Origin of the sequence: Streptomyces sp. NPDC051822 (genome assembly GCF_044452745.1) — a bacterium.
Classification (GTDB): Bacteria; Actinomycetota; Actinomycetes; order Streptomycetales; family Streptomycetaceae; genus Streptomyces.
The window spans coordinates 283856-341526 of the sequence record NZ_JBITBZ010000004.1; the positions used below are offsets into that span (position 1 = coordinate 283856).

At 70.8% G+C, this 57671-nt stretch carries 40 protein-coding genes and 1 pseudogene (2 of these 41 running past the window's edge); 24 read left to right on the plus strand and 17 right to left on the minus strand.

Annotation, left to right across the window (positions count from 1 at the left end):
* The 10 genes from ACIA8N_RS16190 to ACIA8N_RS16235 all read left to right on the plus strand — a co-directional run.
* Positions 1-67: the 3' portion of a 2,3-dihydro-2,3-dihydroxybenzoate dehydrogenase gene (locus ACIA8N_RS16190; protein WP_365779653.1), read on the plus strand. It extends 746 nt beyond the left edge of the window; the window shows 67 of its 813 coding nt (coding positions 747-813); its start codon lies off the left edge, out of view; the stop codon is at positions 65-67.
* 150 nt (positions 68-217) lie between these two features.
* Positions 218-886, plus strand: a complete 669-nt coding sequence (locus tag ACIA8N_RS16195; RefSeq protein ID WP_365779651.1) for an isochorismatase family protein — start codon at positions 218-220, stop codon at positions 884-886.
* A gap of 4 nt (positions 887-890) precedes the next feature.
* Positions 891-2885, plus strand: a complete 1995-nt coding sequence (locus ACIA8N_RS16200; protein ID WP_365779649.1) for an anthranilate synthase family protein — start codon at positions 891-893, stop codon at positions 2883-2885.
* Positions 2879-4093, plus strand: a complete 1215-nt coding sequence (locus ACIA8N_RS16205; RefSeq protein WP_365779647.1) for an FAD-dependent monooxygenase — start codon at positions 2879-2881, stop codon at positions 4091-4093. The genes ACIA8N_RS16200 and ACIA8N_RS16205 overlap by 7 nt, the downstream gene beginning before the upstream one ends.
* A 96-nt stretch (positions 4094-4189) precedes the next feature.
* The gene (locus ACIA8N_RS16210) at positions 4190-5272 is read left to right on the plus strand and encodes a cytochrome P450 (protein WP_365779645.1); all 1083 of its coding nucleotides are present in this window, start codon (positions 4190-4192) and stop codon (positions 5270-5272) included.
* A gap of 50 nt (positions 5273-5322) precedes the next feature.
* Complete coding sequence (locus tag ACIA8N_RS16215) at positions 5323-6606, plus strand: activator-dependent family glycosyltransferase (RefSeq protein ID WP_365779643.1); 1284 nt, start codon at positions 5323-5325, stop codon at positions 6604-6606.
* On the plus strand, positions 6603-8054 hold the full coding sequence (locus tag ACIA8N_RS16220) for an NDP-hexose 2,3-dehydratase family protein (RefSeq protein ID WP_365779641.1): 1452 nt from the start codon (positions 6603-6605) through the stop codon (positions 8052-8054). Before ACIA8N_RS16215 ends, ACIA8N_RS16220 begins: the two co-directional genes overlap by 4 nt.
* 35 nt (positions 8055-8089) lie before the next feature.
* Positions 8090-9067, plus strand: a complete 978-nt coding sequence (locus ACIA8N_RS16225; protein ID WP_365779639.1) for a thiamine pyrophosphate-dependent dehydrogenase E1 component subunit alpha — start codon at positions 8090-8092, stop codon at positions 9065-9067.
* A gap of 33 nt (positions 9068-9100) precedes the next feature.
* The gene (locus tag ACIA8N_RS16230; protein ID WP_365779637.1) at positions 9101-10138 is read left to right on the plus strand and encodes a transketolase C-terminal domain-containing protein; all 1038 of its coding nucleotides are present in this window, start codon (positions 9101-9103) and stop codon (positions 10136-10138) included.
* Positions 10139-10193: 55 nt separating this feature from the next.
* Entirely contained in the window at positions 10194-10805 is a 612-nt protein-coding gene (locus ACIA8N_RS16235) for a dTDP-4-dehydrorhamnose 3,5-epimerase family protein (RefSeq protein WP_365779635.1), read from the plus strand.
* A gap of 106 nt (positions 10806-10911) precedes the next feature.
* Here ACIA8N_RS16235 and fusA read toward each other — a convergent pair whose 3' ends face one another.
* Positions 10912-13032, minus strand: a complete 2121-nt coding sequence (fusA, locus tag ACIA8N_RS16240) for an elongation factor G (RefSeq protein WP_365779633.1) — start codon at positions 13030-13032, stop codon at positions 10912-10914.
* A gap of 115 nt (positions 13033-13147) precedes the next feature.
* Complete coding sequence (locus tag ACIA8N_RS16245; RefSeq protein WP_365779631.1) at positions 13148-14584, minus strand: DHA2 family efflux MFS transporter permease subunit; 1437 nt, start codon at positions 14582-14584, stop codon at positions 13148-13150.
* Between the two features lie 114 nt (positions 14585-14698).
* Here ACIA8N_RS16245 and ACIA8N_RS16250 point away from each other — a divergent pair, with 114 nt between their 5' ends.
* Positions 14699-15190, plus strand: coding sequence for an FBP domain-containing protein (locus ACIA8N_RS16250; protein WP_365779629.1), 492 nt, complete (start codon positions 14699-14701; stop codon positions 15188-15190).
* Between the two features lie 50 nt (positions 15191-15240).
* On the opposite strand, the gene ACIA8N_RS16255 is transcribed toward ACIA8N_RS16250, so the two are convergent.
* Together ACIA8N_RS16255 and ACIA8N_RS16260 are read right to left on the minus strand one after the other, a co-directional pair.
* Entirely contained in the window at positions 15241-15747 is a 507-nt protein-coding gene (locus tag ACIA8N_RS16255; RefSeq protein WP_365779627.1) for a MarR family transcriptional regulator, read from the minus strand.
* Positions 15748-16030: 283 nt separating this feature from the next.
* Positions 16031-17296 (minus strand): acyl-CoA dehydrogenase family protein, encoded by a 1266-nt coding sequence (locus tag ACIA8N_RS16260; protein ID WP_365779625.1) that lies wholly within the window; start codon positions 17294-17296, stop codon positions 16031-16033.
* 148 nt (positions 17297-17444) lie between these two features.
* Here ACIA8N_RS16260 and ACIA8N_RS16265 point away from each other — a divergent pair, with 148 nt between their 5' ends.
* A complete protein-coding gene (locus tag ACIA8N_RS16265; protein WP_365779623.1) occupies positions 17445-18050 on the plus strand; it encodes a TetR/AcrR family transcriptional regulator in 606 nt (201 codons plus the stop codon).
* Here the strand turns inward: ACIA8N_RS16265 and ACIA8N_RS16270 are convergent.
* The 3 genes from ACIA8N_RS16270 to ACIA8N_RS16280 form a co-directional block, all read right to left on the minus strand.
* Positions 17944-18699, minus strand: coding sequence for an HAD family hydrolase (locus tag ACIA8N_RS16270; protein WP_365779621.1), 756 nt, complete (start codon positions 18697-18699; stop codon positions 17944-17946). The genes ACIA8N_RS16265 and ACIA8N_RS16270 overlap by 107 nt on opposite strands.
* Positions 18700-18855: 156 nt before the next feature.
* Positions 18856-19173, minus strand: a complete 318-nt coding sequence (locus ACIA8N_RS16275; protein WP_365779618.1) for a LysR family transcriptional regulator — start codon at positions 19171-19173, stop codon at positions 18856-18858.
* Between the two features lie 33 nt (positions 19174-19206).
* Complete coding sequence (locus ACIA8N_RS16280) at positions 19207-20205, minus strand: ScbA/BarX family gamma-butyrolactone biosynthesis protein (protein WP_365779616.1); 999 nt, start codon at positions 20203-20205, stop codon at positions 19207-19209.
* Positions 20206-20348: 143 nt separating this feature from the next.
* Between ACIA8N_RS16280 and ACIA8N_RS16285 the strand changes: the two genes are divergently transcribed.
* Positions 20349-20984 (plus strand): ScbR family autoregulator-binding transcription factor, encoded by a 636-nt coding sequence (locus tag ACIA8N_RS16285; RefSeq protein WP_365779614.1) that lies wholly within the window; start codon positions 20349-20351, stop codon positions 20982-20984.
* Positions 20985-21094: 110 nt separating this feature from the next.
* Here the strand turns inward: ACIA8N_RS16285 and ACIA8N_RS16290 are convergent, their stop codons facing one another.
* A complete protein-coding gene (locus tag ACIA8N_RS16290) occupies positions 21095-21673 on the minus strand; it encodes a WHG domain-containing protein (protein WP_365779612.1) in 579 nt (192 codons plus the stop codon).
* A 146-nt stretch (positions 21674-21819) separates the two neighbouring features.
* Positions 21820-22017, minus strand: a pseudogene (locus ACIA8N_RS16295) (transposase); the annotation flags it as partial.
* Between the two features lie 125 nt (positions 22018-22142).
* Between ACIA8N_RS16295 and ACIA8N_RS16300 the strand changes: the two are divergent.
* Positions 22143-22547 carry a type II toxin-antitoxin system PemK/MazF family toxin gene (locus tag ACIA8N_RS16300; RefSeq protein ID WP_365779610.1) on the plus strand — a complete coding sequence of 135 codons (405 nt, stop codon included), beginning with the start codon at positions 22143-22145 and terminating at the stop codon, positions 22545-22547.
* Between the two features lie 1000 nt (positions 22548-23547).
* Positions 23548-24741: a cytochrome P450 gene (locus tag ACIA8N_RS16305; RefSeq protein WP_399416592.1), complete on the plus strand. Its 1194-nt coding sequence runs from the start codon at positions 23548-23550 to the stop codon at positions 24739-24741.
* Positions 24742-25112: 371 nt separating this feature from the next.
* On the opposite strand, the gene ACIA8N_RS16310 is transcribed toward ACIA8N_RS16305, so the two are convergent.
* The 4 genes from ACIA8N_RS16310 to ACIA8N_RS16325 are packed head-to-tail and all read right to left on the minus strand — an operon-like array spanning position 25113 to position 33290.
* The gene (locus ACIA8N_RS16310; protein ID WP_365779606.1) at positions 25113-26345 is read right to left on the minus strand and encodes a TIGR02679 family protein; all 1233 of its coding nucleotides are present in this window, start codon (positions 26343-26345) and stop codon (positions 25113-25115) included.
* Complete coding sequence (locus tag ACIA8N_RS16315; RefSeq protein WP_365779604.1) at positions 26342-30487, minus strand: TIGR02680 family protein; 4146 nt, start codon at positions 30485-30487, stop codon at positions 26342-26344. The genes ACIA8N_RS16310 and ACIA8N_RS16315 overlap by 4 nt, the downstream gene beginning before the upstream one ends.
* The gene (locus ACIA8N_RS16320; protein ID WP_365779602.1) at positions 30484-31731 is read right to left on the minus strand and encodes a TIGR02678 family protein; all 1248 of its coding nucleotides are present in this window, start codon (positions 31729-31731) and stop codon (positions 30484-30486) included. The genes ACIA8N_RS16315 and ACIA8N_RS16320 overlap by 4 nt, the downstream gene beginning before the upstream one ends.
* Positions 31728-33290, minus strand: coding sequence for a TIGR02677 family protein (locus ACIA8N_RS16325; protein ID WP_365779600.1), 1563 nt, complete (start codon positions 33288-33290; stop codon positions 31728-31730). Before ACIA8N_RS16325 ends, ACIA8N_RS16320 begins: the two co-directional genes overlap by 4 nt.
* Before the next feature lie 249 nt (positions 33291-33539).
* On the opposite strand from ACIA8N_RS16325, the gene pglW reads away from it, so the two are divergent.
* Positions 33540-38180, plus strand: coding sequence for a BREX system serine/threonine kinase PglW (gene pglW / locus ACIA8N_RS16330; protein WP_365779598.1), 4641 nt, complete (start codon positions 33540-33542; stop codon positions 38178-38180).
* Positions 38177-41779, plus strand: a complete 3603-nt coding sequence (pglX, locus tag ACIA8N_RS16335) for a BREX-2 system adenine-specific DNA-methyltransferase PglX (protein ID WP_365779596.1) — start codon at positions 38177-38179, stop codon at positions 41777-41779. The genes pglW and pglX overlap by 4 nt, the downstream gene beginning before the upstream one ends.
* 68 nt (positions 41780-41847) lie before the next feature.
* Here pglX and ACIA8N_RS16340 read toward each other — a convergent pair whose 3' ends face one another.
* Positions 41848-42057, minus strand: coding sequence for a DUF397 domain-containing protein (locus ACIA8N_RS16340; RefSeq protein ID WP_365779594.1), 210 nt, complete (start codon positions 42055-42057; stop codon positions 41848-41850).
* A complete protein-coding gene (locus ACIA8N_RS16345) occupies positions 42039-42881 on the minus strand; it encodes a helix-turn-helix transcriptional regulator (RefSeq protein WP_365779592.1) in 843 nt (280 codons plus the stop codon). Before ACIA8N_RS16345 ends, ACIA8N_RS16340 begins: the two co-directional genes overlap by 19 nt.
* 188 nt (positions 42882-43069) lie before the next feature.
* Here ACIA8N_RS16345 and ACIA8N_RS16350 point away from each other — a divergent pair, with 188 nt between their 5' ends.
* From ACIA8N_RS16350 to pglZ, 4 genes are all read left to right on the plus strand, one after another.
* On the plus strand, positions 43070-43300 hold the full coding sequence (locus ACIA8N_RS16350; RefSeq protein WP_365779590.1) for a hypothetical protein: 231 nt from the start codon (positions 43070-43072) through the stop codon (positions 43298-43300).
* Positions 43297-43539 (plus strand): hypothetical protein, encoded by a 243-nt coding sequence (locus tag ACIA8N_RS16355; RefSeq protein WP_399416516.1) that lies wholly within the window; start codon positions 43297-43299, stop codon positions 43537-43539. Before ACIA8N_RS16350 ends, ACIA8N_RS16355 begins: the two co-directional genes overlap by 4 nt.
* A gap of 181 nt (positions 43540-43720) precedes the next feature.
* Positions 43721-47620: a phage resistance protein gene (locus ACIA8N_RS16360; RefSeq protein WP_365779588.1), complete on the plus strand. Its 3900-nt coding sequence runs from the start codon at positions 43721-43723 to the stop codon at positions 47618-47620.
* Positions 47617-50511: a BREX-2 system phosphatase PglZ gene (gene pglZ, locus ACIA8N_RS16365; RefSeq protein WP_365779586.1), complete on the plus strand. Its 2895-nt coding sequence runs from the start codon at positions 47617-47619 to the stop codon at positions 50509-50511. Before ACIA8N_RS16360 ends, pglZ begins: the two co-directional genes overlap by 4 nt.
* A gap of 9 nt (positions 50512-50520) precedes the next feature.
* Here pglZ and ACIA8N_RS16370 read toward each other — a convergent pair whose 3' ends face one another.
* Together ACIA8N_RS16370 and ACIA8N_RS16375 are read right to left on the minus strand one after the other, a co-directional pair.
* Entirely contained in the window at positions 50521-51567 is a 1047-nt protein-coding gene (locus tag ACIA8N_RS16370; RefSeq protein ID WP_365779584.1) for a CBS domain-containing protein, read from the minus strand.
* Positions 51564-53387 (minus strand): DUF262 domain-containing protein, encoded by a 1824-nt coding sequence (locus ACIA8N_RS16375; protein WP_365779582.1) that lies wholly within the window; start codon positions 53385-53387, stop codon positions 51564-51566. Before ACIA8N_RS16375 ends, ACIA8N_RS16370 begins: the two co-directional genes overlap by 4 nt.
* Positions 53388-53536: 149 nt before the next feature.
* Between ACIA8N_RS16375 and brxD the strand changes: the two genes are divergently transcribed.
* The 3 genes from brxD to ACIA8N_RS16390 all read left to right on the plus strand — a co-directional run.
* Entirely contained in the window at positions 53537-54871 is a 1335-nt protein-coding gene (gene brxD / locus ACIA8N_RS16380) for a BREX system ATP-binding protein BrxD (RefSeq protein WP_189832561.1), read from the plus strand.
* Positions 54871-57081, plus strand: coding sequence for a DEAD/DEAH box helicase (locus ACIA8N_RS16385; RefSeq protein ID WP_365779580.1), 2211 nt, complete (start codon positions 54871-54873; stop codon positions 57079-57081). The genes brxD and ACIA8N_RS16385 overlap by 1 nt, the downstream gene beginning before the upstream one ends.
* Positions 57082-57227: 146 nt before the next feature.
* Positions 57228-57671: the beginning of a DUF2075 domain-containing protein gene (locus ACIA8N_RS16390; RefSeq protein WP_365779578.1), read on the plus strand. It continues 1428 nt past the right edge of the window; the window shows 444 of its 1872 coding nt (coding positions 1-444); the start codon lies at positions 57228-57230; its stop codon lies beyond the right edge, outside the window.

The window sequence follows — 57671 nt, forward strand, 5'->3', positions numbered from 1 at the left end:
CGATCGGGCCACGCACATCACCATGCACGACCTCCAGGTCGACGGAGGCGCGGCCCTGGGCCGCTAGGCCGTGTCCGGAAAGTCCCGCCCGGTCATGCCTCCGAACTCCCGCCCGGCGCCCTTCGGGCGGGCGACGCGACGTCGAGGGCAGGTCCCCGGGTCGCGCCTCCGCAGGCCGTACGACACACCAGTTCGACTCCCGCAGGAGAAACTCCCCATGGCCATACCAGGCATCGCCCCCTACCCCATGCCGCAGCAGGACGAGCTCCCCGCGAACACGGCCTCCTGGCGCCCTGATCCACGACGCGTCGCCGTCCTGGTCCACGACATGCAGCGCTACTTCGTGGCACCCTTCCCCGCCGGCCACGAGCCCGCGCTCAGTCTGGTCGGCAACACCCGCAAGCTCGTGGAGCGGAGCCGGAGCCTGGGCGTCCCGGTCGTCTACACCGCGCAGCCCGGGGACATGACGGACGGCCAGCGCGGTCTGCTCAAGGACTTCTGGGGCCCGGGCATGCAGACCGCGCCCGAGCACCGGGCGATCATCGAGGAGGTCGCGCCCGCCCCGCAGGACCCGCCGGATCCGGTCTTCACCAAGTGGCGCTACAGCGCGTTCCACGGGAACGGCCTGCGGGACCACCTCAGGCGCCTGGGCCGCGACCAGCTGGTCATCTGCGGCGTGTACGCCCACGTCGGCTGTCTGATGACGGCGGTGGACGCCTTCACCCACGACATCGAGACGTTCCTCGTGGCGGACGCCGTCGCCGACTTCTCCGAGTCCCACCACCGCTCCGCCCTGGAGTACGCCGCCGCGCGCTGCTCGGTGGTCCTCCCCACGGACACCGTCCTCGCCGACCTCTGCGCGGGCGCCCTCGTCGGGCAGGACTGAGGCGATGGCATCCGAGGACCGTCGCTTCAGCGACCTCCTGGACCGCGTGCTCGCCGGGGACGCCCCCGACTTCGCCATGCTGCACCGCCCCGAGGCGGTGGGCGACACGGTGGAGCTCCTGCTCGGTGACGTGAGCGAGGTGACCCGGCTGGCCGACATCCCGCTGAACGCCCGGCCGCGGGAGGACGGGCCGGGCCACGAGACCCTCGTCCTGGTGCCCTACCGCCAGCTCGTCGAGCGGGGCTTCGCCTGCCACGACGACGGCTCCCCCCTGCTCGCCCTGAGCATCTCCGACCAGGCCACCCACCCCCTCGACGGAGCCCTGGCCCTCCTGCCCGACGTACCGGTCGACCTGTCGAACGCGCGCTTCGACATGGACGACGACGCGTACGCCTCACTGGTGCGCCGGGTCCTGGAGGAGGAGATCGGCAACGGCTCGGGGGCCAACTTCGTCATCAGCCGCGCCTTCACCGCCGACGTCACCGACTGGTCGCCCACCGTGGCACTGAGCCTGTTCCGCAGGCTGCTCGGCGGCGAGCGGGGCGCGTACTGGACGTTCGTGGTGCACACCGGCGACCGGACCTTCGTCGGCGCCACCCCCGAGCGGCACATCAGCCTGTTCGACGGCACCGCCGTCATGAACCCGATCAGCGGCACACTGCGCTACCCGCCCGGGGGCGCCGGCCTCGACGACGTGCTGCGCTTCCTCGCCGACTCCAAGGAGGCGGGCGAGCTGTGCATGGTGGTCGACGAGGAACTGAAGATGATGGCCCGCATCTGCGACGGGGGCGGTCGCGTCGTCGGCCCGTACCTCAAGGAGATGGCCACCCTCGCCCACACCGAGTACCTCATCCAGGGCCGTACCACCCGGGACGTCCGCGAGATCCTCCGCGAGTCGATGTTCGCCCCGACGGTCATCGGCAGTCCGCTGGAGAGCGCCTGCCGGGTCGTGCGGGAGTACGAACCGCGCGGACGGGGCTACTACAGCGGCGTCGTCGCCCTGATCAGCAGGGACGTCAACAGCAACCCCTCGCTCGACTCGGCGATCATGCTGCGGACGACGGCCGTCACGGGCCGGAGGCTGCGCCTCGCGGTCGGTGCGACGCTGGTGCGCGACTCGGACCCGCTCTCCGAGGTGGCCGAGACGCACGCCAAGGCACGCGGCGTGCTCAGCGCCCTCAGCGTGGCGGATGCCGCGCCGGCCCGCCGGTCGGCCGGCTCCGGGCTCTCCGGTCACCCGCTGGTGCGCCGGGCCCTGGAGGACCGCAACGCGGACCTCGCACCGTTCTGGCGGGACCTCTCGTCGACCACCGCCGTCCCGGCCCCGCTGGGACCGTACGAGGGCCGGCGCGTCCTGGTCGTGGACGCGGAGGACGACTTCACCGCGATGATCGCCGTGGTGCTCCGCTCCCTGGGACTCCGCGTGGACGTACGTCGGTTCGACGACCCGGGCGGCACCGCCGGGTACGACCTGGTGGTCATGGGGCCGGGCCCCGGCGACCCCCGCGACACCGACAGCGCCCGGATCACCGCGCTGCGCGACGCGATCCGGCGGCTGATGAACACCTCGACGCCCTTCCTCGCGGTCTGTCTGAGCCACCAGGTGCTCGGACTGCTCCTCGGACTGGAACTGGTGCGCCGCGAGCGGCCCAACCAGGGCGTGCAGAGGAAGATCAGCCACTTCGGTGAGCCCGTCGTCGCGGGCTTCTACAACACCTTCGCCCTGACCAGCGCCGACAGCGTGTTCGAGGTCCCCGGGCTCGACGCCCCCGTCGAGGTCAGCCGCGACCCGGACACCGGGCAGGTGCACGGTCTGCGCGGCCCCGGCTTCGCCTCGCTGCAGTTCCACCCGGAGTCACTGCTGAGCCGGGACGGCGTGGCCGTCCTGACCCGGACGGTGGCCGCCCTGCTCGCCGCGCCGGACGACGCCCCGGTGGGCGGTCCCGTCCTCACGTCCTCCCATCCCTCCCCGTCGACCACGAGGTGGACACCGTGCTGAACATCGCCGTCGCGGGCGGCGGGATCGGCGGCCTCGCGTCCGCCCTCGCCGTCGCCCGAGCGGGGCACACCGCCCACGTGCTGGAACGCAACACCGAGTTCGCCGAGCTCGGGGCGGGCATCCAGCTGGCCCCCAACGCCTTCCGGGCCCTGCGGCGCCTCGGCGTCGCCGAACCGGTGGGCGCGCGCGCCGTGCGCGTGGAGGCCCTGCGCCTGCTGGACGCCCGCTCCGGGGCACTGCTGACCGAGATGGCCCTGGACGACGCCTACCAGCAGCGGTTCGGCGATCCGTACGCCGTCGTGCAGCGCGGGGACCTGCACAGCGCGCTGCTGAGTGCCTGTCAGGAGCACGAGCGGGTCGTACTGCGTCCCGGCACGGCGGTGACCGGCTACCGCGACACCCCCGACGCGGTCCACGTGATCACCGCGGACGGACGGACCGTGGAGGCCGACGCGCTGGTGGGGGCGGACGGCATCCGCTCCCGGGTGCGCGCCCAGATGCTGGGCGACGGGCCGCCGCGGGTCTCGGGGCACACCATCCACCGCACCGTCGTGCCGATGGCGGACGTACCGGACGAGCTGCGCTGGAACTCGGTGAACCTGTGGGCGGGCCCCGGCTGGCACATGGTGCACTACCCCCTCGCGAACGGCGAGAAGCTGAACCTGGCCATCACGCGCGACGACGGGGCGCGCACCGCGGTGGCCGGCGTCCCCACCAGCCGTGACGAGGTGCTCGCGGGCTTCCCCGAACTGCATCCGCGGGCCCGCGCCCTGCTCGGCCTCGGCCGGGAGTGGCGGACCTGGGTGCTGTGCGACCGCCCACCGACCGGCACCTGGACCGAGGGACGCGTGTGCCTGACGGGCGACGCCGCGCACGCCATGCTCCAGTACGCCGCCCAGGGTGCCTGCATGGCCTTGGAGGACGCGGTGGTGCTCGGCGAGGTGCTGGCGGGCGCGCCCGCGGACGTGGCCGGGCGCCTGGCCCTCTTCGCCGAACTGCGCGGCGAGCGCGCCGCCCGGGTCCAGGAGGTCTCCTCGTGGATGGGGCACGCCCTCTACCACCCGCGGGGCACGGCGGCCCTCGCACGCGACGCGATGCTCGCGTCGCTCTCCCCGGACGGCCTGCTGGCGGCGGTGGACTGGCTGCACGGGCATGCCCTCGGCGGTCCTGCCCACCACGGTGCCGCCCAGGCGGTCGTCCTCACCTGACGTGCCGGGCCCGTCGCGCCGCGACGAGCCCCGCCCGCCCTCTCCGCAAGCCGTGACCAGGGGGCTCCCGGCCCCCGCCAGAAAGGAATTCCCAGCGTGGACACCATCGAGCGCGGACTGGCGCGCCGACTGCAACTGCGGCAGGCCCTGGTGTGGCTCGCCGCCGCGCGGGGCGACAGCCACGCGGCGCTGCTGCGGGGGCTCGACAGCGACCCCCGCGCCCACTGGCAGCGGCTGCGCGAGCATGCGCTGCCCCGCGGCGGCACCGGCGACCGGGTCGCCGCGCGCCACGCGTCCGTCAGCGCCGCGCAGTCGGCCCCCGCCCTGCGCGGCGCCCCGCTCCTCGACCTCCCGGAGGGTGACCAGGACGCCCCCTGGCCGGACGCCGAGGCAGTGTCCGCGCACCACGCCGATCAGGAGTGGCAGCGGGCGCTGGACCGCGCGGGCGGCGGGACGGACCTGGTCGCCGTCGCACGCGACGCGGCCGTCGGCACCCTGGCGGCCGCGTGGGGGCTCGGCGCGGACGCCGAACAGGCCCTGCGCACCGCCGTCGCGCGGACCGCGGGAGCACTCGACGCACCCTTCTACGCGCAGGGCCTGGACCGTACCCTCGCGGTCGCGGAGGCCATGGCGGACCTGCGCCGCCTCGTCCCCGCGGATGCGCCGGGGGGCCTGACCGTCGCCGTCGCCGGGACCACGATGGCCACCGACCTGGTGACCGGCGCCGTCGCGCTCGGCCTCGCACCGGACGGCGAACCCTCCTGGGACCTGCTGGACCGGGACCCCGACCGCGCACGGCGCGCGGTGCTGGAGACGCTGCGCCTGGCCCCGCCCGTACGCCTCGAAGCGGCGACCGCGGCGACCGGGTGCGTCCTGGCCGGCGAGGAGATCGCCGCCGGGGAGCGCGTGGTGTCGCACCTGGGCGCCGCCAACCGCGACCCCGACGTGTTCACCGACCCGGACCGCTTCGACCCGGAGCGCTCCGGGGCCGAACTCGCCGCCGTACTGGTGCCGGGCGCGGCGCGCGCGGGCGCGCTGCCCTTCGCCGTGGCGTGCGCGGCGCGGGGCCTGCTCGCGCTCGCCGCGCTCCGCCCCCGTCCCGCCCCCGGGCCCCTGCTCCGCCGCACCGGCGCACCGGTGTCCCCGTCCCTGCTCGCCTGCCCCGTCGTCACGGGCTGAACGACGACGGCCCGCCGCGACCGGACGGGCCCAGTGAGGAAGTACCCAGCGTGAAGATCCTTTTCGTCAGCATGCCCCACCCGACGCACTTCCAGCCGATGCTGCCCCTGGCCTGGGCGCTGCGCGCGGCCGGCCACGAGGTGCGGGTCGCCGGGCACCCCGACCTGACGGAGACGTCCACCGGGGCCGGCATGACCGCGGTGCCGGTCGGCGCCCCCGCCTGGTACGCCGGTGATCCCTACGAACCCGGCCTGTACGGGCAGTTGATGGGCGAGGGCGCGTCCGACTTCCTGGGCTCCTTCGACTGGCCGATGACCGACGCCTCGGCCTGGAGCTGGGAGGGGCTGCTGGGCCTGGAGAAGGTGCTCGTCCCCGCGCTGTACGCCGGGATCAACAACGACCCGATGATCGAGGAGTTGCTGACGTACGCCCGCCACTGGCGGCCCGACCTGGTGGTGTGGGAGCAGCTCACCGTCGCCGGCGCGGTGGTGGCCGAGCTCCTCGGCGTGCCGCACGCCCGGTTCGTGTACGGCCTCGACTTCATCGGCCGGGCCCGCGAGGCGTTCCAGCGGCGGTACGAGGAGCAGCCCCGGGCGCACCGCGAGGACCCCACCCGCGAGTGGTTCGAGCCGGTCATGCTCCGTCACGGCGGCTCCTGGACGGAGCGGCTGCGCACCGGCGGGTTCACCATCGACACCTCGGTGCCCAGCACGCGTCTTGACACCGGCGGCCCCGTCGAGGGGCTGCGCTACGTCCCGTACAACGGTGCCTCCGTCGTCCCGGAGTGGCTGCGCGAGCCCGCCGGCCGCAGGCGCGTGTGCCTCACCCTGGGGCGCTCCAACGAGCTGGAGAACACCGGGACCACGGTCGCCGAGATCCTCGCCGGGCTCGCCTCCCTGGACGTGGAGGTCGTCGCCACGCTCGGCGGGGACGAGGCGGCCGGGCTCGGCCCGCTCCCGGACAACGTCCGGCTGGTGGACTTCGTACCGCTGCACGACCTGCTGCCCACGTGCGCGGCGGTCGTGCACCACGGGGGCATCGGCTCGCGGCTGACCGCGGTGCACCACGGCGTGCCCCAGCTGGTCCTCGGTTACGGCTACGACACGTGGATGATCGCCCGGCGCCAGGAGGAGCTCGACGCGGGTCTCGCCCTGGCGGCGGACGCCGCCACGGCCGGCTCCGTCCGCGACGGCGTCGCCCGGCTCCTCGACGAGCCCCGCTTCGCCGCCGGCGCCGCCCGCATGCGGGACGAGTTGCTGGCCCAGCCCTCCCCCGCCGACCTCGTCGCCACCCTGGAGCGCCGGGTCGAGGAGTGGGCGGAGACGGCGCGATGACCGTGTCCGCGCTGCCCGCCGCCCTTCCCGCGCGCGTGCCGCAGACCCTGCGCCTGGCACGCTCGGCCGCGACCCTGTCCACGAGCGCGGGCACGGCCGCGGACTGCGACCAGTGGCTCGCCGAGTGCTCCGAGCGCTTCGCGGCCGAGGTGGAGCCCGTGCCGCTTGACGCGCTCGCCGGCTGGCACCGCAGGCCGGACACCGGCGACCTGGTCCATGAGAGCGGGCGCTTCTTCTCCGTGGAGGGCCTGTCGGTCGAGCGTCCGGGGGCACCCGTCGACCGGTGGTGCCAGCCGGTCATCAACCAGCCGGAGACCGGCATCCTCGGGCTGCTGATGACGGAGATCGACGGGGTCGCGCACTTCCTGATGCAGGCCAAGATGGAGCCGGGCAATCACAACGGGGTCCAGCTCTCGCCCACCGTGCAGGCCACCCGGAGCAACTACACCGGCGCGCACCGCGGCCGCCCGGTCCCGTACGTCGAGTACTTCCGCGACGCCGCGCGGCACACGGTCCTTGCGGACGTGCGCCAGTCCGAGCAGGGCGCCTGGTTCTTCCGCAAGCACAACCGCAACATGGTGGTCGAGGTCCACGAACCCGTCGCCGTACGAGACGGCTTCCGCTGGATGACGCTCGGTCAGGTCCACCGGCTGCTGGCCATGGACGACGTGGTCAACATGGACTCGCGCACCGTGCTGTCCTGCCTGCCCCTCGAGGACCCGGGCCTGGGCGAGGACGCGCCGGCGGGCCCGGACGCCTTTCGCACCGCGCTGCTCAGGTCCTGCGGTGCCGGCGCCGACGAGGGCGCGCACACGATGTCCTCGGTCCTGCACTGGATCACGGGCGCCCGCAGCGCAGCCGAACTGCGAGCGCGGATCGTGCCGTTGGACCGGACAGTGGGGTGGCACACCGAGGGCGGCAGGATCAGCCACGAGAGCGGCCTCTTCTTCGACGTGATGGGCGTCCGGGTGCGCACCCGCGGACGCGAGGTGGACCAGTGGACCCAGCCCCTGGTCGCGGCCGGGGGTACGGGCCTGATCGCCTTCCTGACCCGCAGCATCGACGGCGTACTGCACGTGCTGGTGCAGGCCAAGGACGAGCCGGGCCACAACGACACGGTCGAGCTCGCGCCCACGGTGCAGTGCAATCCGCGCAACTACTCCGTCCTGCCGCCCGCGGCCCGGCCCGCCTTCCTCGACGAGGTGCTCGCCGCCGGACCGGAACGCATCAGGTTCGACGCCGTCCTCTCCGAGGAGGGCGGCCGTTTCCACCACACCCGCAACCGGTACCTCGTCGTCGAGGCGGACGACGACCAGGGCGAGCGACCCGGGTTCCGCTGGGTGACCCTGCGGCAGCTCACCGCCCTGCTGCGCCACAGCTACTACCTCGACGTCGAAGCCCGCAGCCTCGTCGCGTGCCTGCGCAGCCTCCTGGTCGTGCCGCGGTGACGGCCACGACGACATCACAGAGAAAGGACTTGACGATGCTGTCTTCCCGCGCCCGGCTGATCCGGGACATGGTGCGCATCCGCACCGTGGAGGAGGTGCTCGCCGACTACTACCGCGACGAGCAGGAGATGCGTACCCCCACCCACTTCTCCATCGGGCAGGAGGCGACCGCGGTGGGCGTGTGCGCGGTGACCACCCCTGGGGACTGGGTCTACTCGGGGCACCGCTCGCACGCCCCGTACCTCGCCAAGGGCGGTGACCTCGAAGCGCTCGTCGCGGAGCTGTACGGCAAGGAGGCCGGATGCTCGCGCGGCCGGGGCGGCTCCATGCACGTGATGGACCAGGCCGCCGGGTTCGCCGGCTCGGCCGCCATCCTCGGCGAGATGATCGCCGCGGCCGTGGGCGCCGGTTGGGCGTTCGCCCGGGCCGGGGAGCGGCGGGTGGCGCTCACCTACTTCGGTGAGGGGGCGGCGGACGAGGGCGTGTTCTTCGAGTCGCTGAACTTCGCCGCCGTGCACCGCGTCCCCGTGGTCTTCGTCTGTGAGAACAACCAGTACTCGATCTCTTCGCCGCTGGGTGTCCGGCACGCCCCCGGGACCTCGGTGCGCGGTCGCGCGGAGGCGTGCGGGGTGCGGTCGCTGGCGGTCGACGGCAACGACGTGTTCGGCGTGCGGGACGCCGCCCGTGACGCGGTGGAGCACGCGCGCGACGGGCGGGGCCCGGTCCTGCTCGAACTCGCCACGTACCGCTGGCGCGCGCACGTCGGCCCCGGCCTGGACCACGACCACGGCTACCGCTCGCAGGAGGAGGTCGAGTCCTGGATGGCGGGCTGCCCCATCGTGCGCGCCGTCGGCGCGGTGCGCGACGAGACGCCGGGGGTCGACGCGCTGGTGGAGTCCTGGCGCGCCGAGTTCCGCCGGGAGGTCCACGCGGCGGTCGACCGCGCCAAGGCCCTGCCCTTCCCCGACACCGCCGGGCTGCTCTCGGGCGCGTACCTGCCCGCGGCCCGCTGACCCCGGCACATTCCAGGCAAGAGGAGATCGGACATGCGCACCCTGACCTACTGGCAGGCCATCAGCGAAGCCACCGTGCAGTGCATGGAACGCGACGAGAGGATCTTCGTCGCCGGTGAGGGCGTCGACGACGTGGCCGGGGCGTTCGGCACCACGAAGGAGGCGTTCCGGCGGTTCGGCCCCGGCCGGGTGGTGGACATGCCCAACGCGGAGAACGCCACCGCCGGCATCGCGGTCGGAGCCGCCGCGGCGGGACAGCGCCCGCTCGTGGTGCACGTACGCGCGGACTTCATGTTCCTGGCGATGGACGCGCTCGTGAACATGGCCGCGAAGTGGCGCTACACCTACGGCGGCGACAAGGGCGGCGTGCCGGTGGTGACCCGGGGCGTCGTCGGCCGGGGCTGGGGGCAGGGCTCGACCCACTCGCAGAGTCCGCACGCGACGTTCGCCCACTACGCGGGCCTGCACGTGGCGACGCCGGCCACGCCGGCCGACGCCAAGGGCATGCTCGTGCAGGCCCTGACCGGCGAGACCCCCGTCGTACTGATCGAGAACCGCAACCTGTACCCGCTCGTCGGCGAGGTGCCCGAGGAGCCGGTGCCGGTCCCGTTCGGGGTCGGCCGGATCGCGCGCGCGGGCACCGACGTCACCGTCGTCGCGGCGTCGTTGATGGTGCACGAGGCGGAGCGCGCGGCCGAGCAGCTGGCCGAGCGCGGCATCAGCGTCGAGGTGGTGGACGTCCGCAGTCTGCGGCCGCTGGACGAGGGCATCATCTGCGAGTCCGTCGCCAAGACCGGCCGGCTCGTCGTCGCGGACACCAGCTGGGCGCGGTACGGGTTCACCGCCGAGGTGGCCGCGGTCGTGGCCGAGCACGTGCCGCACGCGCTGCGCGCCCCGGTCCGTCGCGTGTCGCTGCCCGACAGTCCCGCGCCGGTGTCGCACCCGCTGGAGGAGGCGTTCCACCCGAACGCGAGCAGCATCGTCTCCGCCTGCCTGGACGTGTGTGGCGAGGCGGGCGCGGTGCTGCCGCGACTGGCCAGCGTGAGCGCCGGCTTCCAGGGCCCGTTCTGAGCGCCCTTTCCCCCACCACCGCACGAAGTACGTCACACGATGTGAGGAGCAACCGGTGCAGGTACGCGAGTTGAAGATCGAAGGGGCCTACGAGTTCACCCCGCAGGTGTTCGGGGACCCGCGGGGAGTCTTTCTCTCCCCCTACCAGGAGGACGTCTTCACCGAGGCACTGGGGCGGCCGCTGTACCCCGTGGCGCAGTCGAGCTACAGCGTCTCCAAGCGGGGCGTCGTGCGCGGCATCCACTTCACCGCCGTGCCGCCGGGCATGGGGAAGTACGCCTACTGCACGCGCGGCAGGGCCCTGGACTTCATCATCGACACCCGGGTCGGATCGCCCACCTTCGGCATGTGGGACTCCGTCGAGCTCGACCCCGTGGACCGCAGGTCGGTGCACATCCCGATCGGTGTGGGGCACCTGTTCGTGGCCCTTGAGGACGACACCACGATCTCGTACCTGCTGTCCACCGGGTACGAGCCGCAGCGCGAGCACGCCGTCCACCCGCTGGACCCGGAGCTCGCCCTGCCCTTCCCGGACGGTCTCGACCTGCTGTTGTCGGAGCGCGACCGCACGGCTCCGACGCTCGCCGAGGCCGGGGAGCTGGGCATCCTGCCCGACTTCGAGGAGAGCCTGCGGCTCGACGCGCGGTCGGGTGCGGTACGGAACTGAGGGCGCCGCCGTCCGTGGCACGGACACGCGTGAACGCCGTGGCGGGAGACCCCGGGTCCGGGTCTCCCGCCACGGCGTCGTTCGGCACCGGGGTCGGGCACACGGCCTATACGGCGTTGGCCTTCGCGACTATGTCCTCGGCCACGGTGCGCGGGACCTCGGCGTAGGAGTGGAACTGCATCGAGTAGGTGGCGCGGCCCGAGGTCCTGCTGCGGAGGTCTCCGACGTAGCCGAACATCTCCGACAGCGGCACGAGTCCGGTCACCAGGCGGGCGCCGTGCCGGTCCTCCATGGACCGGATCTGACCGCGCCGGGAGTTGATGTCGCCGATGACCTCGCCCATGTAGTCCTCGGGCGTGGTGACCTCGACGGACATCATCGGTTCGAGCAGCGCCGGGGACGCCTTCCTCGCGGCTTCCTTGAAGGCCATCGAACCGGCGATCCTGAAGGCCAGTTCGGAGGAGTCGACCTCGTGGAAGGCGCCGTCGAGCAGGGTGACCTTGATGCCGGTCAGGGGGTATCCGGCGAGCACACCGAGGCTCATGGCCTCCTGGCAGCCCGCGTCCACGGAGGGGATGTACTCGCGCGGGACGCGGCCGCCGGTGACCTTGTTGACGAACACGTAGTCGTCGCCGTCGATCGGCTCGATCGCGATCTGCACCTTGGCGAACTGGCCGGTGCCGCCCGTCTGCTTCTTGTGCGTGAAGTCGAGCCGGTCCACCGTCCCGCGGATCGTCTCGCGGTACGCGACCTGCGGCTTGCCGACGTTCGCCTCGACCTTGAACTCGCGACGCATGCGGTCGACGAGGATGTCGAGGTGGAGCTCGCCCATGCCGGCGATGATGGTCTGGCCGGTCTCTTCGTCGGTGTGGACCCGGAAGGAGGGGTCCTCCTCCGCGAGACGCTGGATGGCGACACCCAGCTTCTCCTGGTCACCCTTGGACCTGGGCTCGATGGCGACCTGGATGACCGGCGCCGGGAAGTCCATGGACTCCAGGATGACCGGGTTCTTCTCGTCGCACAGCGTCTCACCGGTGGTGGTCTGCTTGAGGCCCATGACGGCGACGATGTCGCCGGCGCCCACCGAGTCGATCTCGGTGCGCTTGTTGGCGTGCATGCGGTAGATCTTGCCGATGCGCTCCTTCTTGCCCTTGACGGAGTTCAGCACCGCGGTGCCGGCCTCCAGGCGACCGGAGTAGATCCGGACGAAGGTGAGCTTGCCGAGGTGCGGGTCGCTCGCGATCTTGAACGCGAGGGCCGACAGCGGCTCGTCGTCGGACGGCTTGCGCCGCACGGTCTCCTCCGCGTCCTTGACGCCGTGGCCCTCGATGGCCTCGACGTCCAGGGGGGAGGGGAGGTAGCGGACGACGGCGTCGAGCAGGGGCTGGACGCCCTTGTTCTTGAACGCGGTGCCGCAGAACACCGGCGTGACCGTGGCCGTGTCGGGCTTGCCGGACACGATGGTGATCCGACGGATCGCGGCGTACAGCTGTTCCTCGGTGGGCTCCCGGCCCTCCAGGAACAGCTCCATGATCTCTTCGTCGTTCTCGGCGACCGTCTCGACGAGCCTGCCCCGGTACTCCTCGGCAGCGTCGGTGTGCGTCGCCGGGATGTCGACGACGTCGTACGCCTCGCCCTTGGCCGCCTCGGCGGTCCAGACGAGTGCCTTCATCCTCACGAGGTCGACGACGCCCTGGAAGTCGGCCTCGGCGCCGATCGGGAGCTGCATGACGATCGGGACGGCGCCGAGGCGCTCCACGATCATGTCGACGCAGCGGAGGAACTCGGCACCCGTACGGTCTAGCTTGTTGACGAAGCAGATACGCGGAACGCCGTAACGGTCCGCCTGACGCCACACCGTCTCGGACTGCGGTTCGACACCGGCCACGCCGTCGAACACGGTCACGGCACCGTCGAGCACCCGGAGGTTGCGCTCCACCTCGACGGTGAAGTCGACGTGCCCCGGGGTGTCGATGATGTTGATCGTGTGGTCGACGTCCTCGAGCGGCCAGTGGCAGGTCGTCGCGGCCGACGTGATCGTGATGCCGCGCTCCTGCTCCTGCTCCATCCAGTCCATCGTGGCGGCGCCGTCGTGGACCTCACCGATCTTGTACGAGACACCGGTGTAGAACAGGATCCGCTCGGTGGTGGTCGTCTTGCCCGCGTCGATGTGGGCCATGATGCCGATGTTGCGCACCTTGGCCAGGTCAAGTGTGGTGACAGCCATGAGAGTTCTTTCCTGGACGACGGGGGGAGCTCGGAGAGCCGGGGGCGGGTGTGGACCCCGGCGCGGGTGTGGGGCGCGGGGGCGGGTCGCCCGCCCGGGGGCGCTCACGGCCGGTTCACGCCTGCTTCGACGTGCCCGGGGGGAGGAACAGCGCGGGGACGGCGGTGAGGCCCACGAAGAACAGGGCCCACCAGAAGACGGCGCTGAAGTCCGCCGCGGCGCCACCGGCCGCGTGGACGTAGTGCTGCACGAGCAGCGCGATGGTGGCGGTGCCGACGGCGCCGCCGAGCTGTTGGGACACGGCGTTCGCGGTCGTCGCCGCGGGCACGCCGGCGGCCGGCAGCGAGTGGTAGAGCGTGACCATGATGGGCGACGACACCAGGGCGAGGCCGACGCCCTGCGCGAACAGGGCGACGAGCAGCAGGACGGTCACCTCGCTCGTGTCGGCCGCGGCGAAGGTGGTGAGGCCCGCGGCGACCAGCAGGAGTCCGAAGAGCACGAGCGCGCGCGGGTTGCTCTTGGTGTCGATGACACGGCCCACGAGCAGTACGGCGACCGCCGTGCCGACGCCCTGCGCCACCATGATGGTCCCCGCGCCCATCGGCCCCTTGCCGCCCGCCTGCTGGAAGAACAGCGGGACGAGGACGACGACGCCGTAGAGGCCGAAGTTGTTCAGCAGCGTGATGGACGTGGACGCGGTGAACGCCCGGTCGCGGAAGAGCGAGAAGTCCACGACGCCGGGGGTGCGGGAGCGGGCGGCCCGGATTCCGTGTGCGGCCAGCAGGGCCATGCCGATCGCGGCGGGCAGGAAGACCTCCGGGCCCGTCGCCGCGGTGCCCTTGGCCAGGTTGCTGAAGCCGAGGATGAGGGCGACGAGGCCGCCGCCCATGGTGAGCAGTCCGGCCACGTCGAGGCGCTCGGGCGCCTCGCCCTTGGAGTTGGGCAGGTTGCGCGCGGACAGCACGATGACCGCGAGGATGATCGGCACGTTGAGGAAGAACGCCCACCGCCAGGAGAACTCCTGGACGAGCGTGCCGCCGAGCACCGGGCCCAGCACCGGCGCGACGAGCAGCGGCACGGCCATCATCGTCATCATGCGGCCCATCTGGGCCCGGCCCGCGACCTGGACGACGATGATCCGCATCAGCGGGAAGAGCATGCTGGCCCCCAGGCCCTGCACGACCCGGAACGCGATCAGGCTGCCCATCGACCAGGCGGTGCCGCACAGCAGCGAACCGATCAGGAAGACGGAGAGCGACGCGATCCAGGTGTGGGCCGCGCCGAAGCGCTGCGCCGCCCACCCGGTCGCCGGAATCACCGACGACATCGCGAGAAGGTACGCGGTGGACGCCCACTGGGCGTCCGCGAGGCCGACGCCGAAGTACTCGGTGAACGAGTGCATGGCCACGCCGACGATCGTGGTGTCAAGGAGGGCGACGAACGCGCCCATGGCCAGGACGAGTGCCACGACGACGGGCGAGCGCTCCGACTGCGCAGCCGGCTCGGCCGTCACCCCCTCCTTGGCGCTCGTGGTGCTGATCTCCTCGGACATGGCTTTCGCCTCTCTCTGCGCGATGGATGGGATGGAGCACGAGACCCTACCTAGGCCTACCTAGGAGCCCTTGGTAGTTGCCTACTATACATAGGCACTGTTACGGTCAGGATCATGAAGGAACTGACCGACCCGGAAATCCGCGCCTCGTTCGTCAACTGCAGCAAGGGCGAAACCTCGCGCCTCACGACGCCGCGGGATCTCCCCGAACTGCCCTGGGCCGACCTCGACTTCCTCGGCTGGCGTGACCCGGCCGCACCGCAGCGCAGCTACCTCGTGGCCGAGCACGGGGACCGCCTCGTGGGCCTCGCCTTCCGCCTGCCGTCCCAGCGGGGCGGTCTGCGGCACCAGTCCATGTGCTCGATCTGCCTGACGACGCACCCGGCGAGCGGGGTGACGCTGATGACCGCGCGCCGCGCGCGCCAGAGCGACAGCGGCGACGACACGGTGGGCGAGTACATCTGCGGCGACCTCGCCTGCTCCCTTTACGTGCGGGGCAAGAAGCGGGCCCAGCCCGGGGGCCGCATGAAGGAGTCGCTGACGGTGGACGAGAAGGTCGAGCGCCTGCGGACCAAGCTCGCCGGCTTCCTCGACACGCTCCTCTAGGGCCTGTCCGGCGGATCAGGGCCTGCCTGGCGGATCAGGGCCGGACGGCCCTAGCAACCGGGCCGGGGTGCGGGGCCCGGCTGACGGCCGGACGTCGCGTACGGGTCGTCGCTACCGCCCCGGGGGCGCGGCGCACTGTCGAGCGCCTGGGCGAGGGCCTTGCGGTAGGCGGGCACCGCCCTCTCGTACAGCGCCATGCCCCGCTGGGTGATCCGGCCGTGCACCGTGCGCCGGTCGCCGGGGCTCGGCATGCGGACCGCGAGGTCGTCACGGACCAGGCGGTCCACGACGCGGGACGCGGAGGAAGGGCTGAGCCGGACCTCCTGGGCGAGCTCGGTTATCCGCAGATGACCATCACTGAGCGCCAGTTGCTCAAGCGCCAGAAAGGTCGAGGGGGACAGCCCCAGTCGGCTGAGTTCGCGCGTCAGCGCCCTCTCGAAGCGACATCGCAGCTCCTCCGTGCGCTGCCACCAGGCCAGTTCCTGCGCGGACGCCTCACGCGCGCCGGAGCCGCGGTCGGCCCCGGCCGGCTCGCGGGACGCCGACTCGACGGGCACCCTGGGAGACAGTCCCGCACCGCGCCGGTCGACGAAACCCTGGACCGCGTGGGGCTCTCGGGAGGCGGGCTGGCATGACGGGCCGTCACCACGGTCGACCGGGTGGGGGCGACGGCTGACGGCGAGGACGGCAGACGGTCCGGGATACATGGTCACGGGAATCATCCATTCTCGGTCGATGCCGAGCAGGTAAGCCTGCTCTCGGCCGGGCACCCGCCTCCCCGATGCGCCTCGGAGGCCACAAGGTGCCCTGCGAGGAGGAAATCATTCGTTCACGAAGGTTTCAAATTTGATCGGAGATCCCGATAGTGCCGTCGGCGCCACCCCGGGGCTCTCGACCCGGACCGCCGTCGAGAGCCCCCCGCCCCCCTTCCCTGCGGCTCTCGGCGGCGCACCCCTGGCCCCCCTGGACCCCGTCGAGAACCACCGACCGCGCGTAGGCGGCGGCCGCGGGCGCGAGGCGCAGGGCACCGTGACCGGCCACCGCGTGCACGTCGCGCCAGAACCGCTGCAACGGCTCCGCCTCGGACTGGACCCGCGTCCCGCCACTGCGGAACAGCCGCTCCACCACGGCGACCAGCATCTCCACGGCCACGGCCGCGTCCCGCATGTTCCGGGCCACCGGCAGCCGGTCGAGCGGGGCGTGGTCGGCGCGTTCGGCGGCGCCGCTGAGCAGGAGGTGCGCGGCGTCGATCTCGGCGGACGAACGGGCCAGCACCTGCTGGGCCACGCCGTCGTCCAGGCGTCCGCCGCCATCGCCCGTCGGGCGTCCGACCATCGCATCGGTCCAGGCGCGCAGGGCTCCGCGCGCCGCACCCAGCGCGGGCGCGGCGAACATGAGGGAGGCCACCAGGGGGAACGGGACGCGATGACAGCGCGCCGCGCTCTCCTCGGGACGCCCGGCGGCCAGACCGTCGCGGGACATGGTGCGGTGCCGGGGCACGAAGGCGTCGACCACCGTCACGGAGTTGCTGCCGGTTCCGCGCAGCCCACTGTTGCGCCAGGTGTCCTCGACCGTGAAGTCGGCGCGGGGCAGGGCGAGGATGCGGGGGCTCCGGCCGCCGTCGCCCGGCTCGGGGGTGGCCACGAGCAGCCAGTCGGCGTGGTCGACGCCGCTCGCCAGATGCCACCGGCCGGACAGCCGGTAGCCGCCGGGCGCCTCGGCGAGCTCCCCGGCCGGCGGCACCACGGCCGCCGCGATCGGCACGTCCGGGCCGGAGCCCCAGATCTCCGCCTGCCCGCGGTGCGGCAGGTGCGCGGCGAGCCTGCCGTGGGCCGCCTGGAGCGCGGCACACCAGGCGGCCGAGGTGCACCCCTCCCCCAGCAGGGCGACGGAGTCGACGAGTTCGGCGAACGTGCCGGCGTCGCCGCCGAACTCCGCGGGGACGAAGTGGCGCGGGAACCCGGCCCCGGTCAGCGCCCCGGCCACGGCCGGGTGGAGGGTGCGGAGGCGCTCGGACTCGGTCGCGTGGCGCGCGCCGAGGGTCGCCGCGTCCCGCACGGGGACCCGGGTGGGGGACGACGGGGTGAGGTGGCCGGAGGGCGTCATCTTTTGCTCTTTCTCTGCGTGCGCATGACCCGCACTTGACGAAGTGACTTATATTCACCGGACGGAGCCCCTTGCATCGCACTCCGAGATGATAAAAAATTCCTCCACGAAGGAATCTTTTTGGGGGTGTTCAGGTGGGGGTCACGCGATGGTGAAACAGGACAGAGCACGACGTACGTACGCGCTGGTCCTCCAAGCGGCGGCCGAGGAGTTCGCCGCCCAGGGGTTCGCCGGCGCCAACCTGGAGACCATCGCGCGGCGCACCGGGCTCACCAAGGGGGCGCTCTACGGGCACTTCTCGTCCAAGGCCGCCCTGAGCGCCGAGCTGACCCGGCGGTTCGAGCAGCACTGGCAGGAGGCCCTCGACGCGGCCGCCGACTCCGACGGGGCACCGGTCCAGGTGCTCGACGCATTGCTCACGGACCTCTCCCACCGCGTCCGGCACGACGCCCTGTTCGGCGCCGGCCTGCGCCTGGTGCTGGACGCGGCGTGGTCCGAGGACGTCAGCGCCAAGCAGGTGCAGGAGTTGCAGGAGCTGCTGCGGCGACTGGTGGCGGTGGCCCAGGACGGCGGCACGATCGACCGGGCCCACCGGCCCGAAGTCCTCAGCCGGCTCCTGCTCGCCGTGCTGCTCGGACTGCGGCACATCACCGGGGGCTCCCAGGCGGCACCGGACGACGACTCCCCACAGGTGTGGCGGACGCTGTTGCCTGCGGTGTGCCGGCCCGCTCCCGAGGGGATCCCGGCAGGGTAGCCCAACCCTCCCGCAGGGCCAGCTCGTTGAGCACGGGGTCGGCCCCCACCACCACCGGCCGGCCCACGGCGCGCAGCAGGTCCGCGTCGCTGGAGTGGTCTCCGTACGCATGGCAGCCGGCCGGGTCCGCGCCGCGCTCCCCCATCGTCCGTCGCGCCAGTTCGGCCTTGCGCGGCCCGATCACGGGCGGGCCGACCTCACCGGTCAGCACGCCCTCGCGGACCTCGGGCGTGGTGCAGAGCACCGTGTCGGCCCGCAGGGCGTCGGCGACCGGCGCCAGGCACGGCAGGAAGGAGCCGGAGACCAGCGCGATGTGGTGACCGGCGAGCCGGTGGGCGCGCAGGGCCTCGACGGCCGGCGGGTGGAAGAGGTCCCCGCGGGCCTGCTCGGCGGCGAACCACTCCCCTCCCGCCCGGTGCAGGTCTTCGGCGTGAGCACCTCTGAAGTTGCGGTAGAAGGCCCGGTTGAGCTGGGTCCGGGACACCCCGGCGGCCTGTCGCCTGAGGTGTTCGTCGCGCGCCCGGGCGTACCGGTTCCGGTCCTCGCGGGACCGTTGCCAGTAGAAGGCGAGGAAGCTGGCCATGCTCTTGCGATTGATGAGCGTCTCGTCCACGTCGAAGAAGGCGACGACGCGTGAAGGGTGGTTCATGGTGTCCTTGCCGCCTCCGGCTCCGGGCGGCGGCAGATCAGAGGGAGGCGGATGGTGACGCGGCGGGTCCGGCCGGACGACCTGCCGGTGGGGTACGTCGGAAGGGGCGGACGGCGTCCGGGCAGAGCGGCCCGGCACGAGGTGTCCACCGCCGGTTCAGACCGCGTGGGCGCTCCTGAGGTGACAGCGCTGGTGGCCGAACTCCCCGTGCCTGGCGGCGTCCTTGACCTCGCGACCCATGGTGTCGACCTCGCGCAAGAGCTGGTCGACCCGGCTCTGGAGCACCGATCCCGCGGGCGTCAGCTCGATGGGGCAGCGGCCCCGCCGCAGGAAGAGGACCACGCCGAGGGACGATTCCAGGCTCTTGATCTGACCGGTGACGGTGGACTGGGCGCAGTGCAGGTTCCTGGCCGCCCGCGTGAAGCTCAATTCCCGCGCCACTTCGCGGAAGACACGCAACTGATGGATCTCCACGACGATCCCCTTCTGGCCGTGCGGCGGTGGGCGTCAGAGGGTAACGGCCGGCTGACAGGTGCTGTGCAGGCGGTACGTCGTGGTGGCCCGGGCGAGGACGACCTCGCCCTGGAAGGCCGTCAGCCGGACCGACCGGCCGCCCGGCCCCGCGGACGACGCGTGGTGCTCGTCGGCCCGGATCGTGACGGGGGCGTCCAGTTCGCCGAACGAGTCGAAGCGGACCTCGCAGCCCGTCATCAGGTGGGACCCGAGCTCCCCGGACTGGCGCAGCGTCTGGTGGCCCGCCTGGCGGAACGCCTCGACGAGGGCCATACCGGGGACGTGGTCGCACGCGTGCTCGAAGTAGCCCGGGTGCCCGGTGGCCAGGTGCATGCCGTACCGCCCGGCCCCCTCCCTGCTGAGCAGTACGTTCTCCGGGCGCACCTGCCCCACCTCGGTGGGCGAGAGCAGCGTCCCGGGCCGTGTCGGGCGGGGTCCGCCGACCGGGTTGGACACGCGGTGGCGGAGCGCGGTGTAGAGCTCGTCGCCGACCGCGAGGAGCCTCACCGAGGCTCGGCCACAGCGCTGCCCGTCGACGTGGACGGCCGTGGTGAAGCGTGCCTCGAAGCGCTGCGACGGCGGGTTGCCGTTCGGGACGAACCGGCCGTCGAGCACCACGCGCAGCGGTGTCGCCCCTACACGCAACGAGTGCGGGACATCGATGTCAAGCTGCAGGTCGCAGAAGATGAAGCGCTGGGTCAGCGACACGTCGTGGAAGCGGTGGGCCGTGTAGACGGCGGCTTGGCGCACGGTCTCGACGATGAGGACGGGGTCGCTGAATCCCTCCGCGTCCGGTTCGTACAGCGCGTGACTGCGCGGCCATTGGGCGGCTATACGGATGCCTCCCGCGTCGTCCGGTCCGCAGGCGTCCGTCAGGAACACCTCGGACACGGCGGCACGGTGCACGAGCGTGCGCGACACCGTCTGGTCGTAGGTAAGTGACTGCTCCAACGCGTCCATGACCTGGACGTTCTCCGAGATACCGATCGACATGAACTCCCCCAAGCAGTCCCAGCGAGTGGGACTATGATCGACTTCGGGAAAATATACATTCCCGAAGGGATATTTCAAGGACAGAGCCCACTGGCCCACAGGGGCGCTCCTGAGGGGCTCACACGACGAAGGAGGCGGCTTCGGTGCGCGCTACGAACAGCAGCCCGGGCACGACCCAACCGGCCACCAGCCAGCCCAAACAGGAACGTTCACGACGCACCAAGGCCCAGATCCTGACCGCCGCGGCCGAGGTGTTCGCGGAGCAGGGCTACCCGACCGTCACCCTGCAGGACGTCGCGGACCGGGTCGGGATGACCAAGGGCGCGGTGTACTTCCACTACGCCAACAAGCACGTACTCGCGATCGCCGTCGTCGAGGAGCACTACAGGCGCTGGCCCGAACTCGTGGAGCGCGTGCGCGCCTCGAAGGGCACTCCGCTCGACACGCTGCTCGCCGTGCTGGACGGCACGGCGGAGGCGTTCCGAGGCGACAGCGTGGTCCAGGCCGGCGCCCGGCTGCAGATCGAGCGCTCCCTGATCGGGGCGGACCTGCCCAAGCCGTACGAGTGGTGGCGGGAGATGCTCGCCGCCCTGATCGCGGACGCCAGGGACGCGGGGCAGCTCCGCGCCGACACCGACCCCAAGGCCCTCGCCCGGGTCGTGGTGTCCGCGTTCTTCGGCGTGCAGCACATCTCGGACGTGCTGACGGAGCGCGCCGACATGATGGAGCGGTACCTGGAGATGCGTGACGCCGTGTTCAAGGGCTTCATCGTCGACTGACGTGGGACCGGAGTTCACCGGAGCCGGCGCAAGCCGTTGCGTGCGCCGGCGCCGTCAGGCGTCAGGCGTCAGGCGTCAGGCGTCAGGCGTCAGGCGTCAGGCGTCAGGCGTCAGGGCGCACCCTGCGGCCATTGCCGAAGCGCGGTGTGCACCGACTCGACCACCCTGCGCCAGGATCCGTCGAGGTCTCGGGGGTGCCCGAACCCGCCGGTCGCCTCGATCGTGATGAAGCCGTGGAACGTGCTGCGCATGAACCGGACCGCGTCGGTCAGGTCCGGCTCTTCGAGTTCGTAGGCCCGCAGCACCGCGTACGTCAACTCGATGTTGCGGACGAACCCCTTGGCGTCGGAGATCTGGTCGAGGTCCAGCCCCATCTGAGTCGCCGCGTACCGTCCGGGACAGCGCAGGGCGTACGCGCGATACGCGTCGGCGAAAGCCATGAGCGCACCCTTCGCGGACCGGCCGGCGATGGCGGCGGCGAGTTCGTCGCCCATCTCCTCGGCCGCGAGCAGCGCCACCCGGGTCCGCACGTCCTGGAGATTCTTGACGTGCGCGTACAGGCTGGCGTCCTTGACTCCGAAGTCGCGGGCCAGCGCCGAGAGGGTGACGGCCTGGATACCGACCTCGTCGGCCAGGGCGGCAGCGGCCTGCGTGATCTTCTCAGCGGTCAGGCCCGCTCGTTTTCTCACACGCTTCCCTAATGCTCCAAGCCTTCTACCGTAAGGCTCTAACCTACGACCTGGCACGCCGAGCCGCCAATCCGGGTACACGACAACGGCCCAGGAGGCGAAGCAGACCGTGCCGCGCCCGGAGGGCAAGCGGAGGCACGCTCCGGGGCGTTTTCGACCCTGCCCGCGGTGCCGGTGTACTGGCGCTGGACGCCGACCGTGCCCGGTGCCCTTCTTCACGTCCCAGGTGCCGTCGACCACCAGTACCGCCTGGTCGTCGTACAGATGGTCCACCACGCAGCCACACACATCGTCGCGGACCGGTCGGCGTACCACTTGGCCCGCCCCAACAGATGCTGTCCGTCCCGCCATCCGGCTCATCAGGCCCTCGAACGCCTCCTGCCGGCGGGCAGGGTCTACGCTGTGGCCTGTCTCCACAGCGCGTCGGGGTCGCGCAGCGTCCGCCCGCCGTCCCGTGTCAGGAGGACATGTGCAACGTGGCGAAGTCTGGTGGGTGGAGTTCGACGAGCGGCGGCCGGTCGTGCTGCTGTCGGGAGACGACGCGTCCGGGATCCGGGTGATGCAGGTCGTCGCTCGGGCGGGTGTCGACATCACCGGCCTGGGCGTCGAAGTGGCGGTAGGCGCCGCGGAGGGACTGCCCTTCGAAGGCGTGCTGCGGTTCGCGTTGCCGCGTCCGGGCTTTACCCCTTGCACGTGGCTGACCACCGTCTCCCGGGACGACCTGATCGAGCGGGCGGGCGCCCTGTCCTCCGCGAAACTCAGCGAGATCGAGAACGCCCTCCGCCTCGGTGAGCAGGCGGAGGAGTGGACCCCGGCGACGACCGCGAAGCTCAGCGAGATGAGGAACGCCCTCCGTCTCGGTGGACTCGGGTAGGCGGAGAAGGAAACGAAGGCCCGCGATAGCGTGGTCGGTCTCGTCCAGATGATCGACGCTGCCAGCCGGCTCCTCGGCGCCCCTCACAATCGAGATCACGAACTACCCCTGGAGTACCAGGCGGACCCTGCATGCGGCATGAGCGTCGTACGGGGGTCGAGGTTCCCGGCAGACGGACCGTGGAACCGTCCCGTGTCGAGCCGAACCCCATCGCAATGGTCACGACGTCATTCTTGATGTATTGCATGATGTCGCAGCCGCCGTGCCATCGGTAACCGAGCCGCCCGGTGAGTGGATTCCAAGTAAATGTCACGGGTCGGATGCGTGACGACCATCAACATCTACGCGATAACGCGGCTGGCGATGCCATCGTCAAATTCCTTGCCGAGGAAAATGATGCGGCCCTCGAGAAGAGGGTTGTAAACCGCATCCATGCACTCCACTCGCCCCCTCGCGCTTAACGAAGCTACACGCACTGCGCCCCTATCCATGGAGGAGTTGAGAAGCTGTTCGCTCAGAGCGGAGGGTGTGACCGGGGCGCACTTGGCCTGAAAACAGGCGGAGTTCAGCCCCATGGGCGCCCTTGACAGCGGCGCAGCCGAGGCGACGCCTGCAATATATGGCGCATAAGGAAGTAATCGGCACTTGAATCCGGCCAGGAGCAAATCGGTTGCCCTGTCCCCCTGTGCACAGCGCAGACGATGCGGTGAAACGCCAGGTCGAAGCACAGAGGCGGAGTCGGCTTGTCCACACAGCACGTTGCCGGCGCACTCGCGTATGTGGCTCTGGTAAGCGTTGAAGGTCAGCAGCAAGGGGAACGGGCAGTTGTGCGGGTGGGCATGCGTGATTAGAGTGAGCGGCCGTCTGTGCTCGGAGTGGTCGGCGGGGGCCGGTTGACCCGGGTCTGAGGGAAAGGAATTCCGTCTTGACCGAGACCGAGAAAGCCGCCGCCGATCCCGCGATAACCGACAGAAACGACCGCCCCGACAGCCCCGGCGGGATCGAGGTGCTCGCCTCGCTCAGCCCCGACTTCACCGCCGACCCGTACGTCGCCTACCGTCGGCTGCGCGAGCGCGGTCCGGTGCACCAGGTAATGACGCCCGACAGAGGGCTGGTGTGGCTCGTGGTCGGGTACGAGGCCGCGCGCGAGGCCTTCGGCTCCCCGCAACTCAGCCGGGACTGGCAGCGCGAGTACCGACAGCCCGGCTGGAGCCCGCCGTACGCCCTGAACATGCTCGGCAACGCCAACATGCTGATGAGCGACCCGCCCCACCACACCCGGCTGCGGAAGCTGGTGTCGCAGGAGTTCACGGCCCGGCGGGTCGAGCGGATGCGGGGGCGCGTCCAGGAGATCACCGACGAGCTGCTGGACCGCATGACGGCGGACGGAGCGCGCCGCGCCGACCTCATCGAGGCGTTCGCCTCCCCGCTCCCCATGATCGTCATCTCCGAACTGCTCGGCGTCCCCGGCCTGGACCGCGCCGCCTTCCACGCCTGGTCCAACGAGACCCTCGCGCCCACCAGCCCCGAGGCGGAGAAGGAGGCGTACGAGCAGGTCATGCCGTATCTCGCGGGGCTCATCGCCGCCAAGCGCGAGAACCCCGGGGAGGACCTGCTCAGCGCCCTCGTCCACACGGTCGACGAGGGCGGCGACCAGCTCACCGAGGACGAGCTGGTCTCGTTGGCCTTCCTGATGCTCGTCGCCGGGCACGAGACGACGGTCAACACGATCGGCAACGCGGTGCGCGCGCTCCTCGCGCACCCCGATCAGCTGGCGGCCGTACGGGCCGATCCGGCGGGGCTGGCGGCGGGGCTGGTGGAGGAGACGCTGCGCTACGACGGGCCGGTGGAGACCACCACGCCGCGCATCGCCCTGGAGGAGACCGAGATCGGCGGCGTACGGGTGCCGCGCGGTGCCATCGTGCTGATCACCATGGCGGGCGCGGACCACGACCCGGCGCGCTTCCCTGATCCGGAACGCTTCGACGTACGGCGCGAGGAGGCCCGGAGCCATCTCTCCTTCGGCCACGGGATCCACTTCTGCCTGGGCGCCCCCCTCGCCCGCCTCGAGGGCGAGGTGGCGCTGCGCACGCTGATGGAACGCTGCCCGGACCTGACGGCGGACGGGGAGCCCGGGGAATGGCTCCCGGGGATGCTGATCCGGGGAAGGCGGAGCCTGCCGGTGCGGTGGTGACACGCCCGCCGCGGGCGGGCTGACGGCCGGACAAGCGACCACGGCACGCCGTGCGCGCCGGTCAGCCGAGACTGCCAGCGGCGGGGTCCGCGGTGCTGACCGCGGACCCCGCCGCTGGCGAGCACCAGGAAGGGGCTATTCCTCCCCCAGGTCAGAGCCGTTACTTCACCGGCTCCAGGATCGCGACACACTCCACATGATGCGTCATCGAGAGCACGTACGAATCGGGGTCGTCCAGCAAAGCAGCAGGTCAAAGGCCACATGGATCGCCATTCACAGCCCCTCGTGAGGGTCCGTGCGTCAAACGAGCGTCACTGGTCCTGGCGTCGGTCGCGGTCTCGGCACGTCGCATGTCTCACCAGCCGCACGTCCTACCCGAGGTCTGCCAGCAACGAGTCCAGAACAGCCTCCTCCTCTATACGCACCCCGTGCTCAGCGAGGGCAGTCGCCAGATCCGGATCCCATGGCGACAGAGCCGACATCCCGGTCAGAGGCAGGAGAGCAGAACCGGCAGCGGCTACCGCCGCACGGTATTCCTCGGCTGTGTAGCGCCATGGCTGCCACGGCACGTGCTGGTGCAGCGTCGTGGCGATGCGCAGGCCGCCCCAGTCGAAGTCGCCGTGGTAGCGGAATTCGGCACGGAGCTCGTGGAGGTGCGCCAGGAGGGCCAGGGCGGCAGCCGACGGCTGGCCCTGGAGGCAGACCAGCGGAAGGGCGTCCGGGCCGTAGGTGTCGGCCGCGGCCGACAGAACGGCGGGATTCTCACAGATGTGGACCACCAGCGGCGTGGTCCGGGGCGGATGGTGCGCGAGCTGGCGAAGGGTGAGTACACACGGCTCCCCCATGTCGGCCATCCAGTCCAAAGCGGGGGTCCCTCGGAGGTTGAGGGTGAGGACTGTGGAGGAGACGTCGTCACGGAGAAGGCCGGCGGAGGCCCAGGCGGCCCGTCGCCAGGCTGCGCCCGCCCCGTCCGGATGTCCGGTGAGGGCACGGATGCCGGAGAGGCAGAGCGTCGCCGGGGGCGTGCCGTCGTCCAGTGCGTGGGCGCTGCCCAGGATGTCCGCGGCGAACACGGAGAGGGAGCGCGGCGGCTCGGCCGGCAGTTCCCGCAGGACGCGAGCCACCTGATCGAGCAGCGGTCGGGCGGCCTCAGGCGTACGGGCGAGACGCCGCACAAGGCCGTCTTCGCGTACCCGGCCGGCCCATTCCTCGAGGGACGGAACCTCTCCGGCGAGCCCGGTGAGCGGAGCGTAGGCCTCCGCCCAGGCCTGATCCTCACTCCGGCGGACCTCTTCGAGAGAGATGACGGGCCCGGTGAGCGTCGTCACAGCAGCCGTCAGGCCCTCGGGGCTGACGCCTGATCTGACCAGTACGGCGTCCACGGCGTCGAGCCGGACCGTCAGCGCCTTGCCATCACCCGGGGCCCGGCCCAGCAGCCGCTCGGCCGCGTCCCGTTGGGCCGGGGTCGCCGCGGCCAGGGAGACGGGCCCGGTGAGCGGCTGCCCACGCTCCAGCCGGCGGCGTACGCGCTCCAGCAGCCAGGCCAGCTCGGGCCCGCCGAGGAGGCGGCGCAGGCGGGCTTCGTCGACCGGAGGCCTGTTCACGTCCACAGGGGCTCCGGGTCCGGCGTGCGCACCGGGTCCTCGTGACGGGTACGAGCCGTGCCGTCCCATTCCCAGCGGGTGACCAGAACGGCGGCCACCTCGTCGACCCGGGACAGCTGGGCGATGGCGATGCCCGGTACCTGCGGATAGCAGGCCCATTCCCGTTCGCTGGTCATGACCACATCCAGGTCGAAGGCGTGCAGGAGGCCGAGGCACTTGGCGCGCGAGTCGTCGTCGACGCCCGCGAACGCCTCGTCCAGGGTGACGAGTCGTGGTGCGTACGGGCTGGCCGCGCTCGCGTAGTGCGAGGAGGCCGCGGCGAACAAGGGCACGGAGACCGCCAGGACGCGTTCGCCTCCGGACGCGGGACCGGTGGCAGGCACCCAGCGACCGTGCTGCTGCCGCTCGACGGCGAACTCGTGCCAGGAACGGTAGTCGAGCGCCGCCGTGAGGTGTTCCAGCCAGCTGCCGGCCGCGTCCTCGGTCTGCTGGCGGGCGATCTGCTTCTGCAGGAACTCCCCGACCGCGGCCCGGTCCTCGGGAGTCCAGGCGTCGGCGGTCTGGAGCAGTCGGCCACGGGCCTGGGCAAGGCCGGCAGGTGCCTTGCGGGAGGCCCGCCACACCAGGCGCAGGGTCATGCCGGTGGAGGTCGGACGGTCCTCCAGCTCGGCGTTCATGGCGAGCACGTGCCGTTCGGCGGTCGCGATCAGCTCCTGAAGAGTGCCCGCGACCTCGGTGATGAGGTGGGTTTCAAGGATTTCGCGTTCATTCGCGGAGAGGATGCGGGTGAGTTCGCCGACCTCGACCGCCAGCGCCTCGGCGAGTTCGGGTACGGCGCGTTCGCGGCCCTGGTAGACGATGTCGACGATCATCCCGTCCTCGACCATCCGGGCCGAGGCGGTATGGCCGTGTCGGGACAGCGCGTCCTGAAGGGTTTTGAGCTCTTCGCTCAGACGCCGCTGTACGCGCTCCCAAGCACCGTCCGAGTCGTCCGTCGTCGACAGCTCCGCTTCGAGGGAACGGGCGAGGGCGATGGCCGGGGTGGCCGCCCACGGGCCGTCGGCTGCGGCCGGTACGGCGAGTTCGGGAAGCGCGACCGCGATCAGCCCGGTGGCGGTGAAGCGCTGGAGCGCGGCGATGGCCTCGGAGCGCGCGGAGGCAGCCTCGGTGACGGCTTTCTCCAGCTGTTCGATCCGGCCTTCGGCCCGGTTGGCCCGCCGGTCCGCCTCCGTGCGGCGGTCCTGGGACAACCGCTGATCGGCAGCGCAGCCGCGCAGGGCCTCCGCGGTCTCCGCCAGCCGCCGTTCCAGCTCGGCCACGGCCGCGCCCACGGTCGAGCGCAGCGTGGTGAGCCGCTCGTCCGCGGCTGCCGCCTCGCGGGCGGCCTCCTCCGCGCGCAGGGCGAGTTCGGCGGTGCGCTCCCCTGCCCGGCCGGTTTCCTCACGCTCCTCCTGTGCCTGCCGTGCCGCTTCGGTTCGTTCGCGCAGGGCGGGCCAGAGTGCGGCCAGGACGGCCGCGAGTTCGACGAGGGCCTGCCGTACGACGGCCAGCGCCGGCCGGTCCGGGGGCAGCCCCAGATCGGCGGCGGCCTCCTGTAGCTCGGCGCTCGCCAGCTCCGACCGCTCGGCTGCGGCCAGCGCGTCGGCGGCCCGTCCCTCACGACGGGACCTGGCCCGGCGCGCGGTGTCGGCGGCAGCCGCCGCGCGGGCGTGCGCCCGGGTCAGCGGCCCGTCGTCGGGCACCGCGGCCAGTTCGGCGTCGAGCGTACGGCGCCGGGTCTCCAGAGCCTGCGCGTGCACGGCCTCGGCTGCCTCCTCTCCCTGGAGAAGGGAGAGTTCGGCGCGCAAGGTGGTGATACGGCTGCGCCGCGCGGCTTCCCGGGCGCCCGCGCCGATGTACTCGGCCGCAGGTTTGGCCCACCGACCGATGAGGACGCCTACGCGGTAGCGGCCGTCCGGAGCCGCCCATGTGCCCGCTGTCGGCTCGGTGCCCCCTGGCCCGGCACCCGCCTCCGCGTCCCCGGCGACCGCGCCCAGGCCGATCGCCGAGAGGAGTCGGCCCACGGTCTCCTCACCCACGTGAGCCGCCTGGGCATCGCCGTGGTCGACGGCCGGGCGCAGCACGTCGGCGAGCGACGGCCCGTCGACCGGACCTGTCCGCGCGTCGAGGAGTACGTCGTGACCGTCCGCCGCCAGGGCCGCACCGTCGGGGCGCACCCACGCGTCCAGCAGCCCGGCCGCCTCCAGGGCCGCCTCCAGGCCGGCGCGCTCCCGGTCCGCGACCTCGTCCCGGAAGTCGACCAGCCGCCACAGTGGGGCGCCGGGCGCCTGATCGCGCAGACCGGGGTTCCGGGGGTACGGGGCCTGCGGTCCACGGCGGCCGCCGGCCTCCAGCTCGGCGAGTTCCTGTTCCGCGTCTCGGGCACGGGCCGCCAGGGCCGCCCCGCGCTGCGCTGATTGCGCCGCCTGGTCGGCGAGTACCGCTGCCGTGGCGCTGTGCGCGTCCGATCCGTGCCGGCGTGCCGGGTAGGGCCCGTCCTGGTGCCGGGTCCACTCCTGGAGCTCGTCCAACAGTCCGACCGGGTCGGCGTACGCGAGCTCCTCGCACCGGCCCGCGTGCTCGCGCACGGCGTCCACCAGGGCCCGGCCCGCGGCCGTCACCGTCTCGTCGGCCGCGCCCTGTTCCTCGGCGGCGTGCGCCAGGTCGGTTTCCGTCTCGTCGAGCCGCAGTGCGGCGGCCCGGCGCTCGGCCGCCGCCGCCTCGGCGCGGTCCGCGAGCTCCTCGACGTGCGCGAGGGTGCGGTGTCGGCGGTCGGTCGCCTCGGTCACAGCGGCGCGCAGTTCGGCCGCCGTCAGCCCCTCGTCCCCGGGCAGGTCCAGCCGGGCCGCCTCGGCGGTTTCCCGCGCGAGGCGAAGCGTGTCCTCGACTCGGTGCCCGGCGGCCTGGAACCGGTTCTCCGCCGCCGCGAGGCGCCCGAGCGCCCGTGTGTGCAGCAGCGCGGCCTCCTCACGGTCGGCGCGTGCGCGTGCACTGTCCTGCCCGCACCGTTCCAACGCCTTGGCGGCCCTCTCTAGTTCATGAGCGCTGCGCATTTCCGGGCCCTCACGCAGGGCCGCGTCGACGGCCTCCAGTCGGGCCTGCGTCTCGGTGAGCGCGGCGATCCGCTCATCGGCCGCCGCCCGCTCCTCCTCGGCCGCGGCCTTCTCGGCCTGTGCCTCGGCGAGGTCGCGCAGCAGGTGCTCGTACTTCGAGTGCTCGCTGCGCGGGAGGCGTGCGCGCCGGCGGGAGGCGATGCGGGCATAGCGCCGGTAGTGGTCGAGGAACGCGGAGGCCGCGCGCTCGGCCGCGCCGGCGGCCCGTAGCTCCTCCTTCTCCTCGTCCAGGGAGCGGAATGCCTCGGCCACGTCCGCGATGACGGCCTGGTCCATGGGCGGAAGCGCTTCGGTGAGCGCGCGGGAGAGGGCGGCTTCGTTGGGGCGTTTGGACAGTTGGGGCTGGCGCAGCTGGATGAGCAGGTCCACGAGGGCGCCGTAGCGCTGCTCCCCGAGCCCGAAGAGCGCCTCGTCGACGGCCCGGCGATAGGTCTTGGCCTGGTCGTAGACCATTCCGTGTCCCGCGACCGCCTCGATGAGCCGGTCCCGGGACAACACCGTGCCGGTGGCGTCGAGGAGGCTGAGCGACCCCTCCGACACCGCCCCGGCCGGTGCGTGGTCGATCCGCTGGGCGGTCACCGCCCACCAGTGCCGGGCGATGCCGCGCCCGCTGACGGCCTTGAGCCCGCAGAGAAGCGTACGGAACTGCTCCTCGCCGCTCACCTCGTCGCGGCGGCCGAACTCCACCCAGGTGTAGCCGAGCCGTTCGGAGTGGGGGTGCTCTCCGCCGAGCAGCAGATTCCACTCCATCCTCTTTCCGGCGTCTCCGTCGGGCTCCACCCGGCGCGCGCTGAGGTCCCCGTCCAGGAGGAAGGGCAGGGTCAGGGCGAGCACCTTGGATTTGCCTGTGCCGTTGTTCCCCCGGAGCAGCAGCCGCCCGTCGCGGAAGTGGAATTCCTCCACGTCGTAGTGGAAGAGATCGACGAGACCGATCCGCAGGGGCTGCCAGCGGGCGCGCGCGGGGACCGGGAGTACGGCACGGGGGGTCAACGCTGATGAGCCTTTCGCTGCGCGGGCACCTGAGCGGTGCCGACTGTGCGGGGTTCGAGTACGACGGTCTCGCCGACCGCGTACCGGGCGAGCGCCGGGCGTGGCACCACCCCGTCAGGAGTACGGGAGACCAGGCCGAGGGCGGCGAGCCGACTGACGGCCTGCTCCACGAGCTCCCCCTCGGCTCCCGGCTCGCGGGCCGACTTGGACCAGAAGCCTCCGTGTTCGGCGGCCAGTGCGGCAACGCGGCGTTCAAGGTCTGCCGTGGAGACGACCGGACCTTCGGCACTCGTGAGGTACTCGGCGAGCAGCAGGGTGACGTGACCGTGGGTTCCGGATTCCGGCATGCGGAGGTCGGTGAGGTCGTCGTCGGGGTCGACCATGGCGATGCCTTCGGCCCTGACCTCGGCCACCAGGCCCGTCAGTTCGGTGATGCGTGCGGTGAGGAAACCGCGCTGGCGGGTGAGGTAGCCCAGCTCGGCGTCGGTCAGTTCGTCGTAGTAGAGCACGGGGTCGTCCAGCAGTCGGCGGGTCAGCGAGCGGCGCATCGCCCGGAACCGGAGTTCGTCGCTGTCGAGGGCCGTTTCGGCGGTGAGCCCGACGAGCCGCTCGTCCAGGGTGGCGGCCCGGATGGTGGACGGGCCGCGTCGGGTCGCGAGCAGCCCGGCGAGCACCCGCCGTTCGACGTCGTACAGGACGTCTCCGGCGCCGCTGACGTACGCCTCTTCGTCGCCGGCGACGCGCCGCAGTACTCCGAGGCTGAGCAGGAGGCGTACGACGGCGGCGAGGTCGAGGCGCTCGTCGCGGCGGTCCAGGGTGAACTGGATGCCCGTCGCGGCCAGCTGCGGATCAGTGGCGTCGAGGACGACCTGGTCGGCGAGGCGGCCGAGCGCGATCTGCGCCTCGCCGCGTTCGAGGGCGGCGAGGGCGAGGCAGAGCAGGACGTACCGGCGGCGGGTGAAGGGGGCGGCGCTGCGCGTGGCCTCGCGGGCGGGGTGGGTGGCATCGGCGAGGTGGGCCGGGATCTTGCCCAGCCGGGCGGTCTCGGCGTCGACCTGGAGGGACCAGCCGGTGTTGCGGTCGAACCACTCGCGCAGGTCGGAGGCGTGCCGCCGGACGAGACGGAACTCGTCTGCGTACGCGCCGACGGCGAGCAGCAGAGGCTGCTTGAGCAGAGCGCGGGCGGCCTTGCGCAGTTCCGCGGCGTGCTGCCCGTCCAGCACTTCGGCGAGCGGAGTACTCACGGTCCGTCGTCTCCTTCCGCCAGATCGATGATCTCGATGGTGTGGTCAGGGCCGCGGAAGACGCCGCCCGGCGTGCGGACCTCGGCCGCGGATCCATCGGCCAAGGCGGTGAGTCGGATCTCCATGGACCCGTCGTTGCTGGTGGCCACCGTGTGCGTCATACCGGGCCGCCAGGTGGCCAGGGCGTCCCCGAGGAGCTGGAGGAAGAGCCGGAAGCTGACGGGGTCGAGCTCGCCGAGCCCGGACAGGCGGGTGATGCCGTCGGTGACGAGCCGGGCCCGCGCGGCCGCGATTTCCGCGGCCTGCTTGACGGCCACCTCGGCGAGCCTGCGGCGCGCTTCTTGCCGGTCCTCCACCTTGCGGGTCTTGCCGCGCCGCTCGTAGCTGCCGGTACGGCGCAGCTGCGGGCTGATGCGCAGCGGCTCGGCGTCGGCCCATGGGGTGGACGCGGGGTCGGGCCGGGCGGCGCGGGCGGCCAGCGTCTCGGCGTCGACCGTGAGGTGCCGGGCCGGGTACAGCCCGAAGGCGGTGCGCCATAGCCGATGCCGGGCGTCGTCGTCGGGGGCCTCGGCGAACCAGCGGGCGAGCGTACGGAAGTCGGCGGAGCGATCGGAACGCCCGGCTCGGCGCTCGTTCAGCGACCGTACGACGGCCAGCAGCTGGGGTACGGCCCCGAGCGCACGGCCGCGCAGCAGCCGGGCCTGCGATTCCCGGCCGTCCCGGCTGAGGAACCAGGCCGCCAGCCCCGCCCACCGGCCGGCCCACCGCTCGTACGCGGCCTGCTCGGCGTATGCGGCCTCCTGCGGGGTGGCATCGGCGGCCTCCCGGGCGGCAGCGGCCCACAGCAGCGCCTCGATGCTGCCACCCTCCTCCAGCTCCAGGATCAGCCGGGCGATGCGGCCGCCGAGGGTGATGAGGTCCTGGATGAACCGCTCCAGGTACTGGATGAGCTGGTCCTTGTAGGCGAGGAAGACCTCCTCCCCCACGTCGTGGAGGTCGATGGTCCTCTGCAGGGACCCCATGAAGGCCCGGGCGTTGTCGGCCAGCGCCCCGAACCGACTGGCGAGCCCGTCCAGCGCGAGATGCGTCTTGGCCGGATCCGGCGCTTCCTCGGCCGCCAGCACAAGGAGGGCGCGGAGCTGGGTGACGATGTCGTGCAGCGCGACGGCCTGGAGCGCACCCCGCCGCCCGAGCGCCTCGTCGTAGGCGGACAGGGCCTCCTCGGCCGCCTCGCCCTCCCGGGTGAGCTGGTAGATGTACCGCTTGCGGTAGAAGTCCTCGACGGCCGTGACCCGCCCGGTGTCCGGGTCGGCGCGCAGGTTCCCCCACTCGACCAGCTTGTCCAGTGCGCCGACGACACCCTCCAACTCGCCGGGCCGTACGGCGGCGGGCAGCCCGGCGTAGACGTCCTCGGGCCGCAGGTGTACGGCGAACCGCTCCTTGGCCACGAGGAAGGCGCGCATCACCGAGCGGTAGAGCAGCACGTTCGGGGCGGTGAGATGCGCGAAGGGCCCGTAGCCGGCCGGAGGGCCCTCCGGCCGGGAAGAAGTGATGTCCATCGCCTGCAATCCTCCCGGACCGTTCTCCGTGATCGGCAGGGACTTAAGTACTTGACCGATTCGCACCGCTCTTGATCGCGCCTGCCCTGCACATCCGCAGCATCCGCGAGCCCGGGTCGCGCTGCCCGCTTCGTCGCAGGTGCCCCTGATGTCAGGGCCCACCGTTAGGATCTCCCGAGAGCTTTGTCTACCGCCGGATGGCCGAGTCAATCAGCTCTTCAGCACGCAGCGACGAAGCGGGGGCCGCACATGCGGGAAGGCCGGTGGACCACGGTCACCGAGTCCGAGTACGAGCACGAGCACCGCGGCCTGGAAGCCATCCGCGAGAAGCTGCCGGACTCCGATCCCTGGCGGGCCTGGTCGAACTTCACCTTCACCGCGAACACCGGGCACGTCCGCGAGATCGATCTCCTCGTCATCGCCCCCGGCGGCGTCTGCATGATCGAGCTGAAGAACTGGCACGGCTCCGTGACCAGCGAGAACGGCACCTGGGTCCAGACCGCGCCCAACGGTCGTCGCGTCCTGCACGGCAACCCACTGCACCTCGTCAACAAGAAGGCCAAGGAGCTCGCCGGACTGCTCGGCCAGAACGGCAAGCGCGTCTGGGTCGCCGAAGCCGTCTGCTTCACGGACGACGGCCTGCGCATCCGACTGCCCGCCCATGACGAGAACGGCGTCTACACCGTCTCCGAACTGGTCGCGATGCTGCAGCAGCCCCCGCGTGACGAGCGCCGACGCATCACCGCCGTCGACTCCCGCGAGATCAAGGCCGCCCTGGAGCGGGTCGGCGTCCGCCCCAGCGATGCCAAGTACAAGGTCGGCCCGTACGAGCTGAAGCGGAAGGCCTTCGACTCCGGCGAGACCTGGGCCGACTACCTCGCCGAGCACACCGAGCTGCCCGAGGTGGCCCGCGTCCGCATCTACCTGCGCGAACGCGGTTCGGACACCTCGATCCGGCAGTCCGTGGAGAACGCCGCCCGGCGCGAGGCCGCGGTCCTGCGCCGCTTCCGGCACCCCGGCGTCGTCCAGCTCAAGCAGTACGACCCGTCCGGGCACGCCTCCGGCCCCGCCCTGATCTTCGACTACCACCCGCACACCCTGCGTCTCGACGAGTACCTCCTCCAGTACGGGGAGAAGCTCGACATCCTCGGCCGCATGGCGCTCGTCCGCCAGCTCGCCGAGACGATGCGCTCCGCGCACTCCAGCCGCATCCACCACCGGGCGCTGGCCGCCCGCTCCGTCCACGTGCTGCCACGCAACCGGGGCCGCGAGGGTCAGGCCGTCGGCGAGGACGCGGCCTGGCTCTCCCCGCACCTGCAGATCTCCGACTGGCAGATCGCCACCCAGCGCAGTGGCACGGGCTCCGGGGAAGGGGCGACCCGGTTCGCCCCGACCGCGCTGTCCGCGATGCACCTGGCGGAGGGCTCCGACCCGTACCTGGCGCCCGAGCTGACCGCTCTCAACGCCGACCCGGTCTACCTCGACGTCTATGGCCTTGGCGTCCTCACCTACCTCCTGGTGACGGGCAAGGCACCGGCCGCGAGCCAGGCCGAGCTGCTGACCCGCCTCGAAGCCGGTGAGGGTCTGCGTCCCAGCTCGCTGGTGGACGGCCTCTCCGAGGACATCGACGACCTGGTCCAGGCGGCCACCGCCTACCGGCCCGGCCAGCGCCTCTCCAGCATCGACGAGTTCCTCGAAATGCTGGAACTCGTCGAGGACTCCCTCACGACCCCCGCCGCGCCCCCGGTACCGGAAGCCCCCGAGAAGGACCCGCTCGAAGCCGTGGCCGGCGACGTACTGGGCGGCCGCTGGCAGGTCCGCCGCCGCCTGGGCACCGGCTCGACCAGCCGCGCCTACCTCGTGTACGACCAGGACCACGTGGCGCGCAAGACGCGCCCGCTCGCCGTCCTGAAGGTGGCGCTCTCCGACAGCCGGGGCGAGATCCTCGCCCACGAGGCCGCGGTCATGGGGCGCCTGCGCGCCGACTCCCGCGTCATCCGGCTCGTGGAGCCGGAGCCGCTGAAGATCGCCGACCGCACGGTACTCGTCCTGGAGTACGTGGGCGACGAGCGGGAGGAGACCGGCGAGGGCGAGGAGTCCGGAACCCCCCGTACCCGCCGCCGCGAAGAGACGGTCGCCCGCCAGCTGCGCGAGAGCGGACGCCTCCAGATCGACCAGCTGGAGGCGTACGGCGACTACCTCTTCGGCGCCGTCGACTTCCTGGAGGGCGAGAGCGTCTGGCACCGCGACATCAAGCCGGACAACATCGCCATCCGCATCCGCCCGAACCGCACCCGCGAGCTCGTCCTCATCGACTTCTCCCTGGCCGGATACCCGGCGAAGGACTACGAGGCGGGCACCGAGGGCTACCTCGACCCGTTCATCGGGACGCTGACCCGGACCGCCTACGACTCGCACGCCGAGCGGTACGCGGTCGCGGTCACCCTGCACCAGATGGCCTCGGGCGAGCTGCCCAAGTGGGGCGACGGCTCGGTACTGCCCCGGATGACCGACCCGAAGAAGCACCCGCACCCCACCATCGCGAAGGACGCCTTCGAGCCCGGGGTGCGCGACGGCCTGGTCGCCTTCTTCGAGAAGGCCCTGCACCGGGACGCCGCCCAGCGCTTCCCCGAACTGAAGCCGATGCGGGACGCCTGGAAGAAGATCTTCCTGGACGCCACGCAGACCGTCCCGTCCAGCCACCGCTCCCGCCACCCGGAGCCCTCCGAGACTCCGTCCCTCGACGCCGGCCAGGCCACCATCGCGGACGCCGAGCCGCTCACCGCGGAGCAGCAGCGCGAGCAGCTCGCGGCGGAGGTCACCCGCGACACCCACCTGTCGGCCGCCGGCCTCACCCCTGCCGCCGAGGCGTTCCTGTACGGGCTCGGCGTCACGACGGTCGGGGAGCTCCTCGACTACAGCCGCCGCAAGCTCCTCAACGCACCCGGTCTGGGTGCGAAGACCCGCAGCGAGGTCCAGCGTCGCCAGCGCGAGTGGGGCGACCGGCTGCGCGAGACCCCGATCTCGCCGCTCACCCCGAGGGGCCGGGCCGAGGCCAAGGAGGAACTGGCCCAGCTGTCCGCCACCGAGTCGGCTCTGCTCGGCACCCTGGCCAGTGGGGACGCCGCCGGGGGCCTCACCGGCTCCGCGCTGCGCGCGGTCAGCCTGGACACGCTGGCCACGATCTTCGTACCGGAGCTCAACAACAACCGCTCGAACCACAACAAGGTCGAGACGGTACGCCTGCTCCTGCGTCTTCCCGACGCACAGGGCGAGCTCCCCGACATCGGGGTCTGGCCCAAGCAGAAGGACGTCGCGGACGCGCTCGGCCTGTCGGCCGGCCGGATCCCGCAGCTCCTGAAGGAGGAGCGTAAGCGCTGGAAGAAGCACCCGGCAGTGCAGGCCCTCCGCGCCGAGATCATGGATCTCCTCTCCGACCTGGGACGGGTCGCCTCCGCCGCCGAGATCGCCGACGCCCTCGCCGTGCGGCGCGGTACGCAGCTGTCCGAGCGCGAGCAGCGACGCGCGCTGGCGCTGGCCGCCGTACGGGCCGTGGTGGAGGTGGAGCAACTGGAGCCCGAGGAAGCCGAGTTCCAGCACCAGCCCAACCGCAAGGCCACCGAGGAGGCCCTGGGCGCGGGTCTCCTGGCCCTGGACGTCCGTGAGGACGACGCCCCGGACACCCCGACGGCGCCGGGTCTGCTCGACTACGCCACCCGTCTGGGCAAGACGGCCGACCGCCTGGCCAAGCTCGAAACCCTGCCGACGGCGACGACGGTACTGACCGAGCTCGGCTCCCTCACCCCGCCGCCCGGCTCGGTGGAGTGGGACGAACGCCGCCTGGTGGAGCTGGCAGCCGCCGCTTCCCTCAACGCGGCGGCGACGCCCCGCCTGGAGATCTACCGGCGCGACCTGTCCCTGGTGCGCGCCCTGCGGCTGACTCAGGCCGGTCTGGTCCGGCTCATCCCCGGCGTCCCCGAGGCCCGCCAGCCGGGAGTGACCGGCGAGGACGTCCACGAGCGCGTCCGGGCCCGCTTCCCCGAGCTGGTCCTGCCGGACGCCCGCGGCGGCTTTTCCCACGACCTCCCGACGGCCGGCCCGCTGACGAAGGCCCTGCGGGACGCGGGCTTCGACCTCACGCTGTCCACGCGCGAGGACACCAAGACCCTGCGCTACCTCCCGACCCGGATGGACAGCGCGTCCAGCTACCTGACCACGGGTGCGTGGCGGCAGGCCACGGACGTGGGTGCGGTAACGCGGTACGCGGACGACCCCGCGCTGGCGGGTGCGGTCCGCGCGCAGGAACGCCTGGCCGCTTCGGCCCGCCGCGACGGCTACCGGGTCCTGACCGTGCACCACCACCGGCCGGAGGAAGCGGTACGGGCGTTGGGCGCGGCCCCCATCTCCGCCCAGGCCGTCTCGGTGACGGCCCTCTTCCTGGAGGCGATGCACGCGCTGGCTCCGGAGGGGTCGAAGCCGACGTGGGAGACGCTGCTGAAGGCGGACGTGGCGGAGGCGGGCTCGCGGGGCGCGGTGAAGTTCGCGGAGTACGCGCGGACGGCGTGGGGTGCGGTGGAGCCGCAGGTACGCAGCCTGCTGGACCGCGCCACCGGCTCGGGCCCGGTCCTCCTGACGGAGGCCGCGGTCTTCGCCCGCTACGACGCGATGGGCGTCCTGGACCGCCTGGCGGAGGCGGCCCGCCAGGGCGGTCGCGGCCTGTGGTTGCTGGTACCGCAGGGCGACCCGTCCAGGGAGCCGAAGCTGAGCCAGGTAGCGGTGGCGTACCAGGCAGGCCTGGGTGAGTGGATCGAACTTCCGGACTCGTGGGTCAAGGACGCGAGTACGAGCAAGGCAGCAGTGACGGACGGAACCGAGGGAGACACCAAGTGATCGACCGCAAGGCCCTGTTGAACGACCTGAAGCAGCAGGTCAAAGCGGTCGAGACGGACCTCGGCAAGCAGGTCAAGGCCGTCACGGAGGTGGGCACCCGCCTGCGCGCCGAGTACGACCAGGCCCGCAAGCTGGGGCGTACGGCGGCGACGTGGAACTCCTGGCTGGATGAGCGGATCACCCAGGTCGCGGTGGCCTGGGTCCTGGGCACGGTCTTCGTCCGCTTCTGCGAGGACAACCAACTGATCCCGGAGCCCTACCTGACGGCGCCGGACCCGGACCGTCGCGACCTGGCCCTGGCCCGGTACGAGGAGTACGTGGCGAAGGACGCGGACCCGACCTTCCGCGGCTGGCTGGAGCGCGCGTTTGCGGACCTGGGCGCGGGTCAGGCGGGCCGGCTCCTCTTCGACCGCAAGCACAACCCGCTCTTCCAGATCCCGCTGTCGCACGACGGGGCGCGGGAACTGATCGCGTTCTGGCGTGAGCGCGATGAGGCAGGTGTGCTGGTCCACGACTTCACGGACAAGCTGAACGAGGACGGCACAGAGGGCTGGGACACGCGGTTCCTGGGCGACCTGTACCAGGACCTGAGCGAGGCGGCCCGCAAGACGTACGCGCTGCTCCAGACCCCGGAGTTCGTGGAGGAGTTCATCCTCGACCGGACCATGGACCCAGCGGTCCGTGAGTTCGGCTACGAGGGCCTGAAGATGATCGACCCGACGTGCGGGTCGGGTCACTTCGTCCTGGGCGCGTTCCGGCGGCTGGTGCGGCTGTGGGCCGAGGGCCAACCGGGCCGGGATGCGTATGGGCGAGTGCAGGCCGCACTGGATTCGGTGCATGGCGTCGACCTCAACCCGTTTGCCGTGGCCATCGCACGGTTCCGGCTGCTAGTAGCGGCTATGGCTGCAAGCGGGATCCGAACGATCGCAGAGGCCGCGAAGTACGAATGGCCTATTCACTTGGCTGTGGGCGACTCACTGATCAAGGCTCGCCAGATGGAGCTGACGCTTGGAGGCGACGAGGACGGCGATGATCCGCTTACATCGTTCGCGTATGCCACCGAGGACGTTCACAACCATCCCCGGATCTTGCAACCAGGGCGCTACCACGTTGTCGTGGGGAATCCCCCATACATCCAGGTCGAAGACTCCAACCTCAACAAGGTGTACCGCGAGCTCTACGACGCGTGCTCCGGCAGCTACGCACTCTCCGTGCCCTTCGCTCAGCGATTTTTCGAGTTGGCTAAGCCGAGCAACGCCGAGGGATGCGAATGCGGCTTGATTGGCCAGATCACCTCAAACTCTTTCATGAAGCGCGAGTTCGGAACGAAGCTGATCGAGAATTACTTCCGGGACCGCGTGGAGCTGACCGAGGTAATCGACACTTCCGGCGCCTACATTCCCGGCCATGGAACACCGACCGTCATCCTGGTCGGTAAGCGCCGCGAGGGTGGTATGCGCTCAGCGACCATCCGCACGGTGCGAAGCGTTCAGAGCGAACCAGCAGCACCAGAACGCGGCGAGGACGGGCTCGTTTGGAACGCAATCGTTGACCAAATCGACAAACCAGGCTCCGTAAGCCAGTGGGTCTCTGTAGACGATCTGGATCGTGCAGCCTATTTCAGCCGGCAGCCCTGGATTTTGACCGATGGCGGCCTTGAGATGGTGAAACAAATTAACAGGGCATCATTCGGCCGCCTCAAGGACGAAGCATCCAGCATCGGCCGAACTACTTCCACTGGAGCAGACGACGCCTTCTTCCTGCCGGACGAGGCTACTGCTCGGCGGCTCGGCTTCGATGGCCAGGTGCGCCGGCTCGTGGTGGGCGATTCCGTCCGAGACTTCAGATTCACCAACTTCACCTCAGTGGGGAATCCTTATACCGACAAGCAACAGCTTGACCTTCGCCCCGAGTCCGACGCACTCATCACCCGTCTATTGTGGCGCGACCGTACTCGCCTGCGGAAACGAAAAATCTTCGGAAAGAGTCTTGATTCAAATGGACGCGCTTGGTATGTACATTTGGAGAATTACAGCAGCAAGCTGACGTCTAACCTTGGAATCAGTTTCGCCTTCGTCGCAACGCATAATCACTTCGCGCTTGATCGGAACGGCCATCTCTTCAACCGAACCGCACCGGTGATTAAGTTGCGGGAGGGTGCGAGCGAAGAGGATTACGTGCGCCTCATGGGGCTGCTCAATAGCTCCACAGCAGGCTTCTGGCTACGGCAGGTAAGTCACGACAAGGGGCGCCCAGGTGCAGATATCGCCGGAGCGGACGAGCCGTGGGAACACCGCTTCGAGTTCACGGGAACTAAACTTGAGGAGTTCCCCCTCCCCCATCAGTTCCCGACAGCACTCTCCTCCGCTCTGGACGCGCAATCCCGGGAGCTAACCGCCGCCTCAGTTACCCCGGCAGCCGTACCCACGGCAGCGATGCTCCGGCAGCGCCGGGACACGTGGGAAAAGACCCGAAGCCGCATGATCGCCCTCCAAGAGGAGCTGGACTGGCAGGTCTACGCGTTGTACGGCCTTCTCGGTGCGTCGCTCACTGCGCCCGTTGACGAAGTACCGGAAGTTGCCCCGGCCGAGCGCGCCTTCGCCATCGTGCTGGCCCGCAAGATGAATCGCGGCGAAGTCAATACTTCTTGGTTCAATCACCACAACCACAAATTCACCCCAATCACCGAGATCCCCACGCACTGGCCCGCCTCCTACCGTGAGGTCGTCCAGAAGCGGATCGACGCCATCGAGTCGAGCCGTGCCATCGGCATGGTCGAGCGGCCGGAGTACAAGCGGCGGTGGGCCACCGAGGGGTGGGACGCGCTGCAGGAGAAGGCCCTGCGCTCCTGGCTGCTCGACCGGATCGAGAGCCGTGATCACTGGTTCGATGAGAACGGAATGCCCGCCCTCCTCAGCCTCTCCCGGCTCACCGACGCACTCTCCCGTGACGAGGACTTCGTCTCCGTCGCCAAGATCTACGCGCCCCGCAAGGAACTGCCCTCCGTCGTCGCCGAGCTGATGACCGACGAGCACGTGCCGTTCCTGCCCGCCCTGCGCTACAAGCCCTCCGGGCTGAAGAAGCGCGAGGACTGGGAGCACGTCTGGGACCTCCAGCGGCAGGAGGATGCCGCCCCGGACGAGCCGGCCAAGCGGAAGATCCGGGACAAGATCCCCGTACCGCCGAAGTACACCTCGGCGGACTTCCTGCGGCCCTCCTACTGGAAGGCCCGCGGCAAGCTTGACGTGCCCAAGGAGCGGTTCATCTCGTACGGGCAGACCAACACCCCCACGCCCGACCTCTACGGTTGGGCCGGTTGGGACCACCGGGAGCAGGCGTACGCGCTCGACGCGTACATCGCCTCCCACGAGGCACTGACCTCCGAGGAGCTGACGCCGTTCCTGGCCGGGCTGCTGGAACTCCAGCCCTGGCTTGAGCAGTGGCACGACGAGTTCGACGCGAACTTCGGCGCCTCGCCGGCCGCGTTCTTCCGGGGCGACCGGCAGATGGTTCAAGGCGAACACGGCCTGACCGACGACGACCTGCGCGCCTGGCGCCCGGCCGCTGCCACCCGAGGACGACGCGCCACCAAGAAGTAGCGCCAATGACGACGAGCGGCCTCCGAGAACCAAAGGGTTTTCGGAGGCCGCTCAGCCGTGGTCAATCCTCAACGGAGCAGCCGGTCGCCCTTGACGGCGGTGACGAAGGCCGACCAGCCAGCCGCCGGGAACACGAGCACCGGACGGTGCGGGTCCTTGCTGTCCCGCACTGGGACGACAGCCCCGAAATCGTCACAGACCTCGACGCACGCACCACCGTCCGGGTTGCTGTGTGAGCTCTTGCGCCAGGTCGCGGCACTCAGGTCGATGGATCGCACGGCACTTCCTCCAACATGCGCAGGACGAACTTCCGCGACTCGGCCGGGGACAATGCCAGGTCGCGCACCGCATCGTAGGCGCGTTGCAGTCGCTCCACCGTGGCGTTTTCTTCGACCAGTTCGCCCTGATAGGCATTCTCGGTGTACGCCACCGTACGCCCGTCCGGCATCCGCAGAAACCACACGTCGGTGCTCACCAAGCCGTGCGGCTCAGCACTCTCGGGCAGCACATGAATCGTCAGGTTCGGACGCTCGGCCATCTCGGCCAGGTAGGCCAACTGCTCCCGCCACGCCTGCTTATCTTTCAACGCCATCCGTAAGGCCGCCTCCGACAGGATCGTCCGGAACGGCGGTGCCCCCTCCCCCTCCAGGAGCTCCTGCCGCCCCAGCCGCGCCTCCACCTGCTGCGTCAGCCCGTCCCCCGTGAACCCACCCGCAGCCAGCAACTCCCGCGCATATCCCCGGGTCTGAAGCAACCCCGGCAGCACACTCACCGCAAAGTGCCACAGGCTCACCGCCTCGGCCTCCAGCGTCATGTACCGCCGGTACCGCTCCTTGAACTGCGTCTTGTCCCCGCGTGCCAGCTCCCACAGCACGAGCAGCATCCCCGACGTCCCGTAGTGCTGGTCCAGCGCATGGACCACCTCCGGCCCGCCCAAGGTCTCGCCCTTCTCCATCTTCCCGAAGAGCGACCAGTCCCACCCCAGCCGGTCCCCCAGCTGCCGCAGGCTCGCGCCGCTCCGCGCCCTCAGGTGCCGCAGCTCCTCCGCGAAGCGCTGCCGCGGCTCCTGGCTCCGACCCGTCACCACCCGACGTGGCGGCATCGCGGCTCCTCCCCTGATCTCCGTGGAAGGTGTGGAACTACCGCTGCGGGCCGAGGAACCAGACCCCGTCCACAGTGTCGCCAGCCTCCTGCGGGATCCATGCTCGTAGTGCCCGGGCTACGCACCGTAATCCACCCCACACCCTCCGGTCCGGGAAACCAGAACACGGCCAGCCGAAGGAGTCCGCCATGCCCACCTCCCGCCCCAGCACCCCCAACCGACGCAAGATCAAGGAAGCCATGGACGCCCGCGACGCCCTCGCCTCCGCTCTCACCCGGGCCGGCATCCAGTTGCCCGCCATGGACGTCCGTACCCCCTGGGCCGACGAGTCCCGCTACGCCCTCGTCCACCTCGGACTCTGCTCCGCGCCAGTGGCCCACGCCCTCGCGGAAGTGATCACGCGGGGCGCCTCCCGGTGACGGCCGAACCTCACCCCGACCGCCCCGCCCTCGGCGAGATCGTCCGCGACACCCACCTCAACCGCCTCGGCATCGTCACCGATCGCCTCGGCCCGTACCTCCGGCTCCGCCCCCTCGCCGGCGGCCGGGAATGGGACGCGGACCCGGAAGACACCGAGCCCCTCAGCCCACCCGAAGCCCTCCGTGCCCGCCTCGCGGAGGTGAACGCCCGAAGCCGCAAGCCCCGTCCGAGCGGGTGAGCCGGCCTCCCGCCCCCTCGACCCGTCGTTGTCAGTGCCCGATGCCATCCTGATCCGCGGGAGATTTCCGGCCATCAGCCCCGTAACCAGCGATGATGCCGGACAATGTCCCGAGGAACTTGTCCCGGTACCGGCACGGACAGCGACGGCCCCCGCCGTCAGAAGGTGAGCGAGACGCGCAATGGCCCAGCAGCCGCCCCTCCTCCGCGATGTGATCAACATCAAGGAGTCGATCTCCACGTCCGACTTCGTCCTTCAGCTCTCCGAGGCCACCACCCCCGAGGGTGCCGAGCTCGCGCTCAAGGACTACGTCGTCACGGAACGGCTGCTGGAGAACTTCGACGAGGCCCTCGGCCTCATCAAGGCCTCCCTCGACGGGCACACCTCCAAGGCCGCGTACCTCCACGGTTCCTTCGGTTCCGGTAAGTCGCACTTCATGGCCGTGCTGCACGCCCTGCTCAGCGGCAGCCCGGCCGCCCACCGCCGCGCCGACTTCGACTCCGTGCTGACCAAGCACGAGTGGCTCACCACGGACGGCAAGAAGTTCCTGCTCGTGCCGTATCACATGCTCGGCGCGAAGGCCCTGGAGCAGCGGGTCCTCGGCACGTACGTGAGTCATGTCAAGAAGCTCCACCCCGAGGCGCCGACCCCCCGGGTCTACCGCACCGACTCCCTCTTCGCCGACATCCACGCCATGCGCGAGCGGATGGGAGACGAGGCCGTCATCAAGGGCCTGGGCGCAATCGGCGAGGAGGCGGACGAGGACGACGAGTGGGGCGAGTCCTTCGCCTGGACCTCCGCCCTCCTCGACACCGCGCTCGCCGCCGAGGAGATCCACGAGTCGGGGTACGCGCTCAACCTCGTCACCCCCTCCACCCCCGTGGAGCTGCGCGCCCGTCTGGTCCAGGACGCGAGCACGAACCTGCTGCCCGGCTTCACCCAGAACGCGCACGAGAACGAGCACGGCTTCATCTCGCTCGACGCCGGCCTGTCCGTCATCGCCGAGCACGCGAAGTCCCTCGGGTACGACGGCCTGATCCTCTTCCTCGACGAGCTGATCCTCTGGCTGGCCACCCTCATCCACGACCAGAAGTTCGTGGGCCGCGAGGCCGGCAAGATCACCAACTTCGTGGAGGGCGCCGACGCCCGCCGCGCCATCCCGATCGTGTCCTTCATCGCCCGCCAGCGCGACCTGCGCGAGCTGGTCGGCGAGGAGCTGTCCGGGGCCGCCGAGTCCTCCATCCAGGACACCCTCAACCAGGCGTCCGGCCGGTTCGACAAGATCACCCTGGAGGACCGCAACCTTCCCCAGGTCGCGCACGCCCGTCTGCTCCAGCCCAAGGACGTCGAGGCGGCCGCCCTCATCACGGCCGAGTTCGAGAAGACCCGTAAGGTCCGCCAGGAGGTGTGGGACACCCTCCTCGGTTCCGACCGCGGGGCCGACGGCGTCGGCGCCGACGAGGAGAGCTTCCGGCTCACCTACCCCTTCTCCCCCGCCTTCATGGACACCCTCGTCCACGTCTCCTCCGCGCTCCAGCGCAACCGCACCGGCATGAAGCTGATGGGCCAGCTCCTCGCCGACCACCGCCACGAGCTGCGCCTGGGCGACCTCATCCCGGTCGGCGACCTGTATCCGCTGATCACAGCGGGCGGCGACAAGCCGTTCACCGACAGCCTCAAGGTCGTCTTCGAGGCGGCGGACAAGCTGTACCGGACCAAGCTGCGCCCGTTCCTCCTCGCCACGTACAACGTGTCGGAGGAGGACATCGAGCAGTACACCCACCGCCCCGACAGCATCACCGACGCGGCCCTGCGCGGCCGGGTGAAGACCTTCGTCGGTGACAACCGGATCATCGGCACCCTCCTGCTCTCGGCCCTCGCGCCGAGCGTGCCGGCCCTCGCCGACCTGACGATCCGCAGGCTGTCCGCGCTCAACTACGGCTCGGTCGTCGCCCCGATCCCCGGCCGCGAGTACGGCATCCTGAAGAACAAGGTCGCCGACTGGGCCGGCCGCTTCCCGGAGATCAAGGAGACCGGCACCGACACCAACCCGGGCGTCCGCCTGGAGCTCTCCGGCGTCGACGTCGACTCGGTCATCGCGAACGCCAACGTCAACAACAACCCGGGCAACCGCCTCGCCCTCGCCAAGCGCCTGCTCGCCGAGGAACTCGACGTCAGCCACGGCCAGTTGGTCGAAGAGCTGCAGTTCGTCTGGCGCGGTACGAACCGCTCCGTCGAGGTCATCTTCGGGAACATGGCGGACGAGGACGAGCTGCCCGACCACGACCTGATGCCCCGCGAGGACGGCCGCTGGCGCATCGCCGTCGACCTCCCCTTCGACGACGGCGAGTACGGTCCCGTCGAGGACGCCAACCGCATCCGGCGCCTGCGCGAGAAGCAGCAGGGCGAGCGGTCGCGCACCGTCGCCTGGCTGCCCACCCACCTCTCCAGCCAGCGGTACGGGGACTTCTGCCGCCTCGTCGTCATCGACAAGGCCCTCGCCGACGACCAGCGCTTCGACAGCCAGTACGCCGGCCACCTGAACGCCGACAACCGTGCCCGGGCCAAGGGGCTCCTGGAGACCCAGCGCGAGTCCCTGCTCAAGACCGTCAAGGCGGCCTTCAAGCAGGCGTACGGACTCGCCGAGAAGAAGCCCACGGACGTGGAGCTGGGCTTCGGCGACCACCTGGAATCGCTGCGCGAGGTCGACGGGCTCACCCTCTCCTTCGGCCAGTCGCTGCGCGACGGCATCCGGCACATCGCGGGCAAGTTGCTGGCGACGCAGTTCCCGGACCACCCGGACTTCGACCCCGACCACACCGGCACGGTCGTCAAGGCCACCGACGCCAAGAAGGTCTTCACGCACGTCCGTGCCGCGGCCGAGGCGCGCGACGGCCGCGCCGAGGTTCCGGCCGGCGACCGGGCGCTGATGAAGCGGATCGCCGGGCCGCTGCGCCTCGGGCAGCAGAAGGAGGCGTACTTCGAGCTGTCCCCGTACTGGGCCGACCACTTCCGCCAGCTCGCCCGCGAGAACGGCGCCACCGGCGACCTCACCCTGATCACGCTCACCGACTGGACCGACAAGCCGGCCCCGCGCGGGCTGCCGGACTTCCTCGGGCGGCTCGTCGTGGCGGCCTTCGCCGAGATGGACGACCGGGTCTGGGTGCGCGAAGGCATGCCGCTCGACCCGGCTCCCGAGCTGGCGCAGATCAAGGACCGCGACGCCCTGCGCAGCCAGCCGCTGCCCTCCTCCGAGGACTGGGAGTCCGCCAGGCAGCGCTTCGCGGCCGTCTTCGGGCAGCCGGCGCCCACCCTGCTGCGCGGACGCATCGTCAACCAGTTCGCCCGGCAGATCACCGAGCAGGCCCGCGGAGTCCAGGAGGCCGCCGCCGAGCTGGCCGAGCGGCTGGACGAGCACGCCGGTTTCCTGCACCTCGACCAGACCGCCGAGACCGGGCGCCTCGCACTCGCCCGGCGGGCCGTGGAGCTGCTCAAAGCCCTGACCGGCACAGCCGGCCAGGGAGCGGCCGGAGCGAAGAAGACGGTGGAGGCCCTCGCCCGTTTCGACCTCGGCGCGATGACCGCCGAACAGTACGGGACCTCGGTCAAGCAGGCCCGGAAGGTGGCCGAAGCGCTCGCCGCGACCTCCTGGAGCACTCTGGAGCTGGCCTCGGCCGAAGGCCCCGAGGGCGAGGCGCTCCTCGACTCCCTGCGCAATGTCGCCCGCAGCGACCAGCAGCGGACGGACAAGCTGGAGGAAGCCCTCGTCCGTACCCAGCGCGAGGTGCTGGCTCTGCTCAAGCGGAACCGTGCGGTCTCTCCGCCGCCTCCGGTGGCCCCGATTCCCGGCCCCCAGGGCCCGGCCGATGTTCCGCTGGACACGAAGACCAGCGATCCGCGGATTCCCTACGAGGGGTCTCAGACAGAGCCGTCCACCCCTGCCCGGAAGCACCGCACGAGCGGGGTGCGTACGACGACGGCCTCGCACGCGGTGGCCGAGCTCCAGGCGGAGCTGGCCGAGCTGGCCGCCGCCGAGCCCGGCGTCACCGTGGAGATCACGTGGCGGGTGGTCGGCCGATGAGCGTCGCCTCCCCCGCCGTCGCCGTGCGCCTGAACCTCGCGACCGTCACCCAGTACCTGTCGTCCCAGAGCTCCCTCACCGCGTCCCTGAGCGGCAACGACCGGCGCCGTGCCGTGCTGTTGCGCTCGGCGCCGCAGTGGGAGGGTCCGGCCGAGCCTTCCTGGGGGGACGGGCTGACGGCTCGCATCGCAGCCGCGCCCTCACCACTGGCCGTGCACGAGCTGCTGCTGGACCATCTCGGAGGCACGGTGCCCGGACCGGCCGTACTCGTCGTCCTGACCGACCGCGAGCAGAACGAGCTGGATCCCGCCATCCTGGCGCGCGCACACAAGAAGCGCGTCGACACCGTCGACAGCTGGGACGTGGTCCGCGACGCGTTCCGCGCCCAGCAGGTCGATCCCCGGCTCAAGGATTCCAACTGGGCTGCTGAGGCACTGTTGGACGCCACCCCGCCGAAGGGCGGCTGGCCTCCCGTCGCCGGCGGCATACTCTCCCGGCGCACCGCCCTCACCTCCCTGGCCCTGCGCCGGTTGCGGCTGTGCCGGTACGACAGCGAGGCGGAGTCCTCGGGCCGGGCCCCGGCCGGCGACACCCTGGACCCGCAGACGCTGTTCGGCTGGTCCCTGGCCGCCGGCGGTCCTGAACTCCTGCTGAAGCTCCGCCGTCCGGAGCGGGAGGGGCTGTCCGCGTTCCTCGGCGAGGAGGACCAGGCGGGTCACGCCGGACGGGCACTCCTCGCGCTGGTCGAGGCCGAACACGGCCCCGACGCGGTGGCCTTCGGGCTCGTCTGCGCCGCGCTGTGGGTCCACTGCGAGCCGGACGCCGCCGTCTACCGGGCTCGCGGGCGAGCCGAACGGTGGTTGGGCGAGCAGCCCCTCGCCAAGGGTGAGGAGCTCGACCTCGTCGTGTCCCGGTTCGGGATCGCCTCCGAGGAGTACGTGGCCGCGCTGCTGACCTCCGCGTCCCGCGCCGGCGGCGATGCGGAGGCGGTGCGCGAGGCCCGCCGACTCAGTGACACCGTCCTGGACCGGGCCTCCGCGCTGGTCCGCCAGTTCGGCGCCGAGGATGCCGCCAAGGCCAGCGCGCTGCTGGCCGCGGGCCTCGAAGCACGTTTCGCAGCAGTGGGCCGGGCTCTGGCCGCCGGGGAGCCCCACGCCGTCGCGGACGCCGTACGCACCTTGGGCGAGCACAGGCAGGCCGACGGGCCGGAGGCACGGGCCCGGGTGGAACGGGCCCGGATGGGTCGGCGGCTGGCCCAGTGGTTGGCCGGTGACCCGGCCGTCACCTCGGACACGGTGGCCGATGCCCTGCAACGCCACATCACCGAAACCGGGTGGGTGGACCGGGCGCTCGAGCACATCGAGGCGGGCGGCGACCCGGACCCCGTCCTGAAATCGGCGTACGACACGCTCGGCCGTCAGGTGCGCCGCAAGCGCCACGAGATCGACGGTGACTTCGCTCGCGCCTTGGCCGGATGGACCGCTGCCGGTACCCGACCCGGCACGATGCTGACCGTGGAGACCTTCCTCGACCGCGTGGTGAAGCCGGTCGTACGGGGCGGGGCCGACCGCCGCGTGCTCCTGCTGGTCCTGGACGGGATGAGCGCCGCGATCGCCAGTGAGCTTGGAGAGGAACTGCGGGCCTCATGGGCCGAGTTCGATCCGATGGACGAAGGTGCACCCCGCCGTCGCGCGATGGCCGCGGCTCTGCCCACGCTGACGGCCGTCTGCCGGACGTCCCTGTTCGCGGGCCGACTGCTGAAGGGCACACAGGCGGAGGAGAAGAAGCTGTTCCCCGCCCACGCCTTCTGGGGCGGGGAGCCTGCCGCGGTCTTCCACAAGGACGATCTGCGCGCCGACGGCTCAGGGGACACGTTCGGTCCGGCACTCACGGAGGCCCTCGCTGACGGGCGCACGCACGTCGCGGTCGTACTGAACACCATCGACGACCGGCTCGCGAAGGAGCAGAAGCTCGGTGACGGGGCCTGGCACCTCGACGAGATAGGGCGGCTGCGCGATCTGCTGCGGGTCGCCGCGGCTCAGGGCATGGCGGTGATCCTCACCAGCGACCATGGCCACGTCGTGGACCGGCGCGGGGTCAAGGTGGATGCCGGTGCACCGGAATCCGCCCGCCACCGCTCCCCCGGCGGCCCCCTGGGAGACACGGAAGTCGCCCTGTCGGGACCCCGCGTGGTCTGGCCCGAGCCGGGCGGCTCGATCGTCGCCCTCTGGGACGCCGACTCCCGCTACACCTCGCTCAAGGCGGGCTACCACGGCGGCGCGGCCCTGCGTGAGTTCACCATCCCCGTACTCGCTTTCCTGCCCTTCGGCGCCACTCCGCCCGGCGGTTGGCGAGAGCTGGGTGATCAGCGTCCGGCATGGTGGTTGCTCGACGGACACACGCCCCTCCAGAACGCCGTTCCGGGCGCGGCATCGACTGCTGCCCGTCCGGAGAAGCAGAACCGGCACAAACCGACGAAGGCGCAGGCCGAACTGGCCCAGACGCACGACTCCCTCTTCGACGTCGCTCTGGTTCCGGCGGCCGAACACGAGGGCGCCCTGGTCACACCCGTTCTGGTCGCGCCGGACGATGCGCTGATCACGGCACTGCTCGCGTCCGAGGCGTTCCAGGACCAGGTCGGGCTACTGGCCCGCAAGCCGCCCCTGGACAAGCTGGAGAAGGCGATCCGGGCACTCCTGGAGGCCGGAGGCACCCTGCCCGTGACGGCTGTGGCGCAGCGCGTCGACTACCCCGCCACCCGCGCGGACGGCTTCGCCGCGGTGCTGCGGCAGCTCCTCAACTACGACGGAGTTCAGGTCCTGCAGACCCTGCCGGACGGACGGACGCTCCGTCTCGACAGGAGTCTGCTGCAGTTGCAGTTCGGGGTGTGAGGCGGTGGGTCAGCCGACGTAGTCCCGCAGCAGGGTCGTGAAGGCCGTCAGCTCCCGCATCGACGCGAGAGGCAAAGGCTCCGCATCGAAATGAGCGATGCGGTTCCGAACGTCCTTCACACGCTGCAGATGGCGGACGAACTGGCCGCGGTCCAGGGATTCGCACTGGAGCGCGGCCCAGTTGAGGTCCGCCTGTTGTGCCATGGCCTGCTTCTTCTGCTCCCCGTCGAGGAGATAGACGTAGTCGCCGAACGTCAGATCCTCGACCCTCCCGGAGCGGTGCTCGGCCTTCTTGTTCGTCTGAACCGCCCTGATCGCTTCTTCGTTGAGCTTGGCTCCCAGCCACCGGCGCAGGAGCGATTCGATCTCGCCGAGCAGGAAGAAGGGGCGGGCGGCGCTCTCGAAGCGGTGGACCACATGGGCCTGGGTCACGATGCCGGACAGACTTCCGTCCTCGCCTCGGACCAGAAGGTAGCCGTGCTCCGAGAGCATGGGCAGGCACGCGAAGAACTCCTGCCGCGCGTCGGCCACCGGCAGTGACTCCTGCTGCATGGCGTTCTCCAGGCTGCTCTCCTTACCCACCTCGTACATGAGGGCCAGGGAACGCCAGGTGATCACTCCGTGCAGGGTCGTCATGCCCGTCGTGACGGGTATCTGGGCGTACCCGCGTTGGCGCATCAGGTACGTCGCCTGAGAGAGCTCAGAAGTGATGGACACGCATCGCACCCCGCCGCGCGCGGAGGGCAGGTCACCGATCCGGAGCCGCTGCGGCAGCGCGGCCGACGGCAGCGGATCCCTCTCCGCATCGTCCGCGTCGTCGGGCTCGGGCGTGACCTGCGCGGCAGTGGCGAAGGCGACGATCTGGACCCGCTCGCCCGGAGCGCAGTTGGCGAAGTCCGGCAGAGTGGCGAGCCCTGCGTCGGTCAGTGCTTGCGCGATGTCGTGCACGTTCCACGGCCGGCGCACCCGCACGTCGAACAGGTCCAGCAGTTCCCGGAGGGGGATCTCTGTGCCCTTGAGCGCGAGAAGGTCTTCGGTGCTCGGCTTCTGGCTCACTTGACCGCCTTGCCGTCGGTCATGTCGCGCAGGATCGTCCGCTTGCCCATGGCTGCGTACACCATGTCTTCGAGCTGCTTGGCCCGTGCCGTGTAGAACGCCTCGTAATCGTTCGTCCTCAGGAAGTACGGATCGATCAGATGCGTAGCGATGACGTCGTCGAACCACTCACGGCGCATGTCGGAGGCAGCGGCGAGTGAGTCGAGATAGGCAGCGGGTGCGCCAGTAAGGGCCTGCGCCGCGCGCAGAGACAGCGGTGTCTTGTTGACGATGGAGTTGGCTGGGGAGGTCTTGGCTCCGTCGTACTGCCGGCGCACCCAGGCTCGGGGGAAGATGTGCCGGACGTCTACGCCGTACTCGTCCATCAGGCTGGGCTTCAGCGGCGTCTCCGTGTAGTGCCAGTCCACAGCGCCCTGTTTGATGAGCAGCGCATAGATTCCCTTGTAGGCAGCACTGTTCCGGGTGGTGAGCGTGTCCAGCCGCTCCGGGAAGAAGTAGGCGTCGGTGACGGTCTCCGGGGCGGGCCCCTCACGCCGGACCCATGCCACCAGCTGTTCGACGTCCCGCGTGAAGCGGGTCTCGGTGGAGCCGCCGTACATCTCACCGAGCACGCCGCACCAGTACCACTGAGTGATCATGTCTTCCGCACCGAGCGTGTCGGTCGCCTCCCCGAGGATGGCTCTGACCGCGGCGAGCGGTACCAGCTGGGTGCGGTAGGGCAGCTCGGCAGCGCGCACGATGCACTGCCTCTCGAGGAAGGCGCCCGCCCATGCGAACGCCTTGGCGAGCCGCGGCGCGAGCGACTCGAAGTCAGCCAGGGGGAGCTCAAGGAGGTCACGGCGTTTGCAGGAGACGCCGGTGCCCTGCCCGTCCTGCTTCCTGGACCACGTGCGCACCAGCGCCACGGCCTGCAGGAAATCGCTGCTGCTCAGTCCGTCGTCGATGCCCGCCTCGAGCCGTCCGAACACGGGATGGCGGCCGGCCAGATCCTCCTTGATCGCCCGCCAGACCTGCGGCAGCTGGTAGTAGTCGCCGGTCCGCTCGCGGTAGGCCCGGTCACCGGCGTAGGTCGCCGTCAGGAGTTCGAAGACGTTGAGGGGCACACCCCCTGTGTTCACTCGCTCGAAGACGGCGCACACGGCGTCCATGGAAGTGGAGGCGGCCAGTTTGATCATGGGCACCTGGAAGGAGCGCACGGGTTCGAGAACCTGCTCCTCGAAGCGGCTCCACCGGTCGAAATGACCGTCGTCCATCTTCTCGTACGCTCGCCGCCAGGCATTCACCTTCGCGGTGTCGAAGACGATGCTGAGGGGGAAGAGTCCTGCAGCGCACTCGCCTTCGGCGGTGGTCAGGTCATGAACGACGTTCCGGGCGAAATTGGACCGCTGGACCTTGTCCTCCGGCACGGACACGATGGCCTCGTCGCGATCCGCGGGCGAGCCTATGGCGTTCTTGATGTCCACGTAGTACCAGCGCCTGACAGGGTTGCCACGCGCATCAGTGGTCTCGACGGGACTGTCCTGGAACAGAGCTTGGAACAGCGAAGTGAGACGCTGCTGGCCGTCGAGGAGCAGCAGGCCGGGCGCCACGTCCTCCGCCACCTGCGCGCCGGTGAGGGCTCGGGCGCGGAAGGGTGAGTCGCCCCCTGTCTCGAGCGTCATCACCACGCCCAGGGGGTAGTCGAGCGTCACCGTCGCGACAATGGCGCGAATTCGATCGTCGTCCCACTTCCAGTCCCGCTGGAAGTCGGGGAGTTGAAGAGAGCCTGACGCCACATCTGCCAGGAGCGTCTTGAGTTTCACATTGTCGAGTCCGGCCACGTGCTTGTTCCCCACCCTCGCAGTGCTGCGCTTTCTTCACGCGAGCGGCGATTAGACCAATCACGTGACCTGGAGGTCAACGAGATCGGCCGCACCAACAGTCGACTTCGGCCAACCGCCCGGCGCCACTGGAATGGGACACTGGTGACGTGAGTACCGCTGCTTCCTCCCGTCCCTCCCCAGCCAGTGCGGCGCGTCGCCGTGCGGTGATCGACGCCCTGCGTCGCGGCGCCGTCCCCGAAAGCGGGCTCGACCTCCTGGCTACCGGCCTGGACCGGTTCGAGGCAGCACTCGACGCCGAGCTCGACACGGTCGCCTCCGGTTCCTCGGTGTTCAAGGCCGTCCGAGGTGAGTACGGGTCGGGCAAGACCTTCTTCACCCGGTGGCTGGGTGAACGGGCCAAGCGGAGGGGCTTCGCGTTGGCGGAGATTCAGATCTCCGAGACGGAGACCCCCCTCCACAAGCTGGAGACCGTCTACCGGCGCCTCACCGAGCGGCTGACCACCGCGAGCTTCCCCCCGAGCGCGCTCCGGCCGGTCGTGGACGCATGGTTCTACACCCTGGAAGAGGATGCCCTCGCGGACGGCGCGGAGGAGGAAGATCTCCCGCAGGCGGTGGAGAAGCTACTGACGGCACGATTGACCGAGGTGTCCCGGCACGCGCCGTCGTTCGCCACGGCACTGCGCGGCTACAAGTCAGCCCTCGCCGGGGGCGACGAGGCGACGGCAGCGGCCGTCCTGGCGTGGCTGGGCGGCCAGCCACACGTGGCAGCGGCAGCCCGACGCTCCGCCGGAGTCCGCGGGGACCTCGATCACTTCGGGGCCTTCGGCTTTCTGCAAGGCCTCCTGACCGTACTGCGCGACTCCGGGCACAACGGCCTGTTCGTCGTCCTGGACGAGGTCGAGACGCTGCAGCGCGTCCGTTCGGATGCGCGGGACAAGGCGTTGAACGCCCTTCGACAGCTCATCGACGAGGTGCACTCCGGCCGGTTCCCCGGGCTCTATCTCCTGATCACCGGAACACCGGCGTTCTACGACGGCCAGCAGGGGGTTCAGCGGCTCGCTCCGCTCGCCCAGCGCCTCGCCACCGATTTCACCACCGACCCGCGCTTCGACAACCCACGTGCGGTGCAAGTGCGACTGCCGGGCTTCACACAGGAGTCGCTGGTCGGCCTCGGAGTGACCATTCGAGACCTCTACGCGGAAGGTGCCGCTTCGCCGGAACGCGTGAAGTCACTCGTCGACGATGCGTACGTTGCCGACCTCGCCCGCGCGGTGGGCGGTGCCCTCGGGGGGAAGGCAGGTGTGGCGCCGCGGCTGTTCCTCAAGAAGCTGGTCGGTGACGTCCTGGACCGTGTCGACCAGTTCGAGGACTTCGACCCTCGTCAGCACTACCGACTGACCGTGACGAGCAACGAGCTCACGGACGTGGAGCGCAATCACGCGGCATCCGGCTCGGCCGACGACATCGACCTGGACGTGTGATGAGTGGAGACGAAGCGGGTGGAGGGTCCGCCCATGCCGGCGCCCGCCGAGTAGGCACGGACCCCGTCGACCGACTCGACCCCGTCATCCTCCACCATGTCGTGAACACGCTCGGCTGGCCCGACCTCCGGCCTCTGCAACGCGCCTCGATCGACCCACTCATGGACGGCGAGGACGCCGTACTGCTCGCGCCCACTGCGGGCGGCAAAACCGAGGCAGCATGCCTGCCCATCCTGTCGGCCATGTCCCACGAGCGCTGGTCCGGAACGTCCGTTCTCTACCTGTGCCCGCTCAAAGCACTCCTCAACAACCTGGTCGTCCGCGTCGACTCCTACGCTCAGTGGCTCGGCCGCCGAGCCGAGCTGTGGCACGGAGACACGAAGGAGTCTCAGCGCAGGCGCATCCGTACGGACACACCCGACATCCTCCTCACCACTCCTGAGTCCCTTGAGGCCATGCTCATCGGAGTCAAGACCGACCACGCGCACCTCCTGGGCGGGGTCCGGGCAGTCGTGGTGGACGAGGTGCACGCGTTCGCGGGCGACGACCGAGGCTGGCATCTGCTCGCGGTTCTGGAACGTCTGGAGCAGGTCACGGGACGCCCCATCCAGCGGGTCGGTCTGTCTGCAACCGTCGGGAACCCTCAACAGCTCCTCACCTGGCTCCAAGGTTCCGGTGCAGGCAACCGCCCGGGGCGGGTCGTAGCCCCCGACCTCACCCTCACCCCGGATGCCGCCCCGACCGCCGCCCCCACGACCGGGAACCTCCGGCCTCCAGGCGACGTGGAGCTGGACTACGTAGGGTCGCTCGACAACGCGTCCAAGCTGATCGCCGCCTTGCACCGCGGAGAGAAGCGGCTGGTGTTCTGCGAGTCCAGACGACAGGTGGAGGAGCTGGGAGCGGCCCTGCGGGCGCGCGAAGTGACGGTCTTCCTCTCGCACGCCTCGCTCTCGGCCGACGAAAGAGCCAGGTCGGAACAGGCCTTCGCAGAGGCACGAGACTGTGTCATCGTCTCCACCTCCACACTGGAACTGGGCATCGACGTGGGCGACCTGGACCGCGTCATCCAGATCGACTCGCCCCGCACCGTGGCATCGTTCCTCCAGCGCATCGGCCGTACCGGCAGGCGCTCGGGGACCACTCGCAACTGTCTGTTCCTCGCCACCGGCAAGGACACCCTGCTGCAGGCCGCCGCTCTCCTGCTGCTCTGGGGCCGCGGCTGGGTCGAACCGGTAACACCGCCTCCAGAACCTCGCCACCTCGTGGCGCAGCAGCTGCTCGCTGCCACGCTCCAGCAGCACCGCATCGGTGACCAGACATGGCAAGGAATGTGGAACGGGCTGGCCCCGTTCGACCGGTCAGCGGCTCCCATCCTGCGACACCTGGTGAACGAAGGGTTCCTCGACGAGGACGCCGGCATGCTCTTCATCGGCCCCGAGGCGGAGCGACGCTTCGGCCGGCGTCACTTCATCGAATTGACCGCTTCCTTCACCGCTCCCCCGCAGTTCACGGTTCTGTCCGGTCGTACCGAGATCGGGCAGACGGACCCTTCCGTGCTGACGGAAGAGCGGCCGGGCCCGCGCCGGTTGCTGCTCGGCGGACGCAGCTGGCAAGTGACGTTCATCGACTGGGGGCGCAAGCGGGCCTTCGTCGAGCCGGCCGACGGTGGTGGCGTCGCCAAATGGACGGGCGGTTCCCTCGCCGGTCTCTCGTACGCCTTGACCCGCTCGATGCGCGACGTACTTCTCGGAGCAGACCCCCTGGTTTCTCTGACCCGTCGGGCCGAGGCGTGCCTGACCGAGTGGCGTGAGGAAGATGCTCCACAGATCACGGATGCTGACGGCTCCCTGATCACCCGCCTGGGAGCGGATGTGCGTTGGTGGACGTGGGCCGGCTACCGAGCGAACGTGACACTGGCCGCCACCCTTCCGTCGATCAGTGATCCCGTTCAACGACCGACGGACTGCTACGTGCGGCTGAGGGAAGACCTGACACCCGACATGTGGCGAGTGGCGCGTGCGGATGCCGACGGCGGAAACGCGCTGGTGTTGCCTGATGTCGATCACCGAGCCGTACACGGCCTGAAGTTCTCAGCAGCGCTCCCCCAGCGTCTCGCGGTGGCCACCGTTGCCGCGCGACTGGCCGACTTCGACGGCGCGCGAGCGGCCTTGCACGACACCGTACGGTTCCACACCGCGTCCACCAGTTGAAACTTGAGGCCAGGCTCTTGATCCACTGCCTGTTCTAGAATGGCCACGACAGACTCAGCGGCCCGACAGGCTTCCGCTCCGCATCCGCGGAACCAGGACATGCCCCCACCCGCACGAGCTACTTCGTGCTGCCTGGGGGCATTCTCTTGCTGTTCCGTGAGTCTGCGGCGTCACTGGCCACCCGCACCCACGTCGAGGGTCGGTTGGCGCGGCTCCTGACGGAGAACTTCCTGCACCAACACCGTCATCGACCCCAGCCGGCGGAGGTTCGGGCGTGGGAGCACAGCATTCCGGCACTCACCAACGTGCTCGTGGAAGCCGGTCTCGGCGAGGTCGAGATGCTGCTGGAGTACGGGCTGCCGCTGACCAGCAAGCGCGCTGACGTGATATTGGCAGGGGTACATCCAGCCACCGGTGAGGCGTCGTACGTGGTGGTCGAACTGAAGCAGTGGAGCGAAGCCCACCCCGAGCCGGAGGATCCGCTGCTCTGCCATATCGACGCCTACGACCATCCGATCCTCAATCCGATCGAGCAGGTGCGCGGCTACTGCGACTACCTGGTCTCGTTCAACGGGGCTCTGGAGAACAAT

Excerpts from the sequence above, each read along its gene's own strand:
- ACIA8N_RS16250 (WP_365779629.1), top strand. The coding sequence starts at position 14,699 with ATGAAGGAACTGACCGACCCGGAAATCCGCGCCTCGTTCGTCAACTGC.
- ACIA8N_RS16225 (WP_365779639.1), top strand. The coding sequence starts at position 8,090 with ATGCTGTCTTCCCGCGCCCGGCTGATCCGGGACATGGTGCGCATCCGC.
- ACIA8N_RS16195 (WP_365779651.1), top strand. The coding sequence starts at position 218 with ATGGCCATACCAGGCATCGCCCCCTACCCCATGCCGCAGCAGGACGAG.
- pglW (WP_365779598.1), top strand. The coding sequence starts at position 33,540 with ATGCGGGAAGGCCGGTGGACCACGGTCACCGAGTCCGAGTACGAGCAC.
- ACIA8N_RS16345 (WP_365779592.1), bottom strand. The coding sequence starts at position 42,881 with ATGCCGCCACGTCGGGTGGTGACGGGTCGGAGCCAGGAGCCGCGGCAG.
- ACIA8N_RS16325 (WP_365779600.1), bottom strand. The coding sequence starts at position 33,290 with ATGGACATCACTTCTTCCCGGCCGGAGGGCCCTCCGGCCGGCTACGGG.
- ACIA8N_RS16260 (WP_365779625.1), bottom strand. The coding sequence starts at position 17,296 with ATGACGCCCTCCGGCCACCTCACCCCGTCGTCCCCCACCCGGGTCCCC.
- ACIA8N_RS16385 (WP_365779580.1), top strand. The coding sequence starts at position 54,871 with ATGAGTGGAGACGAAGCGGGTGGAGGGTCCGCCCATGCCGGCGCCCGC.
- fusA (WP_365779633.1), bottom strand. The coding sequence starts at position 13,032 with ATGGCTGTCACCACACTTGACCTGGCCAAGGTGCGCAACATCGGCATC.
- ACIA8N_RS16350 (WP_365779590.1), top strand. The coding sequence starts at position 43,070 with ATGCCCACCTCCCGCCCCAGCACCCCCAACCGACGCAAGATCAAGGAA.
- ACIA8N_RS16360 (WP_365779588.1), top strand. The coding sequence starts at position 43,721 with ATGGCCCAGCAGCCGCCCCTCCTCCGCGATGTGATCAACATCAAGGAG.
- ACIA8N_RS16265 (WP_365779623.1), top strand. The coding sequence starts at position 17,445 with ATGGTGAAACAGGACAGAGCACGACGTACGTACGCGCTGGTCCTCCAA.
- ACIA8N_RS16220 (WP_365779641.1), top strand. The coding sequence starts at position 6,603 with ATGACCGTGTCCGCGCTGCCCGCCGCCCTTCCCGCGCGCGTGCCGCAG.
- ACIA8N_RS16245 (WP_365779631.1), bottom strand. The coding sequence starts at position 14,584 with ATGTCCGAGGAGATCAGCACCACGAGCGCCAAGGAGGGGGTGACGGCC.
- ACIA8N_RS16200 (WP_365779649.1), top strand. The coding sequence starts at position 891 with ATGGCATCCGAGGACCGTCGCTTCAGCGACCTCCTGGACCGCGTGCTC.
- ACIA8N_RS16270 (WP_365779621.1), bottom strand. The coding sequence starts at position 18,699 with ATGAACCACCCTTCACGCGTCGTCGCCTTCTTCGACGTGGACGAGACG.
- ACIA8N_RS16280 (WP_365779616.1), bottom strand. The coding sequence starts at position 20,205 with ATGTCGATCGGTATCTCGGAGAACGTCCAGGTCATGGACGCGTTGGAG.
- ACIA8N_RS16230 (WP_365779637.1), top strand. The coding sequence starts at position 9,101 with ATGCGCACCCTGACCTACTGGCAGGCCATCAGCGAAGCCACCGTGCAG.
- pglZ (WP_365779586.1), top strand. The coding sequence starts at position 47,617 with ATGAGCGTCGCCTCCCCCGCCGTCGCCGTGCGCCTGAACCTCGCGACC.